General features: G+C 66.8%; 44 protein-coding genes and 1 pseudogene. 15 read left to right on the top strand and 30 right to left on the bottom strand.

Translation table 11 applies throughout. The annotated features are described in order from the left end of the window. Window positions 1–256: 256 nt before the first annotated feature. From ACYCUK_RS09935 to ACYCUK_RS09925, 3 genes and pseudogenes are all read left to right on the top strand, one after another. On the top strand, window positions 257–1,690 hold the full coding sequence (locus ACYCUK_RS09935) for an aldehyde dehydrogenase family protein (protein ID WP_461594610.1): 1,434 nt from the start codon (window positions 257–259) through the stop codon (window positions 1,688–1,690). Between the two features lie 80 nt (window positions 1,691–1,770). Further along, window positions 1,771–2,532: an SDR family oxidoreductase gene (locus ACYCUK_RS09930; RefSeq protein ID WP_461594609.1), complete on the top strand. Its 762-nt coding sequence runs from the start codon at window positions 1,771–1,773 to the stop codon at window positions 2,530–2,532. Window positions 2,533–2,828: 296 nt separating this feature from the next. Continuing rightward, a pseudogene (locus ACYCUK_RS09925) lies at window positions 2,829–3,808 on the top strand (IS110 family transposase). 498 nt (window positions 3,809–4,306) lie between these two features. On the opposite strand, the gene phhA reads toward ACYCUK_RS09925, so the two are convergent. Genes phhA through hppD form a run of 3 tightly spaced genes read right to left on the bottom strand, consistent with a single transcriptional unit; the run spans window position 4,307 to window position 7,183 of the window. Continuing rightward, window positions 4,307–5,206: a phenylalanine 4-monooxygenase gene (gene phhA, locus ACYCUK_RS09920; protein ID WP_461594608.1), complete on the bottom strand. Its 900-nt coding sequence runs from the start codon at window positions 5,204–5,206 to the stop codon at window positions 4,307–4,309. A gap of 14 nt (window positions 5,207–5,220) precedes the next feature. Beyond that, window positions 5,221–6,027 (bottom strand): transporter substrate-binding domain-containing protein, encoded by an 807-nt coding sequence (locus ACYCUK_RS09915; RefSeq protein WP_461594613.1) that lies wholly within the window; start codon window positions 6,025–6,027, stop codon window positions 5,221–5,223. Window positions 6,028–6,079: 52 nt separating this feature from the next. Beyond that, window positions 6,080–7,183: a 4-hydroxyphenylpyruvate dioxygenase gene (hppD, locus tag ACYCUK_RS09910; protein WP_461594607.1), complete on the bottom strand. Its 1,104-nt coding sequence runs from the start codon at window positions 7,181–7,183 to the stop codon at window positions 6,080–6,082. A 136-nt stretch (window positions 7,184–7,319) separates the two neighbouring features. On the opposite strand from hppD, the gene ACYCUK_RS09905 reads away from it, so the two are divergent. Further along, entirely contained in the window at window positions 7,320–7,808 is a 489-nt protein-coding gene (locus ACYCUK_RS09905; protein WP_461594606.1) for an Lrp/AsnC family transcriptional regulator, read from the top strand. A gap of 25 nt (window positions 7,809–7,833) precedes the next feature. On the opposite strand, the gene ACYCUK_RS09900 is transcribed toward ACYCUK_RS09905, so the two are convergent. After that, a complete protein-coding gene (locus ACYCUK_RS09900; RefSeq protein WP_461594605.1) occupies window positions 7,834–8,493 on the bottom strand; it encodes a GNAT family N-acetyltransferase in 660 nt (219 codons plus the stop codon). Between the two features lie 231 nt (window positions 8,494–8,724). Here ACYCUK_RS09900 and panD point away from each other — a divergent pair, with 231 nt between their 5' ends. The 5 genes from panD to erpA all read left to right on the top strand — a co-directional run bounded on the left by panD (window position 8,725) and on the right by erpA (window position 11,967). Next, complete coding sequence (gene panD / locus ACYCUK_RS09895) at window positions 8,725–9,072, top strand: aspartate 1-decarboxylase (RefSeq protein ID WP_461594612.1); 348 nt, start codon at window positions 8,725–8,727, stop codon at window positions 9,070–9,072. A 290-nt stretch (window positions 9,073–9,362) separates the two neighbouring features. Continuing rightward, the gene (gene rplM / locus ACYCUK_RS09890) at window positions 9,363–9,791 is read left to right on the top strand and encodes a 50S ribosomal protein L13 (protein ID WP_112487905.1); all 429 of its coding nucleotides are present in this window, start codon (window positions 9,363–9,365) and stop codon (window positions 9,789–9,791) included. A gap of 9 nt (window positions 9,792–9,800) precedes the next feature. Next, a complete protein-coding gene (gene rpsI, locus ACYCUK_RS09885; RefSeq protein WP_112487904.1) occupies window positions 9,801–10,193 on the top strand; it encodes a 30S ribosomal protein S9 in 393 nt (130 codons plus the stop codon). 240 nt (window positions 10,194–10,433) lie between these two features. Then, entirely contained in the window at window positions 10,434–11,492 is a 1,059-nt protein-coding gene (gene argC / locus ACYCUK_RS09880) for an N-acetyl-gamma-glutamyl-phosphate reductase (RefSeq protein WP_461594604.1), read from the top strand. Between the two features lie 91 nt (window positions 11,493–11,583). Beyond that, window positions 11,584–11,967, top strand: coding sequence for an iron-sulfur cluster insertion protein ErpA (gene erpA / locus ACYCUK_RS09875; protein ID WP_461594603.1), 384 nt, complete (start codon window positions 11,584–11,586; stop codon window positions 11,965–11,967). Between the two features lie 99 nt (window positions 11,968–12,066). Here the strand turns inward: erpA and ACYCUK_RS09870 are convergent, their stop codons facing one another. From ACYCUK_RS09870 to ACYCUK_RS09860, 3 genes are read right to left on the bottom strand one after another with little or no spacing between them, the layout of a single operon-like run. After that, window positions 12,067–13,272 carry an anhydro-N-acetylmuramic acid kinase gene (locus ACYCUK_RS09870; protein ID WP_461594602.1) on the bottom strand — a complete coding sequence of 402 codons (1,206 nt, stop codon included), beginning with the start codon at window positions 13,270–13,272 and terminating at the stop codon, window positions 12,067–12,069. 47 nt (window positions 13,273–13,319) lie between these two features. Then, entirely contained in the window at window positions 13,320–14,822 is a 1,503-nt protein-coding gene (locus ACYCUK_RS09865) for a peptidoglycan DD-metalloendopeptidase family protein (RefSeq protein ID WP_461594601.1), read from the bottom strand. A gap of 5 nt (window positions 14,823–14,827) precedes the next feature. Further along, window positions 14,828–16,306, bottom strand: a complete 1,479-nt coding sequence (locus ACYCUK_RS09860) for a peptidoglycan DD-metalloendopeptidase family protein (RefSeq protein WP_461594600.1) — start codon at window positions 16,304–16,306, stop codon at window positions 14,828–14,830. Between the two features lie 270 nt (window positions 16,307–16,576). Between ACYCUK_RS09860 and tyrS the strand changes: the two genes are divergently transcribed. Beyond that, window positions 16,577–17,884: a tyrosine--tRNA ligase gene (tyrS, locus tag ACYCUK_RS09855; RefSeq protein ID WP_461594599.1), complete on the top strand. Its 1,308-nt coding sequence runs from the start codon at window positions 16,577–16,579 to the stop codon at window positions 17,882–17,884. A 96-nt stretch (window positions 17,885–17,980) separates the two neighbouring features. Here tyrS and ACYCUK_RS09850 read toward each other — a convergent pair whose 3' ends face one another. The 4 genes from ACYCUK_RS09850 to ACYCUK_RS09835 all read right to left on the bottom strand — a co-directional run bounded on the left by ACYCUK_RS09850 (window position 17,981) and on the right by ACYCUK_RS09835 (window position 21,246). Then, window positions 17,981–18,226, bottom strand: coding sequence for a GlsB/YeaQ/YmgE family stress response membrane protein (locus ACYCUK_RS09850; protein ID WP_112487897.1), 246 nt, complete (start codon window positions 18,224–18,226; stop codon window positions 17,981–17,983). Window positions 18,227–18,322: 96 nt separating this feature from the next. Then, window positions 18,323–19,573 carry a M20 aminoacylase family protein gene (locus ACYCUK_RS09845; protein WP_461594598.1) on the bottom strand — a complete coding sequence of 417 codons (1,251 nt, stop codon included), beginning with the start codon at window positions 19,571–19,573 and terminating at the stop codon, window positions 18,323–18,325. 132 nt (window positions 19,574–19,705) lie between these two features. Beyond that, a complete protein-coding gene (locus tag ACYCUK_RS09840; protein ID WP_233224681.1) occupies window positions 19,706–19,999 on the bottom strand; it encodes a c-type cytochrome in 294 nt (97 codons plus the stop codon). Window positions 20,000–20,010: 11 nt separating this feature from the next. Then, window positions 20,011–21,246 (bottom strand): molybdopterin-dependent oxidoreductase, encoded by a 1,236-nt coding sequence (locus tag ACYCUK_RS09835; RefSeq protein ID WP_461594597.1) that lies wholly within the window; start codon window positions 21,244–21,246, stop codon window positions 20,011–20,013. Window positions 21,247–21,581: 335 nt separating this feature from the next. On the opposite strand from ACYCUK_RS09835, the gene bioA reads away from it, so the two are divergent. The 3 genes from bioA (at window position 21,582) to bioF (ending at window position 25,316) form a co-directional block, all read left to right on the top strand. After that, a complete protein-coding gene (gene bioA, locus ACYCUK_RS09830) occupies window positions 21,582–22,979 on the top strand; it encodes an adenosylmethionine--8-amino-7-oxononanoate transaminase (protein WP_461594596.1) in 1,398 nt (465 codons plus the stop codon). An 88-nt stretch (window positions 22,980–23,067) separates the two neighbouring features. Beyond that, a complete protein-coding gene (gene bioD / locus ACYCUK_RS09825) occupies window positions 23,068–23,742 on the top strand; it encodes a dethiobiotin synthase (RefSeq protein ID WP_461594595.1) in 675 nt (224 codons plus the stop codon). A 410-nt stretch (window positions 23,743–24,152) separates the two neighbouring features. Further along, a complete protein-coding gene (gene bioF / locus ACYCUK_RS09820; RefSeq protein ID WP_461594594.1) occupies window positions 24,153–25,316 on the top strand; it encodes an 8-amino-7-oxononanoate synthase in 1,164 nt (387 codons plus the stop codon). A gap of 384 nt (window positions 25,317–25,700) precedes the next feature. Here bioF and ACYCUK_RS09815 read toward each other — a convergent pair whose 3' ends face one another. The 5 genes from ACYCUK_RS09815 to ACYCUK_RS09795 all read right to left on the bottom strand — a co-directional run bounded on the left by ACYCUK_RS09815 (window position 25,701) and on the right by ACYCUK_RS09795 (window position 29,818). Further along, window positions 25,701–26,765 carry an ABC transporter ATP-binding protein gene (locus ACYCUK_RS09815; protein ID WP_461594593.1) on the bottom strand — a complete coding sequence of 355 codons (1,065 nt, stop codon included), beginning with the start codon at window positions 26,763–26,765 and terminating at the stop codon, window positions 25,701–25,703. Window positions 26,766–26,769: 4 nt separating this feature from the next. Continuing rightward, the gene (locus ACYCUK_RS09810; RefSeq protein ID WP_461594592.1) at window positions 26,770–27,615 is read right to left on the bottom strand and encodes an ABC transporter permease subunit; all 846 of its coding nucleotides are present in this window, start codon (window positions 27,613–27,615) and stop codon (window positions 26,770–26,772) included. A gap of 106 nt (window positions 27,616–27,721) precedes the next feature. Beyond that, complete coding sequence (locus ACYCUK_RS09805) at window positions 27,722–28,657, bottom strand: extracellular solute-binding protein (RefSeq protein WP_461594591.1); 936 nt, start codon at window positions 28,655–28,657, stop codon at window positions 27,722–27,724. Between the two features lie 163 nt (window positions 28,658–28,820). After that, window positions 28,821–29,078 carry a hypothetical protein gene (locus tag ACYCUK_RS09800; RefSeq protein WP_461594590.1) on the bottom strand — a complete coding sequence of 86 codons (258 nt, stop codon included), beginning with the start codon at window positions 29,076–29,078 and terminating at the stop codon, window positions 28,821–28,823. Between the two features lie 179 nt (window positions 29,079–29,257). Further along, a complete protein-coding gene (locus ACYCUK_RS09795; protein WP_461594589.1) occupies window positions 29,258–29,818 on the bottom strand; it encodes a winged helix-turn-helix domain-containing protein in 561 nt (186 codons plus the stop codon). Between the two features lie 234 nt (window positions 29,819–30,052). Here ACYCUK_RS09795 and ACYCUK_RS09790 point away from each other — a divergent pair, with 234 nt between their 5' ends. Continuing rightward, a complete protein-coding gene (locus tag ACYCUK_RS09790; RefSeq protein WP_461594588.1) occupies window positions 30,053–30,403 on the top strand; it encodes a hypothetical protein in 351 nt (116 codons plus the stop codon). Then, window positions 30,403–31,041, top strand: coding sequence for an AAA family ATPase (locus tag ACYCUK_RS09785; RefSeq protein WP_461594587.1), 639 nt, complete (start codon window positions 30,403–30,405; stop codon window positions 31,039–31,041). The genes ACYCUK_RS09790 and ACYCUK_RS09785 overlap by 1 nt, the downstream gene beginning before the upstream one ends. A 12-nt stretch (window positions 31,042–31,053) precedes the next feature. Here ACYCUK_RS09785 and ACYCUK_RS09780 read toward each other — a convergent pair whose 3' ends face one another. The 14 genes from ACYCUK_RS09780 to ACYCUK_RS09715 all read right to left on the bottom strand — a co-directional run. Then, window positions 31,054–33,885 carry a molybdopterin-dependent oxidoreductase gene (locus tag ACYCUK_RS09780; RefSeq protein WP_461594586.1) on the bottom strand — a complete coding sequence of 944 codons (2,832 nt, stop codon included), beginning with the start codon at window positions 33,883–33,885 and terminating at the stop codon, window positions 31,054–31,056. Window positions 33,886–33,894: 9 nt separating this feature from the next. Beyond that, window positions 33,895–35,799 carry an NADH-ubiquinone oxidoreductase-F iron-sulfur binding region domain-containing protein gene (locus ACYCUK_RS09775; protein ID WP_461594585.1) on the bottom strand — a complete coding sequence of 635 codons (1,905 nt, stop codon included), beginning with the start codon at window positions 35,797–35,799 and terminating at the stop codon, window positions 33,895–33,897. 129 nt (window positions 35,800–35,928) lie between these two features. Beyond that, complete coding sequence (locus ACYCUK_RS09770; RefSeq protein WP_461594584.1) at window positions 35,929–37,566, bottom strand: OFA family MFS transporter; 1,638 nt, start codon at window positions 37,564–37,566, stop codon at window positions 35,929–35,931. A gap of 232 nt (window positions 37,567–37,798) precedes the next feature. After that, complete coding sequence (locus tag ACYCUK_RS09765; protein WP_461594583.1) at window positions 37,799–38,686, bottom strand: LysR family transcriptional regulator; 888 nt, start codon at window positions 38,684–38,686, stop codon at window positions 37,799–37,801. A 220-nt stretch (window positions 38,687–38,906) separates the two neighbouring features. Beyond that, entirely contained in the window at window positions 38,907–39,620 is a 714-nt protein-coding gene (locus ACYCUK_RS09760) for a TorD/DmsD family molecular chaperone (RefSeq protein ID WP_461594582.1), read from the bottom strand. Continuing rightward, window positions 39,621–41,879, bottom strand: a complete 2,259-nt coding sequence (locus ACYCUK_RS09755; protein ID WP_461594581.1) for a 4Fe-4S dicluster domain-containing protein — start codon at window positions 41,877–41,879, stop codon at window positions 39,621–39,623. Continuing rightward, window positions 41,876–42,574 (bottom strand): DUF3306 domain-containing protein, encoded by a 699-nt coding sequence (locus ACYCUK_RS09750; protein WP_461594580.1) that lies wholly within the window; start codon window positions 42,572–42,574, stop codon window positions 41,876–41,878. Before ACYCUK_RS09750 ends, ACYCUK_RS09755 begins: the two co-directional genes overlap by 4 nt. Window positions 42,575–42,584: 10 nt before the next feature. Continuing rightward, window positions 42,585–43,292: a DUF3305 domain-containing protein gene (locus ACYCUK_RS09745; protein ID WP_461594579.1), complete on the bottom strand. Its 708-nt coding sequence runs from the start codon at window positions 43,290–43,292 to the stop codon at window positions 42,585–42,587. Further along, window positions 43,289–44,140, bottom strand: a complete 852-nt coding sequence (locus ACYCUK_RS09740; RefSeq protein ID WP_461594611.1) for a formate dehydrogenase accessory sulfurtransferase FdhD — start codon at window positions 44,138–44,140, stop codon at window positions 43,289–43,291. The genes ACYCUK_RS09745 and ACYCUK_RS09740 overlap by 4 nt, the downstream gene beginning before the upstream one ends. Before the next feature lie 216 nt (window positions 44,141–44,356). After that, on the bottom strand, window positions 44,357–44,674 hold the full coding sequence (locus ACYCUK_RS09735) for a hypothetical protein (protein ID WP_461594578.1): 318 nt from the start codon (window positions 44,672–44,674) through the stop codon (window positions 44,357–44,359). A 9-nt stretch (window positions 44,675–44,683) separates the two neighbouring features. Next, window positions 44,684–45,943, bottom strand: coding sequence for a formate dehydrogenase subunit gamma (locus ACYCUK_RS09730; protein ID WP_461594577.1), 1,260 nt, complete (start codon window positions 45,941–45,943; stop codon window positions 44,684–44,686). Window positions 45,944–45,959: 16 nt separating this feature from the next. Next, window positions 45,960–46,199: a hypothetical protein gene (locus ACYCUK_RS09725; RefSeq protein WP_461594576.1), complete on the bottom strand. Its 240-nt coding sequence runs from the start codon at window positions 46,197–46,199 to the stop codon at window positions 45,960–45,962. Continuing rightward, a complete protein-coding gene (gene fdh3B, locus ACYCUK_RS09720; RefSeq protein WP_461594575.1) occupies window positions 46,196–46,831 on the bottom strand; it encodes a formate dehydrogenase FDH3 subunit beta in 636 nt (211 codons plus the stop codon). The genes ACYCUK_RS09725 and fdh3B overlap by 4 nt, the downstream gene beginning before the upstream one ends. Before the next feature lie 43 nt (window positions 46,832–46,874). Next, window positions 46,875–49,322: formate dehydrogenase subunit alpha (locus ACYCUK_RS09715; RefSeq protein ID WP_461594574.1), on the bottom strand; the 2,448-nt coding region annotated here is incomplete at its 5' end.

Below are 49,322 nucleotides of genomic sequence, written 5' to 3'. Positions count from 1 at the left end.
TGTGTGCGCTGCTGGTGCTGAGCCTGCCGGCGCGCGACATCGACCGCTGAAACACTCGGCTTTCGCGCAAGCTGCGTGCAATCGGCGGCAGCGTCGCGTAAATTGCGACTGAATGTGTGGGGCGCGGCCACAAAGCCATGGAGCAAGCCGTGACAACAACCCCAGTGACGTACACCACCATCGCTGGCGGGTCCGTTTGCGGCAATAGCCGTGTAGTGGAGCTAAAGACGCTTGGCGCCGATCACGGAAGACAGGCATGAAGCAGCATTTCATCGGCAACCAGTGGGTTGCACCCTCGTCCGGGGATGCCATTCCGGTCATCGACCCCTCGGACGGCCAGCCTTTCGAGTCCCTGGCACGCGGCAATGCGAGCGATATCGACCAGGCGGTGGGGGCAGCGCGCGCCGCCTATGAGGGTGCGTGGGGCCGCCTGAGCGCGGCCGAGCGTGGACGTCTGCTGCAAAAACTCGCGCAGAAAATGCTCGACCATGCCGAAGAGCTGGCGCAACTCGAAGCGCGCGACTGCGGCAAGCCGCTCAGGCAGGCGCGCGCGGACGCAGCGGCGGTGGCCCGCTACTTCGAGTTCTATGCCGGTGCGGCTGACAAGCTGCACGGCGAGACCATTCCCTATCAGAACGGTTACACCGTGCTCACGATCCGCGAGCCGCATGGCGTGACCGGCCACATCATTCCCTGGAACTACCCGCTGCAGATTTTCGGGCGCAGCGTGGGCGCGGCGCTGGCGGCGGGCAATGCCTGCGTGGTCAAGCCGGCTGAAGATGCCTGCCTGTCGTTGCTGCGGGTGGCCGAACTGGCGGCGCAAGTGGGTTTTCCTGAAGGCGCGCTGAATATCGTCACGGGCTATGGTCAGGAAGCGGGCGATGCGCTGGTCAGGCATCCCGGCATCGACCATGTGTCATTCACCGGCTCGCCCGCGATCGGCAAGCTGGTGGCATGCGCCGCGGCGGAAAACCACACCCCGGTCACGCTGGAGCTGGGCGGCAAGTCGCCCCAGATCGTGTTTGCCGATGCCGACTTTGAGGCCATGCTGCCGGTGGTGGTCAATGCCATCGTGCAAAATGCCGGACAAACCTGCTCGGCCGGCAGCCGCCTGCTGGTGGAACGCAGCGCCTATGAAGAGGTCGTGGCCCGGCTGTCTGTGGCCTTCGGCAAGCTGCGCGTGGGCCCCGCGAGCATGGATCTCGATTGCGGGCCGCTGATCCGCCAGACCCAACTGCAGCGGGTCGTCGGCTTCTTGGAGGAGGTGCGCCGTGATGGTTTGCCAATCACGAGCCAGGGTCAGGTCGTGGCCGAAGCACCGAAAACCGGGTTCTACCAGGCCCCAACGCTGGTGCGCGACGTGCCTCCCGGGCACCGGCTGGCCCAGGAGGAAGTGTTCGGTCCGGTGATCGCCGCCATGCCGTTCGACGACGAGGCGCATGCCCTGCGGCTCGCCAACGGCACCGCCTACGGCCTGGTCGCAAGCGTCTGGAGCCGTGATGGGTCACGCCAAATGCGGCTGGCGCGCAAGCTTCGCTGCGGACAAGTATTCATCAATAACTACGGTGCCGGCGGCGGCATCGAGCTGCCCTTCGGCGGCGTCAAGGCCAGTGGCCATGGTCGCGAAAAGGGCTTCGAGGCACTCTACGGCTTCACGGTGCTGAAAACCATTTCCATCAAGCACGACTGAGGCAGTGCGATGTCCAGCACCCGCTCAACCGGCGGCCGCGGGTAGCGCACAATTCTTGCATTTCACCAGAAGACATTTTCATGCGACTCAAAGACAAATCCATCATCGTCACCGGATCGGGCGGTGGTATTGGCGAAGGCATAGCCCGGCGGCTGGCGGCCGAGGGTGCCCAGGTCATCGTCAACGACATCAATACGTCGATGGGAGAGAAGGTCGTGGCCGGGATCAACGCTGCGGGCGGCACGGCCTCGTTCTTTGCGGCCGACGTCACCAAGTCAGTGGATGTCAAGGCGCTGGTCGATGCCGCTCGGCAGCGCCACGGCAAGCTTGACGTGATGGTCAACAACGCGGGCTGGACGCACCGCAACCGTCCGGCGCTCGAAGTCAGCGAAGACGAGTTCGACAAGTGCTATGCGGTCAACGTCAAAAGCATTTACCTCGCAACCATTCATGCCACGCCGTTGTTTCGGGCCCAGGGTGGTGGTTGTTTCATCAATATTGCGTCGACGGCTGGTGTTCGTCCGCGGCCGGGACTGACCTGGTACAACGGCTCAAAAGGCGCCGTCATCACCACCTCGAAGTCACTGGCAGCCGAACTCGGGCCCGACAACATCCGCGTCAATTGCGTCAACCCGGTGTTCAACCCCGACACCGGCTTGTCCACCGAGTTCGCCGGCGGTCCGCTGGATGAAGAACGCAAGGCCAGATTTCGCGCCAGCATCCCACTGGGGCGTTTTTCGACAGCTATGGACGTGGCCAACGCCGTGCTCTACCTGGCCAGCGACGAAGCTGCCTTCATCAGCGGTGTCTGCATCGAGGTCGATGGCGCACGCTGTGTCTGATGCGCGGTGATAACGTAAAGTCAGCAGAATAAAGTGCTGGGAAAAGACAGACTTTATTTTGCTTCGACGGACTTTATTTCTTCCGATCACTGTTCCTACAGTCAAAACACGTTCTGTTGCCGTAGGGAACGAAAAGTTTAAAACCTGTCTCGACGCCGAATCGTGGGCTTTCCTAGTCATCATGGTCGCCAACAGGCAAGGCGGGGGTCGACCTCCTGCCGATTCGCAGGTTGCACGCAAGCGTGCCGAGCTACATGCTGTGAGCGAGTCATCAGCACCTGTTGAGGAGGCCGACCATGGGCGAGATTAGCAAGGTTTACGTGGGACTGGACGTTCACCAGGAATCGATCGCGATTGCCCAGGCGGCAAGCGGTCGTGAGCCGGCGCGGTTGATCGGAGAGATCACCCACGACGTGAACCGTCTGGTCAAGAAGCTGCGGCCCCTGGGCGATCCCGCCCAGGTTCACGTGGTCTACGAGGCGGGGCCGACGGGCTATGGGCTGCAGCGCAAGCTGCAAGCCCTGGGCTACCCGTGCGAGATCATCGCGCCATCGCTGATTCCGCGCCGTGCGGGCGATCGAGTCAAGACCGATCGGCGCGACTGCCTGCGCCACGACGTTCGTTACCCGGGCAAGACGCATGGACCAAGACGTTCGGGCGCTGGCTGGCAACCCTGGGCTTCGATGCGGTGGGCAGCCAGATCGCCTTCACCGAGTACTGCCTGGCCGTGCAGGCGTGCGATGCCAGGGTGGAGCGGCTCAGCATGTCCTTGCTGCAAGCCATCCAGGGCTGGCGGTTCGAGCGCGTGGTCAAGGCGCCGTGCGCGCTGCGCGGCATCGACGTGGTCAGCGCCATAGAGCTGGTGGCCGAGATCGGCGACATCGCCCGCTTTGATCATCCGCGCAAGCTCATGGGCTATCTCGGCCTGGTGCCATCGGAGCGTTCCAGCGGCGAGCGTGTGAACCGCGGGCCGATCACCAAGAGTGGCAACGCGCATGCGCGACGCTTGCTGACCGAGGCGGCCTGGTGCTACCGCTTCAAACCGCGCGTGGGCTACCAGGCGCAGCGCCGGCAGGAGGCGCTGCCCGAGTCGACACGTGCCATTGCCTGGAAGGCGCAACTGCGTCTGAGCGAGCGCTACGCCAAGCTGCGGGCGCGTGGCGTCACGCTCAACAAGGGGTGCGTGGCGGTGGCGCGGGAGTTGGCCGGTTTCGTCTGGGCCGTGGCCTGCAACGCGGCGGCTCACCCCATGCAAGCCCCGAGCGCAGCAGGTTAAGCCATGAAGACGAGCAGCAGATCGATCCGGCGATGCGCCGTGGCCCCCGACAGGAGGAATCCTCGAGCCTGTTATGCCGGCATTCAACATGATGAGTGATCCGCGCACCCAGAGCGAGGCAGCCTCCGCGACGAATCGATGAATGGTGGTACCCAGCCCACGGATACGAGCTTGATTCATCGCCGCGCCTTGCCACGGCGCATCACCCGATCGATCTGAGTTTTGACGATGCATAGCTCTGCAGCACTTGACATTGGCGACCATACGAACTGGCTGTTGAAATACCTCGCGTCACGGCTGTGCGCCATAGAAAAAGCCCATGACCAACCGATAAAGGCGGCCTTTTCTGCCTCTTGACGGGCCTTCAAGCGCTCCCGAGTGCCATGGCGATAGCTTGAAGCCCTCAACGTGGTTTGTTTCTCTCAAGGAAACGCAGGGCCGCCCCAAGCTTCCTTGACCCCCACGGGGGGCGGGCCGGCGAGCCGACCCTGGGGGCGCTCAGGAGGCGCCAGCATCCGGCGCGATGTCGTGCTCGCCCGGCAGCACCGTGCCGGGGGCAATGTCGGGCTGGGACGCGGCCCGCAAGTACAGCGGCGTGAAATCCGGCGCGGTGGCGTCGAACAACTGCGCGAAGCTGTCGATGACGAAATACGTGGCCTGGTAGTCGTCGATGCGATAGCGGCTGCGCAACAGCCGCGGCACATCGAACGGCAGGCGCCGTGGCTTCGGGCTGTGCAGGCTGTACTCCACCTCGCCGCCCGACGACAAAATGCCCGCGCCGTAAATGCGCAGACCCTGCGCCGAGCGGATCAGGCCGAACTCCACCGTGTACCAATACAGCCGCGCGAGGTATTGCAAGGCGTCCAAGCCCTCGGCCTTGAGGCCGCCGGCGCCAAAGGCCTGCATGTAGTCGGCGAAGGCCGGCTCGAACAGCAGCGGCACATGGCCGAACAGGTCGTGAAACAAGTCGGGCTCGACGATGTAGTCGAACTCCTCGGGCTTGCGCAGCCACACCGTCACCGGGAAACGCCGGCTGCTGAGCAGACGGAAAAACGCATGCTCGGGAATCAGCCCGGGAACCGCCACGATCTCCCAGCCCGTGGCTGCGCGCAGCCGCAGGGTGATGTCGGCAAACCGCGGAATGCCGTCGGCCGCGGCCAGATGCCCGAGGGCGTGCAAAAACTCCTCGCAAGCCCGTCCAGGCACCAGCGCCATCTGCCGCGCGTAAAGTCGCGCGAACAGCGCATGCTCGGCCGGCGTGTAGCGCTCCCAGTGCTGATCGCAGGTGTAGTCCGCATGGGCCTGGGCATAGTCGCCCCGCGGCGTGATGCTGGCCTCGCCATAGATCACGGGCGTGGTTGCAGCTGCGACTTGGTCACGCGCTGACGAGGTTTTCATGCTGATTCACACCTTCAGCCGAGCCATTTGTTGACCACGGTTTTGAATTCGCCGGAGCGAATTTCGAGGTTCAACCATTGGTCGACGAAGTCCTGAAAGGGAAGATCGTTGCCTGGGATCAGGTAGGCCTTCTCGCCATAGGTGAGCGGGTGGTTGGGGTTGACAGGGCACAACTGCGGATGCAGTTTGTGTTGCAACAGGGTCTCGGTTCCATCCGTCACCATCACATCGGTCTTGCCATCGACGAGTTGCTGAAAGATGGTGGTGTTGTCCGGATAGACGATGACCTCGGCGTGCTGCAAATGGTCCTTGGCAAACTGAAAGTTGGTTCCACCCGGATTCACGATCACACGCACATCGGGTTGGTCGATCTGCTGCAGGGTCTGGTACTTGTCCGCGTCGGCGCAGCGCGCAATCGGCGTCTTGCCGTCCACCATGTAGTGCGTGCTGAAGGCCGCCACTTTCTGCCGCGCCAGGGTGACCGAGATGCCACCCATCGCGATGTCGCATTTGCCCGCAATGAAATCCTGCATCAGTGTTGGCCAGGTGGTCTTGACGAAATCAACCTTGACCCCCAAAGCCTTGGCCAGCAGATGCGCCTGATCGATGTCGATGCCGACGTAGCTTCCATCCGGCTGCAGGTCGGTAAAAGGGCGATAGTCGCCGGTGGTGCACACGCGCAGCACCCCGCTTTTCTCGACGCGGCTCAGGGTGGAACTGGTGGAGCTGGGTTCGGCAGCGGCGGCTGTCAACGCGGTGAACGCGAGCCCAGCAGCCAAGGCGGCTGCCACCCTGGCGGCCAGGCGCCGCCAGGTTTCGATCTTCGCCATGCATGTCTCCTTGTTGTTTGCCGTTGATGTTTTGGCGAATTGATTATGCGGCACTTGGCAGCACGCCGCGCCGCATCTGGTCGAGTTCGATGCTCTCGAACAGGGCCTTGAAGTTGCCTTCGCCGAAGCCCTGATCGCCCTTGCGCTGGATGATCTCGAAAAAGATCGGGCCGATCACGGTCTGGGTGAAGATTTGCAGCAGCAGGCGCTTGTCGGGCTGCGTGGTGCCGTCGAGCAGGATGCGGTCGGCGCGCAGGCGGTCGACGCGCTCGTCGTGGCCGGGCAGGCGCTTGTCGAGCAGTTCGTAATAGGTGTCGGGGGTGTCGAGGAACTGCACGCCGGCGGCACGCAGGCCTTCCACCGTGGCGTAGATGTCATCGCTGGCCAGGGCGATGTGCTGGATGCCCTCGCCGTGGTAGAGGTCCAGATACTCCTGGATCTGGCCGGCCTTCTCCTGGCCTTCCTCGTTGATGGGGATGCGGATCTTGCCGCAGGGGCTGGTCATGGCCTTGCTTTTCACGCCGGTGACCCGGCCCTCGATGTCGAAGTAGCGAATCTCGCGGAAGTTGAACAGGCGCGTGTAGAAGTCGGCCCACTCGCCCATGCGGCCGCGGTGCACGTTGTGCGTCAGGTGATCGATCTCGATCAGTCCCGCGCCGGCGTGTTCGGCCGAGGCGCCATCCAGCGGCACGAAGTCCACGTCGTAGATGGAAATATCGCCAATGCCGCCCTGGCGCCCATCCTTGCCGCGCCAGCGGTCGACGAAGTAAATGACGCTGTCGCCGATGCCTTTGATGGCCGGGATGTTCAGCTCCATCGGCCCGCTGTGGGCGTCGAAGCCCCAGGCGCCCAGGTCTAGTGCGCGCTTGTAGGCGGCGGCTGCGTCGTCCACGCGAAAGGCAATGGCGCAGATGCTCGGCCCGTGCAAGCGGGCGAAGCGCTGGGCGAAGGAATCGGGCTCGGCGTTGACGATGAAGTTGATGCCGCCCTGGCGCCACAGCGTGACGTTCTTGTGCCGGTGGCGGGCGATGGCCCTGAAGCCGAGTTGGGCGAACAGTGCGCCGAGCTTTTCGGGCTCGGGCGCGGTGTACTCGACGAACTCGAAGCCATCGGTGCCCATCGGGTTGCTTGCAGTCGCAGCGGTCATGCGAATCTCCGTGAATACATCCGTTTTGTGCTATGCACTGTAAGCTGGACCAGGCGCACTTTTCTGGCGTTCTTTGGCTTATTCTGGCGGATATGCGCGAATAATCTGCGCGTTAACCGTCAAGCACGCATGCATCATGCAAACCATCAACCTGGATACTCTAGACCGTATCGATCGCACCCTGCTCAACCTGCTGCAGCGGGACGCGCGTTTGACTCAAGAACAGTTGGCCGAGCAAGTCGGGCTGTCTGCGTCGGCCGTACAGCGCCGCGTCAGGCGCATGGAGCAAGCGGGGATCATCCAGGGCTACCACGCCGCGGTGGACGCGCGCAGGCTGGGCCTGGATCTGAGCGCCATGCTCAGCGTGCGCCTGGAAAAGCACCGCGCCGAAAGCCAGCGCGCGCCGCTGGAAAGCTTTCGCGCCGCGGTGGAAACCTGGCCCGAGGTGGTGGAATGCCTGGCGCTGACCGGGGAGATGGACTACCTGCTGCGGGTGCATGTGCAGGACATGGAGCATTACGCCCATTTCGTGCTGCAGACCCTGCTCAAGCACGAGAGCGTGGAAGACGTGAAGTCCAGCTTCGTGCTGGCCCAGATCAAGCCCTATGCAGGCATTGCCCTTTAGAACAACGCTGAAAGAGGCTCTGGCTTCAAGCAGGCTGCGGGCGATGCAGGCCGAGCTTGATGGCGAAGTCGATCTGGCCCGTGGCGTTTTCCACCCATTCGTCCAGATGGCTGAACACGCTGTGGTGCGGCACCTTGAGGCAGGCCTCGGTTTCGCTGCCGGCCACATGCACCTCCATGCCGGCGCGGCGGGCGATGCGCATCATCGCCGCGTTCTGCGTCAGGCATTGCATGGTGAGGGTTTCGATGCCGCGGTTGCGCGCGAACATCGCCGCGCGTTGAAACAAGCGCGTGCCGATGCCCTTGCCACGTCCGCTTTGCAGCACCGACACGCCGATCTCGGCCTGGGAGGGCCGCGCCGGGTCGCAGGATATGGCGATGTGCGCCGCCGCGATCAGCTCCAGCTTGCGGCTGAAGACGCCGAAGATTTCATCGCGAACGAAATCGATGCGGTTGATGTAGACGCAAATTTGCGTGTCGCTCGCGGCGTAGCCGAAGCGCAGATAGCGATCGTCCTCTCCCAGCGCCAGGAAATGCGCCCGCAGTTCAGCCACGTGCTCCATGCCAATCGCACGAATGGGAACCGTCGCTTGGCCTTGCTGGTTGAAATACGGCAGAACCTGCACATCGGCATCAGGCGGCAAGTCGGGTTGCGCCAAAGGGGCCTGCTCATGGATGGGCATCATGCGTTCGCTTCGGTGATGCGAAGCCTCGATATATTGCAATGCACCAAATATAGGCTTGTTACGGCGGAATGCAAGTCCGAGGGCTATGCACGAGCGGACGTCCTAGGATGGTCGCCGTTCCGCCAATCGACGCTTCTTAGGGGCCTGCCGCTGCCCCGCCCCATCTCCTTCGGCCATTTTCCCTCTGCCATGCTCCTTTCCACCGCACCGACCGCAGCTCCTGCCCGGGTGATGTTGCGCGCCAAAATTCACCGCGCCACACTCACCGGGGCCGATCTGCACTACGAGGGCTCTTGCGGCATCGACCAGGCGCTGCTGGACGCCTGCGACATCATCCCCGGCGAGCAGATCGAGATTTACAACGTGACCAACGGCGCGCGCCTGAGCACCTACGCCATCGCCGAGCCCGCCGGCAGCGGGCGCATCACCTTGAACGGCTCGGCGGCGCGCCACGCCGCCATTGGCGACCTGCTCATCATTTGCACCTACGGCCCGATGGACGACGCCACGGCGCGTATCTTCCGCCCGCGCATCGCCCTGCTGGATGCGCGCAACGGCATCGCCTCCATGAAGACCTGAGCACTGCTGCGGCAGCGACCAGCCGCCGGCGCGGGCAACGCCAGCGTCATTTCTGCCCTGGGCAGCGGTTTCCAGCTTAGAATGCGTAGTTCCGGTTTTTTCGGCCGCCGGAACCATGGCCCCAGGGCCATGCCGCACGACCCGCAGTATTCACGCAGAATCCGCCCTCTCCGGAATCCGCCAGTGCAGCATGGATCCATTCCCAAGAAACCCGAAGACCCTGTGAGAGAGCCTGCCGCAGCATCCGAGCAGGACAAAAGCGCCACAACCCAGTGAATGAACCCACATCCATGAAAACCTTCAGCGCCAAACCGGCCGAAGTGACGCATGAGTGGTTTGTGATTGACGCGACGGACAAAGTCCTCGGCCGTGTCGCCAGCGAAGTGGCACGTCGTCTTCGCGGCAAGCACAAACCCATTTATACGCCTCACGTCGACACCGGCGACTTCATCATCGTCGTCAACACCGCCAAGTTGCGCGTCACCGGCAACAAAGCGGAAGACAAGATTTATTACCGCCACACCGGTTACCCCGGCGGCATCTACGCCACCCGCTTCAAGGACATGCAGGCCAAGCACCCCGGCCGCGCCCTGCAGTTGGCGGTCAAGGGCATGCTGCCCAAGGGCCCGCTGGGCTATGCCATGATCAAGAAACTCAAGGTCTATGCCGAGGCGGAACATCCGCACACCGCGCAGCAGCCCAAGAGCCTGGACCTTTAAGGAGCGGCCATGATTGGAGATTGGAATTACGGCACCGGCCGCCGCAAGAGTTCTGTGGCCCGCGTGTTCATGAAAAAAGGCAACGGCAACATCACCGTGAACGGCCTGGCGCTGCAAGAGTATTTCGGTCGCCAGACCTCCATCATGGTGGTCAAGCAGCCGCTGGTGCTGACGCAAAACGAAGCGCTGTTCGACATCAAGGTGAATGTGCGCGGTGGCGGCGAGTCCGGTCAGGCCGGCGCGGTGCGCCACGGCATCACCCGCGCGCTGATCGACTACGACGCGGCGCTCAAGTCGGCGCTGTCGAACGCTGGTTTCGTCACCCGCGACGCCCGCGAAGTGGAGCGCAAGAAAGTTGGCTTGCACGGCGCGCGTCGTCGCAAGCAGTTCTCCAAGCGCTAAGCAGCAAGCCCGGAACGATCGAGGCGCCAGGTTTCTTCGCCTCGATCCAGAAAAGCCCGTCCACGAGACGGGCTTTTTCATGCTTGCCCTGTTTTCGTTCCGGCCGCGCGTGAACCCAAGAACTTGAATCGTCCGGCGCCGAGTAAATTCCACAAACCTGGCAGCACACAGATTTGAGCCCGGTGCGGCGCCCGCCGCCGCCCGTTACCATGACAGCCCTCGACATATGGAGGTGATGGGATGAGCGCGGTGCGGATCGGAATCGTTGGCGGCACGGGCTACACGGGTGTGGAATTGCTGCGCCTGCTGCTGCGCCACCCGCAAGCCGAGCTGCTCGCCATCACCTCGCGCAAGGAAGCCGGGCAGCCCGTGGCCGACATGTTCCCCAGCCTGCGCGGCCATACCGATCTGCGCTTTTCAACTCCCGACGAGGCACCGCTGGCGCAGTGCGACCTGGTGTTCTTCGCCACCCCGCACGGCGTGGCCATGAACCAGGCGCACAGCCTGCTGGCCGCCGGGGTGCGCATCATCGATCTGGCCGCCGACTTCCGCCTGCGCGACACCGCCGCGTTCGAGCATTGGTACGGCATGCCGCATGCTTGCCCGGATTTGCTGGCCGAAGCCGCCTACGGCCTGCCCGAACTCAACCGCGAGGCCATCCGCAAGGCGCGCATCGTCGCCAACCCGGGTTGCTACCCCACCACGGTGCAGATCGGCTTCGCCCCGCTGTTGCGCACGGCGGGGCTGGTGGACGGCGCGCACCTCATCGCCAATTGCGCGTCAGGCGTCTCGGGCGCTGGGCGCAAGGCGGAACTGGGCAACCTGTTCGCCGAGGCCGCCGACAATTTCAGGGCCTATGGGGTGAAGGGCCATCGCCACGGGCCGGAAATCAATCAGGAGCTGCGCCGCATCGCCGGCCTGGCCGACGCCGACGCCAGCCTGAACTGCCTGTTCGTGCCGCACCTGGCGCCGATGATTCGCGGCATGCACAGCACCCTGTATGCGCGCCTCACGCCCGAAGGGCAAAAGCTCGATTTGCAGGATTTGTACACGCGCTTTTACGCGAACGAGCCCTTCGTCGACGTACTCCCCGCAGGAAGCGCGCCGGATACCCGCAGCGTGCGTGGCGCCAATGTGTTGCGCCTGGCGGTGCACAAACCCACGCCCGACACCGCCATGCTGCTGGTGACGCAAGACAATCTCACCAAGGGCGCCTCGGGCCAGGCGGTGCAAAACATGAACCTGATGTTCGGCCTGGCCGAGACCACGGGGCTGGATGGACTCGCGCTTCTGCCCTGAAGCGCCCCCGAGGCCTGCGGCGGGTTTTCACACCGCCCACGCTGGCTCGGGCAGTTGCGGCCTAAAATAAGAGCGTATCCAGGAGAAAACCATGAGCGCAGTCATGCAAGACAGCATTGCCCCTTCAGCCGCCACGGCCGAGATGCCCAGCCCGCTGCTGTTCACCGACAGCGCCGCGGCCAAGGTCAAGGAACTGATCGACGAGGAAGGCAACGCCGACCTCAAGCTGCGCGTGTTCGTGCAGGGCGGCGGCTGCTCCGGCTTCCAGTATGGCTTCACCTTCGACGAAGCGGTGAACGACGACGATCTGCAATTGGCCAAAAACGGCGTCACCCTGCTGATCGATGCGGTGAGCCTGCAATACCTCACCGGCGCCGAGATCGACTACAAGGAAGGTTTGGAAGGCGCGCAGTTCGTCATCAAGAACCCCAACGCGACCACCACCTGCGGTTGCGGCTCGTCGTTCTCGACCTGAGTCCAGAGTTTTTTCCTTGTGCGCTTTGTGCGCTGAAAAGCCGCCTTCGGGCGGCTTTTTCGTCGGCGCCGTGTTTGCGCTGCTGCGAAAGCTTGGCGCTCAGGCCGGGTAGATGGCGCCGAGAACCCGCAGCCCGCGCGCGCCGGTGACCTCGGGCACATTACCCGGCAGCCCGGCCAAGGTTTGCGCAGCGAGCCAGGCGAAGGCCGCCGCTTCGACCTGCTGCGGCGGCAGGCCGCGTGTGGATGACGCCAGCACGTCGACCCCGGGAAGCTGGGCGCGCAGCCGGCGCATGAGGTCGGCGTTGAAGGCGCCGCCGCCACACACCAGCAGGGTCTTGGCCGCAGGCAGATGGCGGTGCAGGGCTTGCGCTGCGCTTTGCGCCGTGAGTTCGGCCAGCGTGGCCTGCACGTCCTGTGGCGCGGCGGCGTGCTCGGCCATGGGCGCGGCGTGCATAGCCAGCTCCAACCATTGCAACTGGAAATGGTCGCGCCCGGTGCTTTTCGGCGGTGCGGCCTGGAAATGCGCGTCGGCCAGCAAGGCCTGCAGCAGGCCCGGCAATACCGCTCCGCTGGCTGCCCAGGTGCCGTTGGCGTCGTAGTCCTGGCCCAGGTGGCGCAGCGCCCAGGCGTCGAGCAGGGCGTTGGCGGGGCCGCTGTCGAAGCCGGTCGTGTGACCCTCGGTGTCGATCAAGGTGAGGTTGGCGATGCCGCCGAGATTGAGCACGGCCAGGGCTTCCTCCGGCTGCCAGAATACGGCGCGGTGGAAGGCCGGCACCAAGGGCGCGCCCTGGCCACCTGCGGCCATGTCGCGGCTGCGAAAGTCGGCCACCACGGCGATGCCGCAGCGCTCGGCCAGCAGCGCCGGGGCGTTGATCTGCACGGTGTAGCCGCAGTCGGGCCGGTGGCGCACGGTCTGGCCGTGGGCGCCGATGGCGGCAATCTGCGCCGCCTGCAGGCCGGTGGCCCGCAGCAAGTCGGCCACCACCTCGGCATACAGCGTGCTGAGCTGGACAGCGGCAAGATGGGTGCGGTGGATTTCGTCCGCGCCCGCTTGATTCAGCGCGGCAAGCTCGGTGCGCAAGGCCGCTGGGAAAGGGCGGTGAGCATGGCCGAGCACGCGCAGCGGTGGCGCGGCGACCTGCGCGGCGTGTTGCGGAACGGGCCCTGTGTGGACGGCCTGGGCAGCCTGAGCCTTGGGCAGTTGCAGCACCACGCCATCGACCCCGTCGAGCGAGGTACCCGACATCAGGCCAATGGTGAACTGCATGAGTTGCGTGAGCTGCGAGCCGCGCGGCTGGGCCATGCAAGCGGCGTCCCTGGGGTGGTTGCGGGCGCTGCGGCCGAATGCGCTCAGTCGGCCTGCGTCGAGGGCACGAGTTTCGTGGCACTGGCCAGACGCGAGCCCGAACCCGCCGCCTGTGCGAGCTGGGTGCTGAGCAAGGCGGTGGCGGCCATGAAGCTGGCGCGCTCGCCACTCGGCAAAGCCTGGCTGGGCGGCACGTATTGCGCCATTTTCAGGGGGTCGACCACCTGGCCCTTGACTTGGAACTCGAAGTGCAGATGCGCTCCAGTGGACCAGCCGGTGTTGCCCGATTTGGCGATGATCTGGCCGGCCGTGACCTGCTGGCCGGCATGCACATCGAGCTTGCTGAGGTGGGCGTACACCGTCTCGAAACCACCTGGATGGTCGATTTTCACGATATTGCCGTAGCCCGTTTCCTGCCCCGCCTTGACCACGCGGCCGTCGGCCACCGTGCGCACCGGGGTGCCGATGGCGGCTTGAAAATCGACCCCTTCATGCAGCTGCGTGCGCTTGACCACGGGGTCGAAACGCATGCCGAAGCGGGAGGTGATTTTCGCCCCTGGCATGGGCGAGGCGAGGAACACGCGGTTCAGGCTATGGCCCTGCGGGGTGTAATAGGACGCCAGCCCGGGCGCGCCGCGCGGTGCGAACCACAGCGCCTGCACGCTCTTGCCGCGGCTGGTGATTTCGGCGGCGAGCACTCGACCGGTCCGCACCGGACGGCCGTCCACCGTGAGCATCTCGTAGACCACGGCGAAGCGGTCGCCGCGACGCAGATCGCGCTTGAGGTTGAGGCGGTCGGCAAAGATGCGTCCGAGCTGCGCCGTCACGGTGGAAGGCAGGTCGGCACTTTGCGCAGCGCTGGCCAGCGTGCCGCGTATTTCGCCCGCGGCCATGCGGTTCTGGGTCCGCAGGGCCAGCGGCGTGAGGGTCTTGGACCAGCCGTCGGCTGAAGGCAACAGGGTCAGCCGCTGCCAAACGGCGTCGGCCGGGGCGGCCAAATCAGCCTGCACCCCTTTGGGGGATGCCTTGGTAGACGGCGTGTCTGCCGCCGTTCGTTGCGGCGCCAAGGCCAGGTTGCCCTGCAGCTGGCGAAGCTGCCCGGCGCTGTCGACCTGGGCTGAAATTTCGGTGCCGGCATTGCTCAGCACCAGGCTGCGCATCTGGCTGTCGGCGCTGAGTTGGCGCAAGGTGGCCGGATCGGTCACGCCCAGACGTTTGAGCAGGGTCTGCACCGTATCGCTGCGGTTGACTTGGGTCGTGCGGTAGAGCACGACCGGCTGATCGTCCAGCGCCTGCGCCTGAGACGCGGCATCGGTCTGCAGGGCGATGGTCAGGGTGGTTTGCGGGCTGAGCGCCGGGTCGGGTGCGCCGGGAGCGATGGCGTAGGCGGCGATGCCGCTGCCCATCAGCGCCAGGCCCACGGCCAGCGCCACGCGCCGGGGATGGGCCTGCAGGACATCGCGCGCAGCGCGGCTGGACTGGGCGAGTTCCCCACGCATGGCTTGCAGGCATGCACGGAACGTCTGCGGGGACGGCAGGCGAGTCATCGGCTTCACCCCTGTTGCTGGCTGGTGCCGCGCGCGCCTGGCGTGCCCGAGGCGTTCACGCTGGCCACCTCGGGCCCGGGAACCAGGGCCAGCATCTGCCGTGGTGTGGCGGTCTGGGCGAAGAATTCGGTGCGCAAGGCGGCTGGAACCGACATGCCCTTGGGCGAGTAATGCGCAATGGTCAGCGGATTGACCGGGGTGCCGTTGACGAAAAACTGGAAATAGAGGTGCGGCCCGGTGGACCAGCCGGTGTTGCCCGACAGCGCCACCACTTCGCCCTGCTTCACCTGCTCGCCCACATGCACCTCGAACTTGCTCAGATGCGAATAGATGGTGGCGAAGCCGTCGGGATGCACCACCTTCACATACTTGCCGTAGCCCGTGCCCCAGCCGGCGTAGACCACGCGGCCGTCGGCAATGGTCTTGACCGGCGTGCCCACGGGAATGGCGAGGTCGATGCCTTTGTGGAACTCGTGGAAGTGCAGAACGGGATTGGTGCGCCAGCCCCAGCCCGAGGTGATGCGGTCATACGGCAGCGGCGACAGCAGGAAGGCGCGCGCCAGACTGCCGCCCTTGGGGTTGTAGTAACCGGCGGCCTGCGGGTGACCCGGCGGGCTGAACCAGACGGCTGAATGCACATGCCCCTGGTTGATGATTTCGGCCGAGACGATGCGCCCCACGCGCAGCACCTGCCCCTGGGCTTCATACACGCGGTAGGCCACGGTGAAGCGGTCGCCCGGGCGCAGGTCGCGGCGGAAGTTCACCTCTCCGGCGAACAGGTTCACCATTTGGGTGGCGACGGAATCGGGCATGCCGGCGGCGTCGGCCGCGGCGAAGAGGGTGCTCCGGACCACGCCGGTGGCCATGCGCAACTGCGCCTGCGCGGTCTGTTGCGTGACCTCGCTCTGGAAAGCGCCGTCCGGCTGCGACACCAGCGTCAGCAGGCGCCAGGGCTGCTCCGCGGGCTGAGCCGGCGCCAGGTTTGCGCTGTGCACAGCCGCGGATTGGTCCTTCGCTGTCAGCGCCTTGGTCACCTGCGGCAGGCGCGCCTGCAAGCGCACCAGTTCACCCAGGCTGTTGACCTGGGCCGTGACCACGTGGCCCGGCTCTGCGAGCAGGGCGTGCAGATCGGCATTGGCGGCAAGCTGGCGCAGCTGGGCCGGGTCCGTGACCTGCAGGCGGCGCAGCAGCGACTCCACGGTGTCGCCAGCCTGGACATAGGCCGTGGCGTAAACCGATGGGGGCTGGTCTTCGAGCGCCTGCGCCTGCGGCGTGAGGTCGAGCGACAGCGGCACGGTCAGCGTGGTGGCGGGCGGCAACTGGGGCTGGGGGCCGTATTCGGCCAGGCCGAACGCGGTGGCGCTGGTCAGGAGCAGGACTGAACCCACGGCGGCGGTGACGCGCCCAGGATGACCTTCGACCGCTTCACGCAGCTGAAGCATGCCAGCGCGTAGCTGGGCCGAAGTTTTCGCGATAAAACTCATGCGCACTCCTTGAATGTCGAGTGGCGGAACAACCGGTCGGCATCAGCCAACCAGGGCGAAGGGGGTGGAGCGCACCGCGCCATGAAACGGCGGACGATGCCGGACGACAGCCGGTTCAAGCCGTTCTCCGCCGCAGCGGGTGGAGAAGGCCGCCGGATGCGGCTCCAATACACTGCTAGACCTGCGCGATGTTGCGTGTGCTCACGAGAGCCAGGCTGCAGGGCGGCGCCGAGTTTAACAGCCGTTTCACGCGAAAATCCACATAAGTCCATGGCTGATTCCTTTGCTCACAAACCTGACGCCCCACACGGCGCCTCCGCGTCCCGCCCTTCCCTGGGGGCAACCCAGACGCCGCCTCTGAACCCGGAACAGATCCAGGCGGTACGGCAAGCCCTGGCCGTGACCAAGCGCGGCTGCGCCGAACTGCTGGTGGAAGCCGACTGGGTTGCCAAGCTCAGCCGCAGCGCCGCCACCGGCCTGCCGCTGCGCATCAAGCTCGGCCTCGACCCCACGGCGCCGGACATCCACATCGGCCATACCGTCGTTCTCAACAAGCTTCGGCAGCTGCAAGATCTGGGCCATACGGTCATTTTTCTGATCGGCGACTTCACCTCGCGCATCGGCGACCCGTCCGGGCGCAACGCCACGCGCCCGCCGCTGACCATCGAGCAGATCAAGACCAACGCCGAAACCTATTACGCCCAGGCCAGCCTGGTGCTCGACCCGCAGAAGACCGAGGTTCGCTACAACTCCGAGTGGAGCGAGCCGCTGGGGGCCGACGGCATGATTCGCCTCGCCGCCAAGTACACCCTGGCGCGGCTGCTGGAACGCGACGACTTCACCCAGCGCCACAAGGCGGGCATCCCCATCGCCATGCACGAGCTGCTCTACCCATTGATGCAGGGTTACGACTCGGTCGCGCTCAAAAGTGATCTGGAACTGGGCGGAACCGACCAGAAGTTCAACCTGCTGGTCGGGCGCGAGCTGCAAAAAGAATACGGCCAGGAGCCGCAATGCATCCTGACCATGCCCCTGCTGGAAGGGCTGGACGGCGTGGAGAAGATGTCCAAGTCCAAAGGCAATTACATCGGCATTCAGGAGCCGCCCGCGACCATGTTCGCCAAGCTGCTGTCGATCAGCGACGTGCTGATGTGGCGCTATTTCGAGCTGTTGTCGTTCCGACCGCTGGAGGAGATCGCCGCGCTCGAGGCCGAGGTGGACGCCGGTCGCAACCCGAAAGACGCCAAGGTGATGCTGGCACGCGAGATCGTCGCCCGCTTCCACAGCGCCGCTGCTGCCGACGCCGCGCAGGCCGACTTCGAGCTGCGCGCCCGCGGCGGCGTGCCGGACGACATTCCCGAATTACGCCTCAGCCTGCCGGCAGACGGCCTGAGCCTGCCAGCCGCGCTGAAGCAGGCCGGACTGGTGCCCTCCACCGCCGAGGCCCTGCGCATGATCGAGCAGCGCGGCGTGCGCGTGGACGGCGCCGTGGCCGAAGACCGCGCGCTGAAACTGGGTGCCGGCACCGTGGTGCTGCAGGTGGGTAAACGCAAATTTGCGCGGGTGACGCTGGGCTGAACAACACCGGGCAGCGAGCTGAGCAGCCTGCCAGCCTGCGGCAAGGTGAGACGTTTTTGGTCTGCGGGTGACGCGAACCGTCACCCGCAAGGGTGTTCAGGCGCGCTTGACCAGCCGGATCAGGAACAGCAGCACGATGGCACCCAAGGTGGCGACGATGAGGCTGGGGAGGATGCCGCCGCCGGGGAACAAGCCCAGCAGGCGGAAGAGAAAGCCGCCGAGGAAGGCGCCAACGACGCCGACCACCAAGTCGCCCAGGAGGCCAAAGCCGCTGCCTTTGGTGATTTTTCCTGCCAACCAGCCGGCGATGATGCCGATGATGAGAAAACCGATCAAGCTCATGGTGTTTCCTTTGGGTCAGGTGCAGCTTGCCGCAGGGAAATTCCCCGGACTGATTCGGCGCAGCCTAAAGGCTGTGGCAGTGAACCGCAAGCATGATCACAGCATCGTCCCCGCCACTTGGCTCAAGGCCCGTTCCGCCAGGCGGGCATAGAGCGCGGCGCCGAGCGGCAGCACCGCGTCGTTGAAGTCGTAGCGCGGGGTGTGCAGGAAGCCGCCGGCCTCGCAGCCCTGGCCCAGCCGCAGGTAGGCGCCAGGCCGGGCCTGCAGCATGAAGGCGAAGTCTTCGGCGCCCATGCTGGGTGGCAGGTCGCGCACCACGGCGGCGTCGCCCACCAACTCGGCGGCCACTTCGGCGGCGTAATGCGCGACTTGCGGCGTGTTGATGGTGGCGGGGTAGATGCGTTCGTAGTGCAACTCGGCACTGGCGCCGAAGGCCTGCGCGACTGATTGCACGATGCGGCCGAGGCGCTTTTCCACCAGCGCCTGCACCTCGGCGCGAAAGGTGCGCACCGTGCCCACCAGAGTGACCTGGCGCGGAATCACGCTCATGGCAGACAGGTCGCCGCCCTGCATGGCGCAAATGCTGACCACGGCTTCGTCGAGCGGGTTGACGTTGCGGGCGACGATGCTCTGCACCGCGGTGATGATGTGGGCCGACACCAGCACCGGGTCGATGGTCATATAGGGGTGCGCGCCGTGCCCGCCTTCGGCGGTGACCTTGATGGTGATGCGGTCGGCCGCCGCCATCATCGGCCCGGGTGTGAGGCCGATGCGCCCGGGTGGCAAGGCCGGCCAGTTGTGCATGCTGAACACCCAGTCGGTCGGGAAGCGCTCGAACAGGCCGTCGTCCATCATCGCCTTGGCCCCGCCCAGGCCCTCCTCGCCGGGCTGGAAGATGCAGTGCACGGTGCCGGCGAAGTTGCGCGTGGCGGCCAGGTAGCGCGCCGCGCCCAGCAGCATGGCGGTGTGGCCGTCGTGGCCGCAGGCGTGCATCACCCCGCCCTTGCTGGAGCGCCAGGGAAAGTCGTTGTCTTCCTTGATGGGCAGGGCGTCCATGTCGGCCCGCAGGCCGACGGCGCGCACGCAGGACTCGGCGGCTGCGCCCTCGGGCACATCCGGGCAGGGTTTCGCGTCCAGGCGCCCCCGGATCACGCCGACCACTCCAGTGCGGCCGACGCCGGTGTGGACCTCGTCCACGCCATAGCGGCTCAGTTCAGTCGCGACGAATTGCGCCGTGCGATGCTCCGCGAAACCGAGTTCGGGATGGGCATGCAGGTCACGTCGGACGCGCGTGAGCTCAGCGTGGTAGTTGCTGATGTGCTGGATGGGGCCGGTGAGATTCCACATGACGCGTCAAAAAAAGGGCCGGCACTCGACCGGCTCCTTTCATTGGAGCACTGTGCCCGCCTCACCGCAAACCCCACTCGCCCATAGCTGCATTGGCGCAACAGGTTTGCTGCGTCAGCGGCGCGAAGCGGATCACTTCTTCCCGTACTGCGCCACCAGATAGGCGATGATGGCTTTCTGGTCCTCCTCCTTGATCGGGGCGCCCATGACTTTGACCATCTTGTTCATTGTGGCGGTCCAGCCCTTTTCATCGAGGAAGGGCGAATTCATCCGGATGTAGTCCAGGCTGTGGCACATCACGCAATTGGCGGCCACCAGGTCCTTGCCGGCGCCGGGGGCGAGTTGCACGCGCGATTCGTCGGCCGCGGCCGCGCCGAGGCAGGCCAGCAGCAGGCCGGGAACGGCAATCATGTGTCGGAGTTTCATCGCTTCATTCCTCAGGCAATGTGCAGGTCGACCTTCTGCACCACGTTGTGGTTGTAGCCGGCAGGGTTCCAGATCAGGCTGAAGGTCTGGGTGCCGCCGGCCGCGTTGGTGGCGCGCGCCATCACGCTGGCCGCCCCTTTTTTGCGCGGGGTGTAGGGATAGCTGAACTGGCGCCAGGAGTATTTGCCCAGGTCCTGCCCGAGCCGGGCGTCGCGCCAGCTGCGGCCGCCGTCTTCCGACACCTCCACCAGCACGATGCCGCGGCCGTCGTCCCACGCGATGCCCTTGAGCTCGTGCGTGCGTCCGGCGGCCAGCTTCGCCCCGGGCTGGATGTTGGTGAACAGGGAATTGACCACGATGCTGGTGATCGGGGTGTTGGTGCCGCCCGGGCTTTCCTGCGAGACGAAACGATCGATGGCCGGGAACTTGCCCAGCGGCACGCGGTAGGCCGGGTTCATCCAGAACCCGCTCCACGGTTTGGAAACGACCTGGATTTCATCGATCATCTTGACCCAGTAAGTTGCCGTCCAGCCCGGCACCACCAGGCGCAGCGGATAGCCGTTGTGCACCGGCAGGGGCTGGCCGTTCATCTCCCAGGCCAGGATGGTGTTGTCATCCAGCGCCTTCCATACCGGCAGGCTCTTGATGAAGTCCGGCGTCTTGTCCAGCGCCCCCTTGTCGGCGCCGTTCAAGGACACTTCGATGGCCTCATGCTTCACTCCAGCCTTGGCCAGCACGTCCTTCAGGCGCACCCCCTTCCAGCGCGCATTGCCCATGGCGCCGTAACTCCATTCCACACCTGGCACATGGGGCTCGAAAAAGCCGCGCCGGTTGCCCGAACACAGGCACAGCGCGACCAGTTCGACCTGTTCGAACTGGGTTTTCAAATCCTGCATGGAAAACTCCACCGGGGTATTCGCGGCATCCCCGCCAATCTTGAGTTTCCAGCTGTTTTCGTCCGGCGCCTGGGGGATGTCGGCCAGATGCCAGCGCACGAAAAAGGCATCATTCGGCGTCAGGGCCTCGTTGAAATACTCCACCGGCGTTTCATAATTGGCGGGCCGATAGGTGCGTTTGATCAGCGGCCTCTTGCCGGGCAGGGCGTGCAGAACGGATTCCGCCACGTCACCGCTCGGGAGCTGGGGGGTTGGAATATCGAACAGACCGGCCGCCTGGGCCCAGGCTGGTAGCGTCAGGCCGGCACCCGCCGCACCGGCCGCCTTGAGAAAATCTCGGCGTTGTTTCATTGCTTTCCTCGGGGTTTATTGATCACAGTGACTTAGGCCATCAGCAGAAAATACAAACCAGAGTATGCGGAAGCCCTTCCGGTGTATTTGGTTACTGATTGTCGAATATTGAAACATTTAATCGGATCTTTCATCCGGTATATCCCTGATAGCGAACCCCCCGGTCAGTGGCGTCGCCCGGGTTCGACAGCGCCTCCCACTCGACCAGCAGGATGCGGGGCGGGCACCAAGGCGCCCCAATCCAGGAACTGTCTGGCAAGGCGGTCGCCGCTGCATCCTCCTGGTCATGCTTTCTACTTTCTATGATGATGCCTTTGCCCAGACGCAAACCCTCGATGCAACCTCTCTCCAAGACCATCTCTGCGATCGACCTGGCCTCACGCAGCGTGCAAGCCGTCTGGCATCCCTGCACGCAGATGAAGCGGCACGAGGGTGCGCCGCCGCTGGAAATCGTGCGGGGGGAAGGGGTGTGGCTGATCGACGCGCAGGGCAGGCGCATTCTGGATGCGGTGAGTTCCTGGTGGGTGAATGTGTTCGGCCACAACCAGCCGCAGATCAAGACGGCGATTGCGGCGCAGATGGACCGCATCGAGCATGTGATGCTCGCCGGCCTGACGCACGCGCCGGTGGTGGAGTTGTCGGAGCGCCTGCTTGCGCGCACCGGCCTGGGCCACGCGCATTACGGCAGCGACGGCGCCAGCGCCACCGAGATCGCGCTGAAGATGAGCGCGCATTACTGGCGCAATGGCGGCCGGCCGCAGAAGAACCAGTTCATCGGCCTGGCTGGCGGCTACCACGGCGAAACCGTGGGCGCGCTGGCCGTGACCGACGTGCCGCTGTTCCGCCAGAGCTACGCGCCGCTGGTGCGCGTGGCCGCCACCGTGCCGGTACCCGACATGCGCCGCAAGCCTGCGCAACTAAGCGAAGCCGAGTGGGTGGCGCATTGTGCCGCCGCGCTGGAGCAGCACCTGCAGGAGCATGCCGAGCGCACCGCCGCGCTCATCGTTGAACCGCTGGTGCAATGCGCTGCCGGTTTCGTGTTCTACCCGCCCGCCTACCTCGCCCGTGCGCGCGAGCTGTGCACGCAATACGAGGTGCATCTGGTGGCCGATGAAATTGCCGTGGGCATGGGGCGCAGCGGCCGTTTTCTTGCCAGCGAGCAAGCGAACGTGCGGCCCGACTTCCTCTGCCTGAGCAAGGGCCTGACCGGGGGCTACCTGCCGCTGTCGGTGGTGCTCACCACCGACACGGTGTACGCCGCGTTCTATGACGACGATGTCGCGCGCGGCTTTCTGCATTCGCATTCCTACACCGGCAACCCGCTGGCCTGCAGCGCGGCGCTGGCGACGCTGGAGCTTCTCGACGACGCCCGCCTCGCCGCCAACCGCGACCTGGCCGCGCGGCTCGACGCCATCTTCGCCCCGCTGCACGCCCATCCGCGCCTGGCGCATGCGCGGCACATCGGCCTGATCTGGGCCTGGGACGTGACGGACGCCCCGGCCGACTTCGCCCGCCGCTACGCCGCCGCGGCGCTGGCACGGGGTGCGCTGTTGCGCCCCATCGGCAACACGCTGTATTTCATGCCGCCTTACGTCATCGACGAGGCCGCCGCCATGCACTTGCGCGACGCCGCACTGGGGGCGCTGGATGCGGTGCCGATGGAATCGCGCGCGCCAACACCGAGCCCCCTGCACGACGGCACCGCAGTCACGCCACAAGCTGCGCTGCCATGAAGCGGCGAGCTTGCCATCCGGCACCGCGGGGGGATGCGCTCCCCGGCATCCATCGCCCCACCCCATGGCACAACGGACAAGAACCGCGATGAACGACCGCCCTGCCCCCGCCTGGTTCATCGCCGGCACCGACACCGAAATCGGCAAGACCCTGGTGGCCTGCGCGCTGCTGCACAAGCTGCGCGCGAAATTTCCGCGCGTGGTCGGCGCCAAGCCGGTGGCGGCGGGCCTGGAGCCTTCCGGCGTGAATGCCGATGTGCGCGCGCTGCGCGCCGCCAGCAATGTGCCCGTGCCTGCCGAACTCGACAACCCCTATGCCCTGGCCGAGCCGGTGTCGCCCCATCTGGCGGCCCGGGCCGAGGGCAAGGTCATCGACCTGCATCGCATCGCCAGCAGCGTGGCGCGGTTGCGGACGATGGCCGACGCCGTGGTTGTCGAGGGCGTGGGCGGCCTGCTGGTGCCGCTGTCCGACACCGCCGACGGCGGCGATCTCGCCCGCCTGCTGCGCCTGCCGGTGGTGCTGGTGGTGGGGCTCAAGCTCGGCTGCCTGAACCACGCGCTGCTGACGCAGGAAGCCATCGCCACGCGCGGCCTGCATTTCGCCGGCTGGGTCGGCAACCAGATCGACCCCGACATGCTGCGCGCCGACGACAACCTCACCACCCTGCGCAGCCGCCTGCGCGCGCCCTGCCTGGGCGTGATCCCCCACATGGCGGAGCCCGATGCCGCGCAAGCTGCGAGTTTCCTGGAGTTGCCGACCTGAGGGGAAACGCTGGGCAGTTTTTGCGGAACAGTTTCAAATCCAAAACTCAGCACCCGCCATGCATCCGCTATTCAACGACCAAGGGAAACCGGCAAGCGGCCAGTACCGAAATTTCTGGCAACCCGATGCTGCGCTGGCACACTGGGATCAATGACTGGATTAATGGGTCTGGAGCGGCGCCGTCCCGTTGATTACCGCCCCCACGCGGACGCAGACTACGCTGGACATACATCGCATTAGTTCTTTGAATACACGTAGAAAATTATGGTAAATCCTGATTTTTACGCGGATCGATCCCTATTCTGTTCGCGGTAGCCTGCGGGAAGTCGTGCCGAATTCGACACTCCATTCCCCCGTTTTTGAGCCCACGCCATGCGTGAATTCCTGCTCTCTTACATTGTCAAGCCACCATGGCACCTGATTTCTCCGCCGACCTCGACGCCCTCGACGCCGCGCACCTGCGCCGCAAACGCCGTGTGGTGACGCAATACGACGGCGCGCATCTGACGGTGGGCGGCCGTGCCATGCTGGCGTTCTGCGGCAACGATTACCTCGGCCTGGCGCAGCACCCGGCGCTGATCGAGGCGGCGCAAAACGCCGCGGCGCGCTGGGGCGTGGGGGCCACGGCGTCGCCGCTGGTCTGCGGCCACAGCGGCGCGCACGAGGCGCTGGAGCAGGAGCTTGCGGCCTTCGTCGGCTTGCCGCGTGCGCTGTATTTCTACGCGGGTTTCCCGGCCAATGTGGGCATCGTTCCGGCGCTGGTGGAGCGCGGCGACGCGGTGTTTTCCGATGCGCTGAACCACGCCTGCCTGATCGACGGCGCAAGGTTGAGCCGCGCCGAAGTGCAGGTGTACGCCCATGCCGATGTCGATGCCTTGGACAAGTTGCTGGCGGCAAGCCGCGCCCGCCGCAAGCTGGTGCTGACCGACGCCGTGTTCAGCATGGACGGCGACCTCGCCCCGCTGCGCGCCATGCTGGCGCTGTGCGAGCGCCATGACGCCCTGCTGCTGATCGACGACGCCCATGGCTTCGGCGTGCTCGGCCCCGAGGGGCGCGGCACGGCGGCGCACCTGGGCCTGCGCAGCCCGCACCTCGTCTACATGGCCACGCTGGGCAAGGCCGCGGGCGTGGCGGGCGCCTTCGTCGCCGGCGACGATGCGGTGGTCGAGTGGATCATGCAGCGCGCGCGCAGCTACATCTTCGCCACCGCCGCGCCCGCCCTCATCGCCGAGACCCTGCGCGCCAGCCTGAAGCTGATTGCCGCCGAGAGCTGGCGGCGCGAACGCCTGCGGACCCTGGCGGCACGGCTGCAATCGAGCGCAGCGCACTTGCCGGCCGGCTGGACCCTGGGCGCGTCCAGCACCGCCATTCAGCCCATCCTGATTGGCGACAACGCCGCCACGTTGGAGGCCATGGCGGCGCTGTGGCGCGACGGCCTGTGGGTGCCCGCCATCCGCCCGCCCACCGTGCCGCCCGGCACCGCGCGCCTGCGCATCAGCCTGTCGGCCGCGCATACGGTGGAGGACGTGGAGCGGCTGATTGCAGCGCTGGTGCGGCTGCAGGCCACTGCCTAGCGCCAGCTCAGTCCGCCGCGCCTGCCAGCGCCTTTTCGATGCGCCGGTCGGGCACCAGCCACATCGGCGCCGCGGCCACATACACCGCCTGCGCAGCGCGGGCGACCATGGCGAGAGGGCGATGCCGAGCACGTCCAGCGGCGGCGGGAGCTTGCCCTTCCAGTCGCGCCCGATGGCGTTGCCCAGTGTGGTGGAGCCGGCGGCGATGATGGTTCGCTGCAGCAGCCAGTAGGCCAGCGCGGCCAACAGCAGCACCACGCCGTGCGGCACCTTCAGATCCAGCACCATGATGGCGATGACGCCGTCGCTGAAGGCTTCGAGTCGGTTCTTGCCCATGCCGCGCTCCCTGTTCTGGACCGGGGAATTTTCGCGGACGGGGCCGCCTCAGTCGCGGGGCCACGCTTGCAAATGGGCGGCGCGGATGTCCACCGTGAGTTCCTGGCCGAGGCTCAGGGCGTGATGGTCGGCGAGGCGGTAAGGCGCGCGCAGCCACAGCAGAGCGTCGCCGCAACGCAAGGCGGCGGTGGTGTCGGCGCCGCGCACCATGAGGTGTTCGACGCGGCCGAGCACCGGGTTCTCGCTGGGGCGCAGCTCCTGCTGCTTGATGGGCGGCAGCCGCACATCGTCGGCCGACACCACCCAGTCCACCTTGCTGCCGGGCGCGAGTTGCGTGCGTTGCGGCACCCGCAGGGTGAGCGCTGCTTCGTCCCAGCGCAGCAGGGTGCAGGCGCATTGCGGCTCGTGCTTGAGCACGGTGGCGCTGAAGCGGTTGCGGTAGCCGAGCAGCGCCGCTGCCTGGATGCTTTGCGGCCGGGCGAAGACCTCGCGCGGCGTGCCTTGCTGCACCACGCGGCGCCCGGCGAGCAGCACCATCCAGTCCGCCATGGCGGCGAGATGGGCGTCGTGCGTGGCGGCCAGCGCGGGGATGGACAAGCGGTGCATGCGCGACACCAGCTCGGCCATGACGTCGTCGCGGGTGCTGGCGTCGAGCGCCGAGGTGGGCTCGTCCAGCAGCAGGATTTGCGGCTTGCGCGCCAAGGCCCGCGCCAGCGCCACGCGCTGCTGCTGTCCGCCGGAGAGCTGCGCCGGGCGCAGATCGGCCTGCGCCGCCAGGCCCACGGCGGCCAGCAGCTCGCACGCCGCATGGTGTTGCGCGGGCAGGCTGCCGCCCAGGGCGTAGGCCACGTTTTCCCAGGCGCGCAAATGCGGGAACAAGGCATGGCCTTGGGGCAGATAGCCCACCGGGCGGCGCTGCGGCGGCAAGCCGTCGAACGGCGTGGTGCGCGCCGGCACCAGCCCGGCGATGGCCTTGAGCACGGTGCTCTTGCCTTCGCCGCTGGCGCCCAGCAGGACGGTGAAGCCGCGCACCGTGAAGTCGGCATCGAGCACGATGGGCTGGCGAATCGAAGCGCGTATCTGCATCGCCCCCTGGCCGGCACGCATGGGCATGGGCTCACCCTCGCGCATACGGCCGGCGCGACAGTGCGCCCATCAGCAGCGGCAGCGGCAGGCCGATGAGAAAGAACAGCCACAACAGCGGATAGACGGCCGACAGTCCGGTGTCTTGCAGGTTCACCCAGAGCTTCACCGGAATGCCTTGCGGGTAGTAGGCGACGATGAGCACGATGCCGAATTCACCCAAGGCGCGTACCCAGGCCAGCGCCACGCCCGCCCCCAGGCCCAGGCCCGCCAGCGGCACGGTGATGCGCCAGAACGTGCGCCAGGGCGATTGCCCGAGGGTGAGCGAGATTTGCTCCAGCTCGCGCGGCACGCCCTCGAACGCCGAACGCGCGGCGACGATGAAATACGGCGCGCTGCCATACACCTGCGCCAGCAGGAAGGCCTGTGGCGTGTTGGTCAGGCTCAAGCCCAGATGGCCCAGCGGCTGGCCAATCCAGCTGTACGGCCCATAGCTCATCGACAGCAGCAGGCCCATCGCCAGCGGCGGAGTGAGCAGGGGCAGCAACACCAGCAGTTCCATCACCCACTTGCCGCGAAACTCGTGCCGCGCCAGCCACCAGGCCACCGGCGTGCCGAACGCGACGACGATGGCCAGCGCGACCAGGGTGTAGACCACCGACACCCCCAGCGAACCGAGATCGCCCTGTTGCAAATGCAAGGCGCTCCACGGCGTGCTGATGAACAGGCCGACGAACGGCAGGCTGAGGAAGGCCAGCCCGGCCAGGCCGAACACCGCCACCACCCAGGCACGCCGCGCCTGCACCTGTGACGGCTGATGCAGCGGCAGGTGTGGCGGCAAGTGGGCAGTGGCGGCGGAATCCAGCGGGGTGATCGGCATGGTTCAAACGAAGCGGCGGGCGGGCGACAGCAGCGGCGCAAGGCCGTCATTGTCGCCCGCCGCCTATCGGCGCTCGCCGCGGGCGCTCGCAACGGGCTAGGCAGCTTTATTGCAAGTCGCCACCCTTGGGCGCGCTGTAGCCGTAGTCCTTGAACATCTTCTGGCCTGCGGCGCTGGTCATGAGCTTGACGAAGGCTTCGCCCGCTTTCGGGTTGGGCGCGTTGTTCAGCACCGCGGCGTAGAACACCAGCGGCTGGGTGGACAAGTTGTCGGTCTTGCCATTGGGCAGCTTGATGCTGAAGCGCACCTTGCTGTACCAGTCAGCGATCTGCGTCGGGTCGCTGAGGTTGATCTGTTCCGGCAGCTTGATGTAGGGAAGTTTGTGCGAGATCACGGCGCTGAGATAACCCGAGGTGGCGTCGAGCTGGCCCGCTTCCAGGCGCGACAGCAGCGAGGGCTCGGTGAAGATTTGCTGATGGTTCTGCACCCCGCCCAGGATTTTGTCGGCCAGCCCCGGCTGCTTGTAATACTTCTCGGCCAGCAGCATGGTGAAGACGATGTTGCGGCCTTGCGGGTCGGTGGCGGGGTCGGTGCGACCGAACTTCACGCCGGGTTTTTCCAGTACCTCGTACCAGGGCATTTTGCCCGCGGCAGCTGCCTCGAAGTCTTTGGCGAAGCGGCTCTTGTCGCTGTAGGCAATGACCATCTGGGTGCTGGCCACCGGCACCGCCGTGCCGATCAGTCCGGCTTTTTGCAGGATTTCGATGGGGCCGGGCGTGATGGAGACGAATACATCGGGGTTGATCTGTTTGGCCGCGATGAGGTGCGCCAGGCCGAAGGCGCCCGCGCCTTGGCCCTGGTACTGCACCTGCGCCTGTTTGGCGATGGCCGGGCCCAGGCCCTTGTCCATCAACGCGCCCATGGAACCGGCGTAAGCCACGGCCAGTACCGGCTCGGCCGCTCGTGCGGCGGGCATGGTCATCGGCATTGCAGCAGCCAGGGCGGCAGCAAGGCAAAGGGACATCAGGGTGTGTCGGCGCATCGTCGGCTCCATCGGTTTCAGTGAGGGGAAGGCAAGGAAAGGCAATCTCTTGCCCGAAGCAGCTGAAGCGGCTGGAGGCCAGAGCTTACGATTCAACGTATGCGACGGAATATATCGAAAGCGGAATCGGCAAGCAAGTTACGCAAAATGTAACAGGGCCGATTCAACGTGCCGCCGGTTCGGCAATGACGGTGACGATGCCGCGCGCCACCAGCGCCTCGCCGACGAATTTGTACATCGCGCGGTTGCCGCTGTTCCACGAGCCACCGTAGAAGAAAGAACACCTCCACCGGGTAGCTGGCGGCGGGTTGCGGGCGCCGGCGATGGGCTGGTAGACGTCCAGCGGCTCGCGTGGTGCCGGGCCATAGGCAATGTCGCCACGGCAGACGTAGGTGTCGGTCGATGTGAGGCGGTTGATCATCGCCACCGGCGAGCAGGCGGCCAGGGGGTCAGGCAGAGCAGGAAGAGATGTTTGAGCGAACGGCGCGGGGCGGCGGCGATCATGGGGAATCGGTGGTTGGAAGGGGCATGGATGGGTTGGCCAGTTCCGCTGATCGGGCGGCACTCCATCAGCACTACGCCCAGACGGCGCCGCCGGATTCACCTTGCCGTGCCACCCGCCTTGCGCGGCCGGCCGCGGGGACGTGCCGTGGTTGTGACGGGCGCGTCGACCGTGGCGTCCACCATGGTGCCGGCCGGGGCTTCAACAGGGTTGCCGGCTGGCGACGAGGCCGCGCCCTGATGCCCGGTGTCGAGTGCACCGGCCAAGTCGTCGGCAAACACATCGGTCGGCGCCTCGCCGCCTTCGCGCAACAGGGTGTTGAACACCCGCATATCGGCCTCGATGGCGCGCATGGCCTTTTGCTCCAGGCGCCGGTAACGCCGCAGCACCTCGTACCCCAGGGGCGTGAGCAGCGCCCCGCCGCCGCCGCTGCCGCCCTTGCTCGCCTCCACCAGCGGCTCCTTGAACGCGCGGTTCAAGCTGCTGGCCAGCAGCCAGGCGCGGCGGTAGCTCATGTCCATGTCGCGCGCCGCCGCCGAGATGGAACCGGTGCGCGCCAGCGCCTCCAGCAACTTCGCCTTGCCCGGCCCGATGGCCGTGCCCTGCTTGATTTCCAGGCGAACCTTGGGGATGGGGGTGGATGGATCGGATGAAGGCATGGTGGCAGCTCGGGTGGATGGCGCAAGCGCATGGGGCCATGATGGCCGCTCGATATTCCCAAAAAATCATAACGATACGCCTTGCTGCGCGCAAGCCTCATGCGTCCCCGAGATGCGACCCTGGTCTTGGGGCTACCCGGCGGCGGAGATGATGACGTAACGCTGATGATGGAAAAAGGCTAATTTGGGTCAAAAGGGTAAAATTGCCTGTATCCAAAGCCTGGGAGATTCTCCATGCACGCCTTGAGCGAGTTGATGCAGTTGCCACACGCGCCAGCGTCTGACGTGAAAAAACTCGGCTGGCGCGGCATGATGCGCACCCTGCAGCGCGAGGGGGCCGTGGTGGTGACCAACCACAACACACCCGAGGCCGTCATCCTGTCCACCGAGGCTTACACCGCCCTGCAGCGCAGCGCGCAGCAGGGCGCGGCCAAAACCGAAGCCGAACTGGACGCGCTGCGGCAGCGCTTCGATGCGCGCCTGTCGGCCTTGCAGGCAGACGATGCGGCTGAGCGCCTGCGTGCCGTGCTGGGTGGCCCGGCGACCTTGGGCGGCAAGCTCAAGGTCGCCCCGCGCGGTGGTTGATGACGCGCCCGGTCCTGTACGTTCTTGCCGGCGTGAACGGCGCGGGCAAGAGTTCAGTGGGCGGCCACTTGCTGCAGCGCGCGGGGTTGAACTGGTTCAACCCCGACGCCTTTGCACGCGATTGGGTGGAACAAACCGGCTGCGACCAGTTGACGGCCAACGGCATGGCCTGGCAGGAAGGCATGCGCCGCATCGAGGCAGCCCTTGCCGAGGCGCGCAACCATGCGCTTGAAACCACCCTGGGCGGCAACACCATGACCGCGACGATTCAACGCGCCGCGCGCACCCACGATGTGCTGATGTGGTACTGCGGACTGACCTCGCCCGAACTGCACATCGCCCGCGTGCAGGCGCGCGTTGCGGCAGGCGGGCATGCCATACCCGAAGCCATGATCCGCGCCCGCTTCCTGCGTTCGCGGGAAAACCTGCTGCAGCTCATGCCGCATTTGGCGCAATTGCGCGTGTACGACAACAGCGCCGAGGCGGCCCCTGACGGCACCGTGCCCGACCCGCTTTTGCTGCTCGACATGCAGGCAGGCCGCCTGCGCTGGCCCACGGCGCAGGACGTCGAAGCCCTGCGGCGAACGCCGGACTGGGCCAAGCCGCTGCTGGAAGCGGCGCTGCAAACGCAAGCTTGATGCAACCCAGATTCAAGCCTGGGCCATCGCGGCCTGCGGTTTCCCCAGTTTCACCGCGCAATATTTCACCTCGGCGATCTTTCCCCAGGGGTCGAGGGCGGCGTTGGTCAGCAGGTTGGCTGCGGCCTCGGCGTAGGCGAAGGGGATGAACACGGCGTCTTCCGGCATGGCCTCGTCGGCGCGCGTGGCCAGGGTGATGACCCCGCGGCGCGACTCCACCTGCAGCGCCTCCCCCGCACGCAGGCCCAGCTTGGCCAGCAGCGTGGGGTGGATGCTCACCGTGGGCAGGGGCTCCAGGGCGTCGAGCACGCTGGCGTGGCGGGTCATGGCGCCGGTGTGCCAGTGCTCCAGCTCGCGCCCGGTGATGAGCACATAGGGGTAGGCGTTGTCGGGCTGCTCGTCGGCAAAGCCCAGCGGCGCGGGGCGCAGCTTGGCGCGGCCGTCGGCGGTGGGAAAGCGGTCGATGAACACCACGCGCTGTCCCGGTTCGTCTTCCGCCGGGCAGGGATAGGTGACGGAGCCTTCGCGCTGCAGCCTGGCCCAGCTGATGCCGGCGATCGACGCCATCATGCCGCGCATTTCCTCGAACACCGCGCCCACGCCGGCTGCGCCGCCGTGCATGTCCACCTCGGCAATGGGCACCACGCCCAGGCGGCGGCTCATCTCCTGGATGATCCACAAATCCGCCCGCGCTTCGCCGGGGCTGGCCAGCGCCTTGCGGCCGAGCTGCACCAGACGGTCGGTGTTGGTGACGGTGCCGGCCTTCTCCGGCCAGGCCGAAGCGGGCAGCACCACGTCGGCCAGGGCTGCGGTTTCGGTGAGGAAAATGTCTTGCACCACCAGATGCTCCAGCCCCGCGAGCGCTTGTCGCGCGTGGTGCACGTCGGGGTCGCTCATCGCCGGGTTTTCGCCTTCGATGTACATGCCGCGGATGGTGCCGGCGAGCGCGGCGTGGACGATCTCCACCACCGTGAGGCCGGGCGTGCGGCTCAAGTGCCCTTGCGGCAGCGCCCAGTAGCGCTCCACCTGCTCCAGCACCCCGGCGTCCTGCGTGCGCACGTAGTCGGGGAACATCATCGGAATGAGGCCGGCGTCGCTGGCGCCCTGCACATTGTTCTGACCGCGCAAGGGGTGCAGCCCGGTGCCGGGGCGGCCGATCTGGCCGGTGAGCTGGCACAGGGCGATGAGGGCACGCACATTGTCGGTGCCGTGCACATGCTGGGAGATGCCCATGCCCCAGAAGATCATCGAACCCTTGCTGGTGGCGAAAGCGCGGGTGGAGGCGCGGATGTCGGCAGCGGGCACGCCGCAGATCGGCTCCATCGCCTCCGGGCTGAGCGCGGCGACATGCTGGCGGATGGCTTCGACCTCGTCCGGGTGGCAGCGGGCGGCCACACTGGCTCGGTCGAGCAAGTTCTCGGCAAACACCACATGCAGCATGGCGTTGAGCAGGGCGAGGTCGGCGCCGGGTTTGAACTGCAGGGTCATCCAGGCCTTGCGCGCCAGCTCGGTGCGGCGCGGGTCGGCGAGGATGAGGCGGGTGCCGCGCTTGAGGGCGTTCTTCATCCAGGTGGCCCCCACCGGATGGTTCACCGTGGGATTGGCGCCGATGATCAGCACCACGTCGGCCTGCAGCACATCCATCACCGGGTTGCTCACCGCGCCCGAGCCCAGGCCTTCGAGCAAGGCGGCCACGCTGGAGGCATGGCACAGCCGGGTGCAGTGGTCCACGTTATGCGTGCCGAAGCCCACGCGCACCAGCTTCTGGAACAGGTAGGCCTCCTCGTTGGTGCCCTTGGCGCTGCCGAAACCGGCCAGGGCTTTGCCGCCATGCTGCCCGCGGATGCGCAAGAGGCCGCTGGCGGCGCGCTCCAGCGCTTCGTCCCAGGTGGCTTCGCGGAACACCGTGCGCCAGTCGGCAAGCCGGACCTGCCCGGGGTTCTTCGGCGCATCGTCGCGGCGAATCAGCGGCTTGGTGAGGCGCGCCGGGTTGGCGACATAGTCGAAACCGAAACGGCCCTTGACGCACAGCCGGCTTTGGTTGGCGATGCCGTCACGGCCTTCGACGCGGGCGATGTGTTCATGGCCTTGCGCATCCGGCTGGACGTGATAGGTGAGCGCACAGCCCACGCCGCAATAGGGGCAGACCGAATCGACCTCGCGGCTGGAGAGCTTGGCCCAGGAGCCGTTGCCCGGGGCCAGCGCGCCGGTGGGGCAGGCTTGCACGCATTCGCCGCAGGCCACGCAGGTGCTCTCGCCCATGGGTGCGCCTTGGTCGAACACGATGCGCGCCCCAGCCCCGCGCCCGGCCAGGCCGATGACGTCGTTGCCCTGCTCCTCGCGGCAGGCGCGCAGGCAGCGGGTGCACTGGATGCAGGCGTCGGCATTGAAGGTGATGGCGGGATGGGAGTTGTCCACCGCTGGAGCTTGCGGCCAATGGGCGGCTTCGGCCTGTACGTCTCGGAATGCGGCCGCGTAGCGGCTGCGGTCGGCACCCAGGCGCTGCGCCCAGTGGTCGAGTTCGTCGTTGACGCGATCGACCCGCTGCGGCTTGCGCGCAGCCAGCAACTCGAGCACGCCGCGTTGCGCCGCCAGGGCGCGGGGGCTCTGTGCCCGCACCTGCATGTCGGGCGCCACCGTGCGGCAGCACGACGCCGCGAGCACGCGCTCGCCGGCCACTTCGACCATGCAGGCGCGGCAGTTGCCCACGGGGCGCAGAGGGTCTTGATGGCACAGATGCGGAATCTCCACGCCGTGGCGCTGCGCCGCGGCCCAGATGGTTTCTCCCGCGTGCGCGGTGAGGGGTTTGCCGTCCAGACTGAAGGCGACGGTGGGTGGGGTCATGTCCATGATTCAGATCTCCGCTGTCGCACGGCCGCTTCCGACTTCCTGCGGGAAGTGGCGCAGCACGCTGTCGGTGGGGTTGGGGGCGGCCTGGCCGAGGCCGCAGATGGACGCGTCGCGCATGATCTGGCTTAAAGCGCCGATGTGCGCGCCGTCCCATTGCGAAGGGGCCATCGCGGCGAGCATCTGGTGCGTGCCTTCGCGGCAAGGAGTGCATTGGCCGCAGCTCTCGTGGGCGAAGAACTGCATGAGGTTGCGCGCGGCGTTTGTGGCGGTGTCGGTGTGATGCGGATTCCTGCCGAGAACGATGACGGCCATCGAGCCGATGAAGCAGCCTTGCGCGTCCAGGGTGCCGAAGTCCAGCGGCAGGTCGGCTTGGCTCTCATTGAGTATGCCGCCGGACGCGCCGCCGGGCAGCACGCCGTACAGGGTCCAGCCGGCGGCCATGCCGCCGCAGTATTCGTCGATGAGTTCGCGCGAGGTGATGCCCGCCGGTGCCAGAACCACGCCGGGCTTGGCGACGCGGCCCGAGACGGTGAAGCGGCGCAGGCCTTTGCAGCCACGCCGGCCTTGGTTGGCCCAGGCGAGCGGGCCATTCAGAATATCGCGCACCCACCAGAGGGTTTCGACGTTGTGCTCCAGCGTGGGCCTGCCGAACAGGCCGCTGATGGCGACGATGGGCGGCTTGAGCCGGGGCATGCCGCGTTTGCCTTCGAGCGATTCGATCAGCGCCGATTCCTCGCCGCAGATATAGGCCCCGGCACCACGGCGCAGCGCCACTTGGGGCAGGCGCTTGCGCACCTCGGCGTCGCTGCCCGGTTCATCATCCGCCGCGCCGCCAATATCCACCCCGCCATAGCGCAGCAGCCCGGCGGCGTGCAGGGCTTGCAGTTCGCGGTGCAACAGCGCGCCCTCGGCGGCGTATTCGTCGCGCAGGTAAATCCACACCCGGCCTGCGGCCACGGCCCAGGCGGCGATCAGAATGCCCTCCAACATGCGGTGCGGCGTGGTGCGCAGCAGGTGGCCGTCCTTGCAGGTGCCCACCTCGCCTTCGTCGGCGTTGATCACCACCAGGCGTGGGCCCGGCTGCTGCGCCACGGTGCGCCATTTGCGCACGCTGGGAAACCCGGCACCGCCCAGGCCGCGCAACTCGGCGTCCTCGATGCGCTGCATCGCCACTTCAGGGGTGATGCGCCCGGCACGGCAATCGGCCAGCAGGGCGTAGCCGCCCCCTGCGCGATAGGCGGCGAGGTCTTCGGCATCCTGCGGCGCTGGCGGCGCGACGTTCCCCACCCCAACCCTCCCCGCAGGGGGGGAGGGCGTGTTCTCGCCTCCCCCGCCGGCGGGGAAGGTCGGGAGGGGGATGGCTTGCGGCAGGGCGGCGAGCACCGCTTGCGCCGTGGCATGGCCCAGTGCCTGGCGCCCGACCAGCACGCCGGGGGCCCGGGTGCACAAGCCCATGCAGGACGCGCCCTCCACCGCGACGCCATCGCCGCAGCGTTGCTGCAGGTCGGTGAGCAGCGCATCGGCCCCGGCCAGGGCACAGCTCAGATTGGTGCACACGCGCACGGTGGCCGTGGGCGCGGGTTCGTCTTCGCGCAGCAGGCGAAAGTGGTGGTAGAAGCTGGCGACTTCAAACACCTCGCTGGTGCTCAGGCGCAGCCATTCGGCCAGCGCGGCGAGGCGCGAGGGGCGCAGGCCGCCTTCGGCGTCGTTGATGCGGTGCAGGTGCTCCATCAGCAGGTCGGGCCGGGCGGCCAGATCGGCGCAAGCGGCTTGCACGGCTTGCCGCGCCTGCGGGCTGACCAGGCCGCCGCGCGGAGTGTTGCGCATGAAGCGCAGCGGCTGGGGGCGAGCGGCGCTTTGCTGCGGCTCGACGGCGCGGGGAACCTTTGTAGGCGCTGTGGTGGACATGACGGCGGGACTCGATTGTTGTGATGTGTCTTGGGTGCTCGTGAAGCGACGAGGCCGGCTGCATGCCGGCCTCGGATGTTCTACCGACTGGGCAGCGACTGAATCCAGCCGCTGTTCGTAAACCTTAGCTCAGAACAGAACTGCTGCTTTTTGCAGGGCGATGGTCACGCCGATGAGGAAGGGAATGCCCACGGCGGCCCAGGCCAGCACGCCGACCAGCCCCAAGCTGCCGCGCGCGGCGTGTTCCGCGTCGCCGCCGATGCGGTCTTCATGCTTGAGGGCACGCTCGCGAGCCAGCTCGTCGGGGGTCATGTAGTACTTGGGGTTGACCGGGCGCACCAGCATGTTCAGGATGAAGCCCAGCAGCAGCAGGCCAGTGAGGATGTACAGGGTGCGGTCGTACACCAGGTTGTGCGCCACGCCGGCGTTGATCTGGGTCTGGCGAATGGCGGCGATGAGGAAGGGGCCCGCCACGCCGGCCACCGACCAGGCGGTGAGCAGGCGGCCGTGGATGGCGCCCACCATCTGCGTGCCGAACAGGTCGGCCAGATACGCCGGCACGGTGGCGAAGCCGCCGCCGTACATGGTCATGATGATGCAGACCACGAGGATGAACAGGCCGGCCGCGCCGCTGTGGCCCAGGCTGGGCAGGCTGGCGTACAGCACGATGCCGAGGGCGAAAAAGACGGCGTAGGTGGTCTTGCGGCCGATGTAGTCCGACAGCGCGGCCCAGAACAGGCGCCCGCCGCTGTTGAACAGGCTGATGAGCCCGAGCAGGCCGGCAGCGGCCGCCACCACACTGGCTTTCTGCGCGGCGTCGAGCGCCGTGGCGCTGCCGAGCCCGATGAGGCGGCCACCAAACACGTCTTGCAGCATGGGGCTGGCCATGGACAACACGCCGATACCGGCCGTGACGTTCAGGCACAGCACACCCCACACCAGCCAGAACTGCGGCGTCTTCCAGGCCTTGTTGAGATGCACCTCATGGTCGGTGATCATGGCGTTGCCGCCTTGAGCCTTGGGCGTCCAGCCCAGCGGCTTCCAGCCCGTGGGCGGCACGCGAAAGCCGAAGGCCCCGGCCGACATCACCAGGAAGTAGAGAACGCCCATGAGGATGAGCGTGGGGGCCACGCCTTGGGGGCTGGTGGCACTGAAATGTTTCATCAGCGCCACCGCCAGCGGCGCGCCGATCATGGCGCCACCACCAAAGCCCATGATGGCGAAACCGGTGGCCAGGCCGCGACGGTCCGGGAACCACTTGATGAGTGTCGAGACAGGCGTGATGTAGCCCAGGCCCAGGCCGATGCCACCCAGCACCCCGCTGCCCAGGATCACCAGCCAGAGTTGGTGGGTGGAGACGCCAATGCCGCCCAACACGAGGCCGCCGCCCCAGCACAGTGCGGCGATGAATCCGGCCTTGCGCGGGCCAGCGTGTTCCAGCCAGGCGCCCCAGACGGCCGCTGAAATGCCGAGAAAGGCGATGAAGACTTCGAAGATGTGCGTGACCGATGGCACGGTCCAGTTGCAGCTGGTGGTGGTGAGCTGGCCCCAGAAACCCATGCTGCTGCACAGGGCGGCGTCGGTGCCGGTGAGCAGCTTGCTCATGGGCAGCCAGAACACGGAAAAGCCGTAGGCCATACCGATGCAAAGGTGGATGGCGAGTGCTGCTGGCGGCACCAGCCAGCGGTTGAACTGCGTGCCCGCAACGGTTCGCTCGCGGTCAAGCAGACCTGCCGCTGGCAGGGTTGTCGTCATCGATTCGGACATGGTGTCTCCTCTTGTGGGTTGTTGGCATGAACAACGTTACCGCTACTGCTTGGGTAGCGGAATAGGTTTATAGCGCAAGCCTGTGACCGCAAGTTACTTGCCGAGGCGGAAATTGCCCATCGATATTTCCTGAAGAGGCGTTCGGTTTTCCAGCATGCGCCCATGGTCTCAATCGGCATGAATACCCGGTGGAGATCCAAGTCCGGTGCTGTGGCGGCGCCTTGCCAAGGCCTCAGCCCGCGCCCAACTGCAGCGCTGCGGCGATCAGCGCCTCCACCGCCACCGGCCTGGGCTTGCGCGCCAGCGTCACCAGTCCGGTCTGCCACGACACCAGGGGTTGTTCCAGAAGCACCACATCCACCCCCTGCGGTATGCCGATGTTGTCGAGCACGCTGCGCGGCAGGATGCTGCACCAGCTACCGCTGGCCACATGCGCCAGCATGCTGACGATGGAGTTGGTTTCCACCCCCGGCTGCGGGCACAGGCCCAGGCCATCGAACACGCGGTTGATGGTCTTGCGGTTCTGCATGTCCGGCGTCAGCAGGCATAGCGGCAGTTGCCCCGCCTCGGCCCAGGTGATGGTCTTGAGACCCCATGCGGGGGTGCCGGCGCCGGCGATGAGCACATGCTGCTCATGCCAGACGGGCACGAACTCCAGCTCCGCTGCGTGGCTGGACTCGGTGTAGACGATGCCGCCGTCGACTTCGAACGATTGCACCCGGCGCAGGATGGCGTCGGTGTTGAGCGAGAGAATTTCAAGGGTGAGTTGCGGATGCTGCCGCGCCAGCTCGGCCGACAGCGCCGCCACCACGGTGAGCGCGGTGGGAATCACCCCGAGCCGCAGCCGGCCGCTCAAGCCCGCGCCCAGCTGGGTCAGGTGCAAGCGGAAATCCGCCTCCACGGCCGCCATGCGTCGGGCATAGTCGAGCACCGCCAGGCCTTCGCTGGTGAAGCCCGAAAAGGCCTGGCCGCGCTCGACCACGGCCACGCCCAGCTCGGCTTCGAGGTCGCGAATGGCGGCCGACAGGGTGGATGGCGAAACATGGCAGCTGGCGGCGGCACGGCCGAAGTGGCGCTCCTGCGCCAGGGCGATGAGGTAGCGGTATTTGCGTGAAAGCATCTGCGGCGGTCTGAGGTGATCTGGGGCTGGCTCGGAAATCGACATGCAGGGCAAGGCTAGCGCAGCGGGCACGGCCGCGTTCAGCAGTCCTGAGGATCAGCCGACGCCGCAGGCTGGCGACGCCCTGCCCTCACGGTGGTCATCGTGGCATCCTCACCGTGGCTTGCGCGCTTGACGCTCCCGGCCTGCGCAAGCGCGACGGCAGCAACGCGGCAAAACCTCAGTCCAGCAAGTCGAAACCGAGTTGTTCGACGGCAAGAAATTCGCGGGTGAAATCAGCCACGGCGCCGTAGAAACCAGCCGCCGGATGCGCGGCGATGGCCTCGCACATGCGTGTGCCCCAGGGATGAATATGCGCCTGGAACAGCGCGCGCTGGCGCGTCAGCAGGCACAGCGCGGGGTCGTCGCCGGCGATGAGAAAACGCATGATTTCAGCCAGGATGGCGAAGTGGTCCTCGCTCTCGCCCACCTCCTGGCGCCGTGCCAGGCCGAGTTCCTGCAAGTCGCCGCGCAGGCGCGCGAGCGGCTTTTCGTGCAGCGCGCCGGCCAGGTAGTAAGAGCCGTAGACATACACCGCCGGCTGGCCGATGCCGCCGAACAGGGTTTCAAAGGCCTCGCGCGCGGCGACGGCGCTGGTGTGGCGCGCCGCCTCGGCCAGCCTCACCCAGGCGGCCTGCAGCGGGCTGGGCCGCGCGTCGGCCGCTGCAGCTGCAGCGGCGGGCTGTTCGGCCAGATGCCGCAGCAGCTCGGCATCGGCCGGGGCGATGTAGAGCAGCGCGAGCAAGCCCCAGACATCGGCACGGTCGGCGTCTTCGGCGCTCGGGGCGGCGGCCAGGGGTTGCGGGCTGGCGGTGGAAGGGGATGACATGGCGGCGGGCAGCGAAGCAATCAGCAGAAAGGTTGGCAGTGCGGTGAGCAGGGAGGCCTGCGCCATTCAGCGCGGGTTGTGGGATGTGGGGACCGAGGACGGCGCGGTGCCGGCGCCGCTGTGCATGTCGATGACGCGGCAATCGCCACACATTTTCAAGCGCTCGGCGGCAGCGCCGGCAAAGACCGGATGACCGGCGAGCTTGACCAGCATCTGCTCGATGGCCCGCACCGTGCCGAATGGTTTGCCGCAGCGCACGCAGCGCCAGGGCTGGGCCTGGTGCAGGGTGCGCGGCTCGCTGCGCTGCGGCCCCCATTGCAGCCGCGGTTCGAGGCGGATGGCGTCTTCCGGGCAGGTCTTGACGCACAGGCCGCACTGCACGCAGTTTTTCTCGACGAAGCGCAGTTGCGGGGTTTGCGGGTTGTCGAGCAGCGCGCCGGCGGGGCAGGCGCCAACGCAGCTCAGGCACAGGGTGCAGCGCGCGGGATCGACGTGAATGGCGCCAAGCGGAGCGCCCGCGCCATGCGGCAGGGCGATGGCCGCCTCGCCCTGCGCCACGGTTTGCAGCGGCGCATGGCGCAGCAGGTGGTCGAGCGCAAGGTCGAGCGTGGCGCGCTTTTGCGCCAGCGCGGCAAAGCCGGCCGCAGCCGTGGGCACGGCGCCGGCCGGGCGCGGTGTGGCCAGCAGGGCGTCGAGTTCGGTCGCATCGGCCGTTTGCACCAGCGCCAGCCGGGTGCCGGTGTAGCCCATGCCATGCAACAGGGTTTGGCCGAGGGCAAGTTGGGCGCGCAGGGCATCGAGGTAGGCCGGCGCCTCGTCGCCGGTGGACAGCACTAGGATTTCAGCCGCGCCCCAGGCTGCCGCCGCCAGCCACAGCTCAAGCCCGACCGAGGCGATATGCCACAACGCCACCGGCATGACATGTGCGGGCAAGCCTTGCAGCTCGCACCGGCTTGCCGCCAGGCGGCCGAGTTCGCCCAGCAGCTGCGCGCCCTGCGCCTGGCTGTGCAGCAGCAGCGCCGGGCGCTTCAGCCCGGCGCGCTGCGCCGTGCCCAGCAGGGCGCGCAGGCGGGCGCCCAGATCGGTGGCGCGCGGCCAGGCATAGGTGAGCGCGCCGGATGGGCAAACCGTGGTGCAGGCGCCGCAGCCGACGCACAGATGCGGCTCGACCTCGATCTGGTTCAGGAAGGGTTTGGCGCCAGGGCTGCGCTGGCCGTTGGCGCTTGACGGCTCCAAGCCTTGCACCGGCTCAACGGATGGGGCCGGCGGTTGTGGCTGGTCGGCACGCAGGCGCGCGCGGCTGCTGATGGCCTGGGCCGAGCACACCTCGACACAGGCGTTGCAGCCGAGCAAGCTGTTGCGGCTGTGGGCGCAGAGCTTGGCGTCGTACTGGAAGAAGCGCGGCTTCTCGAACTTGCCCTGGCGCTCGCGCAGCTCGGCCACGGCGCGCACCAGCGCCAGCGGGTCGGCGCCCGGAGCGTAATAGCCCTGTGGCGGCTGGTGCAGGCGAATGGCGGGAACGGGTTGCAGGTCGAGGACGAGGTCGAAGGTTTCGACATGGCGCTGCGGCGCGCGGTCGAAGTCGATCGCGCCGATGCCGCCGCAGGCGCGCACGCAGCCGCGCTGCGAGGTGCAGCGCGACAAGTCGATCTGGTAGTCCAGCCCGATGGCGTCTTCCGGGCAGGCCCGCAGGCAGGCATTGCAGCGGGTGCAGAGGTCGAGGTCGATGGGGTTGGCGCTCTCCCAGCTCACCTCGAAAGCCCCGAGCCAGCCGCGCACGGCGATGACGCGGCCGGCATGCACCAGCTGGTCGCGCTGCAAGGGCAAGGCTGCCGCTGAAGTCTTGCCCGCAGCGGCGCCGGTGTCGAGCAGGGTGAGGGTGAGGCTGTCGGCCAGCAGGCCGCGGGCGAGCTGCAGCGAGGCGACATCGCCCAGCACCAGGCAGCGGCCCTGGCTGGTGTACGTGGCGGTGGGCACCGGCTCAGGCTCGGGCAATGCGGCGGCGGCCAGCAGCGCGGCCATTTTGGGACCGGCAGCGGCGGCTTGCCGGCTCCAGCCGGCGGTCTCGCGAATGTTGACGAAGCGGATCGGGCGCACATCGGACGGCGGCACGCCTTCGGTCTGGCCGGCGACTTCGGCGAACAGGCGCGACTCCTGGGTGCAGGCCACCAGCAGCGGCGCATCGTCCTGCGCGGCACGCTGGAACTGGGCCATCTCGCGTCGGCAAAGCTGGCTGTGCGGCGTCAGCTTCTCGCCGAGCGCGGCGGACAGCTCGGCAAAGTCCAGCGGCATGCTGTGGTTGCAATCGCAGACCAGGGTTTTCATGTCTCGGGGGGTGCGTCGGGTTGCGCTGGATGGATGGACGTCGGATCAGCCGGCGTCATCGCAGCTGCCGGAGGGCTGTGCTGCGGAGCTTGGGAGGCCAGGGCAACGTTGCCGGGCTGGGATGCGGCGGGCTCGGCCGCAACGCTGGCCGCCGACGCCGTGGGTCGCTCCGGCCTGCCGGCCTCCACGGCGTCGGCCATCGGCGCATCAGGCTGGGCGAACAGGCCGGAGGCGGCACTCTGGCGCAGGCGCTCGAGCATGGCCGCCGGCATCGGGCTGGCGACGTTGTAGTCGTCGATATAGGTGTCGAGCCCGTCCATCACATTGAACTGGGGGGCTTGGAACATTTTGCGCAAGGCGGCGCGGCGCACGCCTTCGTCCACCCCGGCGGCGACGAAGCGCCGCAGGTCGGCGCTGTGATCGAGCGCCTGCAACTCGTCCAGCGTGGGCGCGGCGGGTGGGATTTGTGCGGGTTCGCCAGGCTGGGTTTGGGACGGCGGTGCCGGCTCCACTGCCCTTGCTGCAGCAGGGTCGAGCGCGCCGGGCGCCGCAGTGGCAGCGGATGCCGAAGCCGAAGCGGCGGCGGCTTGCCCGCCTTGCTGCGGCACGGCGTCCTTCGATTGCAGCTTGCGACGCGACCAGCGCGTGAGAAAACCGCTGGCCGGCGCGTCGTCTTTCGGGGAAGGCGTGGTCATGGTCCTGCGCTCACGGACAAGACGCCGGGGGTTCGTCCTGCGCGGATTGGGCCGGCGCCTCGCCAGGGTCGGTCGCGGATGCGGCATGGACGCGTGTGGCGTCGCGCTCCTGCGGGGTGAGGAAACTTTGCGGGCGGCGGCGCTTGCGCGGCTCGGGCTTGTAGTGCGTGGTGTTGAAGTCGGCCAGCCAGTTGGCCACTTCGCCCGGCAAGGCTGCGATTTCAACCGTCTCGCCAGCGTCCATCCAGCGTGCGGCCTCGTTGTAGGAGAGCGTGACCGCCTGCACCGCCGGCAGGCCGGCGGACAACTGGCGTGGATCGTCGCAATCAGGCTCGGCCGGGGCGCTCCACCAGACGAACCACGACGGGCTGGGCGAGGTGAGGTTGAGGTGATAACCCTCGGCCTCGTCGCGGTGCAGTTGCACGCCGTGGCCGGGGTAGAGCCATTGCGATGCGGCCTCACTCCACGCCAGGCAGAGTGGGCTGGGCGATGGCGCCTGGGCCACGCGCGCATCACCCGGGCTGCGACTTGCCTCGGCCGGCAGCACATCCAGCAAGCTCCAGCGCCAGCGCTGCCAGCGGTTGTGCTGGCGCTGGCGCTGGAGCAACACGCCTAGCTGCAACTGCGGCACCTGGGGCGCGGCCGCTGGCATCGTCGTGGCGCTCGGAACGGCGCCTGCATTGGCGACGACGAGATGGGCCATGGGATACACGCTCATGCTCCCACCGCCGTGCTGACGACGGGTCGCAAGAGTGGCTCGGCGATGAAGCGCTCGAACCCGGTGTATTGCAGGAAATGGCGATTGGTGCAGCGCGCGAACAGGGCGATGCCGCGTTGCTGCGCAATGTCGTAGCCCATCTGCGTCACGCCCGAGCGCGACACCAGGATGGCCACGCCCATCAGCGCGCATTTGATGACCATCTCCGACGTCAGCCGTCCGGTGGTGTAGAACACCTTGCCGGCGCCTTCCACGCCGTGCAGCCACATCCAGCCGGAAATGGCGTCCACCGCGTTGTGGCGGCCCACGTCCTCGGTGAACATCAGCAGCTCGCCGCCGGCGAACAAGGCGCAGCCATGCACCGAACCGGCGGTCTTGTAGATGCTGTCGTGCAGGCGCATGGCGTCGAGCAGGGCGTAGAGCTCGCTCTGGCGGATGCGGGTGTGCGGGTCGAGCTCGGTGGTGCCGACCTCGTTCATCAGATCGGCGTACACCGTGCCCTGGCCACAGCCGGTGGTGACGACGCGTTTGGCCGAGCTGCGCAGTGCCAGGTCGGCAATGCCGCCGCGGCTGGTGATGGAACAGGCTTCGACCTCCCAGTCCACCTGCACCGCGGCGATGTCGTCGATGGCGCGCACCAGGCGCTGGTTGCGCAAATAGCCCAGCGCCAGCAGCTCCGGCGCCGCGCCCACGGTCATGAGGGTGACCAGTTCGTGCTTGTCGAGGTAGAGCGTGAGCGGGCGCTCGGCAGGAATGTGCACCTGCTGCGGCTCGCCATATTCGTTGCGCACGTCGACCGCGCGCGTCAACTCGACGCTGGCGTCGCTGAGCAGGGGCGCGCGCGGCACCCGAGCCCGCGTCGGCAAAGCCGGGGCGGAAGTAGGTTGGGCGGAGTGTGTGTGCATGGGTGTTGCGGATGGGCCGGACAGGGATCGGGCCAGGAAGGACTTCTGCATACAGGACTGGCCGCGTTGGCATCGGCCCTCAGCCTACCCCCGTACGACCCTGCTCGCACGGGGCCGGCCCAATGTTGACGCCGGCAAGCGCGCTGGCGAACGCGCTGGCTACTTCTTGTCGGCAGATGGCGCAGGCGCCGCTTCGGGCGGGGCATAGGCGAAAGGGCCGGGGTCGACGCAGGCTGGCGTCGCCACCGGCGGTTGGGTCGACTCGCCCTGCTGCTTGGCATGCGCGTAGTAGTCGGCGGCGACCTTGTTCTGAGCCCGGCAAAGCTGATAGGCGGCGACCTTGTCGCCCCATTTCGCCTTGGCCGCAGCCTCTTCCGCCTTGGCCTTGGCCTCGGGGCTGGGTGGGGGCAGCTTGGCCCAGGCAGCGGCCCCCAGGCTCAGGGCACAACAAACGAGGACGAGATGTGCGGGTTTCATGCGGGCTCCTCAAACTTTGGGCTTGGCCACGGCGATCGGCGCCTGTGCCTTGGCACCGCTGCGCTGGACGGGAATCTTGCCGGCCTTGATGTCGTCCAGCCACAGCGCATGGTGTTGCTTGGCCCAGGCTTCGTCGACATAGCCGGTGCGCATGCCATCGAGCGCGCCTTCGGTGCCGACGGTGCCGATGTAGATATGGCCAAAGGCCATGGCCATCAGCAGAATGGTGGCGCTGGCGTGGATGATTTCGGCCACCTGCATCGCGCCACGGGTGTAGGGAAAGTTGGGCACGAGTCTGTCCAACACCAGCCCCGAGCCGACCGCGATCAAGCCGAGGGCCAGGACACCGAGCCAGAACCAGATCTTTTCGCCCGCGTTGAAGCGCGCCGCCGGCACCTCGGCGCCACCGAACATGCCGCCGCCCTTGGCCAGCCAGGCGAGATCCTGCCGGCTCGGCAGGTTGTCGCGAATGAAGGTGAGCAGCACGATGACCAGGGCGATCCCGAACAGCGGACCGACAAAGTTGTGCAGGGTCTTGAGCGCATAGCTGAGCCAGCCGAACAGGCTGAGGCCGAGCACGGGCAGAAGGAAGAACTTGCCGAACATCATGACGATGCCCGACACCGCCAGGGCGATGAAGCTGTAGGCAAGGGCCCAGTGCATGAAGCGCTCGAACGGGGTGAAGCGTTCGATCTTGCGCCCCGTGGGCCTCTGGTGCAGGCGAATCTGGCCCTTGACGGCGTAGAACACGGCAATGCCGACCAATGCGAGGATGAGCAGCCAGCCGCCCACCGGGATGAGCAGCAGGTTGCGCGCCTGGCGCCAGGCCTCGCCGGCCGAAGTGAAGTCGGAGCCGGGATAGCGGGTTTGCGGCTGGATCAGCACGCCCGCTTCGGGTGCGGGCAGGCTGCTGAAACCGGATTGCTGCTTGATGGCGCGCCACATCGGCGCGTTGTTGCCCGGCTGCACCTGTTCGCGCTGGCCGTTGTTTTGCTCGGCATAACCGGCCAGGGTGTCGGCCCCGGGTGGCGCCGCGGGATGCCCGGCAAGCTGGCTGGCCGTGGCTTGGGTTCCTTGCTGAACACCGGCCTGGACCGCGCCCGGCGCTGGCGGCGTTTGCGCCGGAGTGACCGCAGCTTGTGCCCAGGCGCGGGCTGGGGACAGGAGCAACGCGACCAACAACGCGACAAAGAACACACCAGCGAACAAGGCGTGCCAAGGCCCCGCGCTGCGCAGCATCGAGGCCGGAACAAGGAATGGTCTGGACATCATGCCCTCCACCGGGTCAGCGCATGCGCACGTATTCGTTCTGGGCCTGGGCGCGGCGGTCGATTTCGCGCTGCCAGCTTGCCTGATCGCCCACTTTCCAGCCAGACTCGGTGAAGGCCGGCTTGCCCCCCATCCACGGCGCCTCGGATGCCGGGGCGCCGGTCTGCGTCAGGGTCTGCGGTTTCTGGCTGCATGCGCCGAGTGCGACCAAGGCCAGCAGCGTCGCCAGCGCACGGACGTGTCGCGTCATGTTCATGATCGGGCTCCCTGGCTGGCCGCCGCCGGCTGCGTGGCGGGTGCTTCGCCCTTGCCGTAGGCGGTGCCCCAGCCCCACAGTTCGGCACCGCCGCCGCGATGCAGCACGCGGTCGCGCAGGATGTCGGCGACGACCTCGCCGTCGCCCGCCAGCAAGGCTTTGGTCGAGCACATCTCGGCGCAGATCGGCAGCTTGCCTTCAGCCAGGCGATCGCGGCCGTATTGCTTGAACTGCTCTTCCGAGCCGTTGGGCGCGGGGCCGCCGGCGCAGAACGTGCATTTGTCCATCTTGCCGCGCAGGCCGAATTCGCCGTTGGCGGGGAACTGCGGCGCGCCGAAGGGACAGGCGTAGGAGCAGTAGCCGCAGCCGATGCACACATCCTTGTCGTGCAGCACCACGCCTTCGGGGGTGCGGTAGAAGCAGCTCACCGGACACACCGCCATGCACGGTGCGTCCGAGCAGTGCATGCAGGCCACCGAGATGGATTTCTCGCCCGGCACGCCCTCGTTCATGGTGACCACGCGGCGTCGGTTGACGCCCCAGGGAACCTCGTTCTCGTTCTTGCAGGCGGTGACGCAGCCGTTGCAATTGATGCAGCGCTCGGTGTCACAAATGAATTTCATGCGGGCCATGATGGTTGTCTCCGTTGGGCTTGCATTGGCTAGCGTGGAGTACTCAAGCGCGTTCGAGTTGGCACACGGTGGTCTTGCTTTCCTGCATCATCGTCACGGCGTCGTAGCCGTAGGTGGTCGCTGTGTTGACCGCCTCGCCGAGCACGATGGGCGCTGCGCCTTCCGGGTAGAACTGGCGCAGATCCTTGCCCTGCCAGTGGCCGGCGAAGTGGAAGGGGATGAACACCGTGGAGCGATCCACCGCCTCGGTGACGCGCGCCCGCACCTTGATGCGCGCGCCGGTTGGGGTGCTGACCCAGACGTCGTCGCCCTCGCGGATATTGCGGTCGTTGGCCACTGCCGGATGCACTTGCACGAAGGCGAACTGCTGCAACTCCGCCAGCCAGGGGTTGGAGCGGGTTTCGTCGCCGCCGCCTTCGTACTCGACCAGGCGGCCGGAGGTGAGGATGAGCGGAAACTTCTTGACGATGTCGATGTTTTGCTGCTGCACCGTCTTGTACAGCGTGGGCAGGCGCCAGAACACTTTCTTGTCGTCGTAGGTGGGGTACTTCACCACCATGTCGGGTCGGGTGGAATACAGCGGCTCGCGGTGCTGCGGAATGGGGTCCGGGAAGTTCCACACCACGGCGCGGGCGCGCGCATTGCCGAAAGGGTGGCAACCGTGGTTTTTCATCGCCACGCGGATGATGCCGCCGGAGGAGTCGGTCTTCCAGTTCTTGCCGGAGGCGGCTTTTTTCTCGGCGTCGGTGAGCTCGTCCCACCAGCCGAGCTTCTTCAGCAAGGTGGAGTCGAACTCGGGGTAGCCGGTCTGGATGTCCGCGCCCTTCGAGGCGGAACCATCCGCCGCCAGCAGCGACTGGCCGTCACGTTCCACGCCGAAATTGGCGCGGAAGTTGCCGCCGCCCTGCATCACGTTGAGCGAGGTGTCGTACAGGATGTGGGTGCCTGGATGCCGCAGCTCGGGCGTGCCGTAGCAGGGCCAGGGCAGGCCGAAGTATTCGCCGTCGAGCTTGTAGCCGGTTCCGGCGTCGATGCCGCCGCGCGCACGCAGGGTTTTCACGTCGAACACATGCATATTGCGCATGTGGATTTTCAGGCGCTCGGGGCTTTGCCCGGTATAGCCGATGGTCCAGACGCCGCGATTGATTTCGCGCAAGATGGACTCGGTCTCGGGCTCCGGCATGCCGCCCTTGCCCGGCACCATCTTGTAGTTCTTCACGAACTCCTTGCCGAAACCGAGCTTGTCGGCGAGCTGGGTCATGATCATGTGATCGGTGCGCGACTCGAACATCGGCTCGACCACCTGCTCGCGCCACTGCAGCGAACGGTTGGATGCCGTGACCGAGCCCGAGGTCTCGAACTGGGTGGTGGCCGGCAGCAGGTAGACCGCGCGCTTGGGATTGAGATCCTTGGCGTCTCCGGGCATGGCCGCCATGGCTGCGGTGGCCGAGGGGTAGGGATCGACCACCACCAGCAGATCGAGCTTGTCCATGGCTTTTTTCATGTCCAGGCCGCGGGTCTGCGAGTTCGGCGCGTGGCCCCAGAAGACCTGCGCGCGCAGGTTGGGGCCTTGGTCCACCATGTCGTTGGGGGTGAGCACACCATCGATCCAGCGCGACACCGTCATGCCCGGCTTGGTCATCATGCCCGGCGCAAAGCGGCCCTTGATCCACTCGTAATCGACGCCCCAGACCCCGGCATAGTGCCTCCAGGCGCCTTCGATCACGCCGTAATAACCGGGCAGGGAGTCCGGGTTGGGGCCGACGTCGGTGGCGCCCTGCACGTTGTCGTGGCCGCGGAAAATATTGGTGCCACCGCCCGACTTGCCAACATTGCCCAGCGCCAGTTGCAGGATGCAGGATGCACGCACGATGGCGTGGCCGATGGTGTGCTGCGTCTGGCCCATGCACCAGACGACGGTGCCGGGCTTGTTCTCGTGCAGCCAGCGCGCCACCATCAACGTGGTGCCGCCGTCCACCCCGCAAACTTCCTCCACCTTGTCAGGCGCCCATTTCGCCATCACGTCCTGCTTCACCTGATCCATGCCCCAGACCCTGGCATCGAGATAGGCCTGGTCTTCCCAGCCGCGCTGGAAGATGTGATAGAGCACGCCGAAGAGGAAGGGAATGTCGGTGCCGGAGCGGATGCGGATGTGCTTGTCGGCCTTGGCCGCGGTGCGGGTGAAACGCGGGTCGACGACGATGACCTTGCAGCCGTTTTCCTTGGCATGCAGCAGGTGCAGCATGGACACCGGGTGCGCCTCGGCGGCGTTGGAGCCGATGTACAGCGCGACCTTGGCGTTGGCCATGTCGTTGTACGAGTTGGTCATGGCGCCATAGCCCCAGGTGTTGGCCACGCCGGCCACCGTGGTGGAGTGGCAGATGCGCGCCTGGTGGTCGCAGTTGTTGCTGCCCCAGAACGACACCCACTTGCGCAACAGATAGGCCTGCTCGTTGTTGTGCTTGCTCGAACCGACGACGAACATCGCGTC

The organism is Thiomonas sp. (assembly GCF_054608695.1).
The sequence above is the reverse complement of the archived record's forward strand: the minus strand, read 5'-3'. Positions and strand labels throughout refer to the sequence as shown.

Excerpts from the sequence above, each read along its gene's own strand:
- ACYCUK_RS09935 (WP_461594610.1), top strand. The coding sequence starts at position 257 with ATGAAGCAGCATTTCATCGGCAACCAGTGGGTTGCACCCTCGTCCGGG.
- ACYCUK_RS09930 (WP_461594609.1), top strand. The coding sequence starts at position 1,771 with ATGCGACTCAAAGACAAATCCATCATCGTCACCGGATCGGGCGGTGGT.
- phhA (WP_461594608.1), bottom strand. The coding sequence starts at position 5,206 with ATGAAAACCTCGTCAGCGCGTGACCAAGTCGCAGCTGCAACCACGCCC.
- hppD (WP_461594607.1), bottom strand. The coding sequence starts at position 7,183 with ATGACCGCTGCGACTGCAAGCAACCCGATGGGCACCGATGGCTTCGAG.
- ACYCUK_RS09905 (WP_461594606.1), top strand. The coding sequence starts at position 7,320 with ATGCAAACCATCAACCTGGATACTCTAGACCGTATCGATCGCACCCTG.
- ACYCUK_RS09900 (WP_461594605.1), bottom strand. The coding sequence starts at position 8,493 with ATGATGCCCATCCATGAGCAGGCCCCTTTGGCGCAACCCGACTTGCCG.
- panD (WP_461594612.1), top strand. The coding sequence starts at position 8,725 with ATGTTGCGCGCCAAAATTCACCGCGCCACACTCACCGGGGCCGATCTG.
- rplM (WP_112487905.1), top strand. The coding sequence starts at position 9,363 with ATGAAAACCTTCAGCGCCAAACCGGCCGAAGTGACGCATGAGTGGTTT.
- rpsI (WP_112487904.1), top strand. The coding sequence starts at position 9,801 with ATGATTGGAGATTGGAATTACGGCACCGGCCGCCGCAAGAGTTCTGTG.
- argC (WP_461594604.1), top strand. The coding sequence starts at position 10,434 with ATGAGCGCGGTGCGGATCGGAATCGTTGGCGGCACGGGCTACACGGGT.
- erpA (WP_461594603.1), top strand. The coding sequence starts at position 11,584 with ATGAGCGCAGTCATGCAAGACAGCATTGCCCCTTCAGCCGCCACGGCC.
- ACYCUK_RS09870 (WP_461594602.1), bottom strand. The coding sequence starts at position 13,272 with ATGGCCCAGCCGCGCGGCTCGCAGCTCACGCAACTCATGCAGTTCACC.
- ACYCUK_RS09865 (WP_461594601.1), bottom strand. The coding sequence starts at position 14,822 with ATGACTCGCCTGCCGTCCCCGCAGACGTTCCGTGCATGCCTGCAAGCC.
- ACYCUK_RS09860 (WP_461594600.1), bottom strand. The coding sequence starts at position 16,306 with ATGAGTTTTATCGCGAAAACTTCGGCCCAGCTACGCGCTGGCATGCTT.
- tyrS (WP_461594599.1), top strand. The coding sequence starts at position 16,577 with ATGGCTGATTCCTTTGCTCACAAACCTGACGCCCCACACGGCGCCTCC.
- ACYCUK_RS09850 (WP_112487897.1), bottom strand. The coding sequence starts at position 18,226 with ATGAGCTTGATCGGTTTTCTCATCATCGGCATCATCGCCGGCTGGTTG.
- ACYCUK_RS09845 (WP_461594598.1), bottom strand. The coding sequence starts at position 19,573 with ATGTGGAATCTCACCGGCCCCATCCAGCACATCAGCAACTACCACGCT.
- ACYCUK_RS09840 (WP_233224681.1), bottom strand. The coding sequence starts at position 19,999 with ATGAAACTCCGACACATGATTGCCGTTCCCGGCCTGCTGCTGGCCTGC.
- ACYCUK_RS09835 (WP_461594597.1), bottom strand. The coding sequence starts at position 21,246 with ATGAAACAACGCCGAGATTTTCTCAAGGCGGCCGGTGCGGCGGGTGCC.
- bioA (WP_461594596.1), top strand. The coding sequence starts at position 21,582 with ATGCAACCTCTCTCCAAGACCATCTCTGCGATCGACCTGGCCTCACGC.
- bioD (WP_461594595.1), top strand. The coding sequence starts at position 23,068 with ATGAACGACCGCCCTGCCCCCGCCTGGTTCATCGCCGGCACCGACACC.
- bioF (WP_461594594.1), top strand. The coding sequence starts at position 24,153 with ATGGCACCTGATTTCTCCGCCGACCTCGACGCCCTCGACGCCGCGCAC.
- ACYCUK_RS09815 (WP_461594593.1), bottom strand. The coding sequence starts at position 26,765 with ATGCCCATGCGTGCCGGCCAGGGGGCGATGCAGATACGCGCTTCGATT.
- ACYCUK_RS09810 (WP_461594592.1), bottom strand. The coding sequence starts at position 27,615 with ATGCCGATCACCCCGCTGGATTCCGCCGCCACTGCCCACTTGCCGCCA.
- ACYCUK_RS09805 (WP_461594591.1), bottom strand. The coding sequence starts at position 28,657 with ATGCGCCGACACACCCTGATGTCCCTTTGCCTTGCTGCCGCCCTGGCT.
- ACYCUK_RS09800 (WP_461594590.1), bottom strand. The coding sequence starts at position 29,078 with ATGATCAACCGCCTCACATCGACCGACACCTACGTCTGCCGTGGCGAC.
- ACYCUK_RS09795 (WP_461594589.1), bottom strand. The coding sequence starts at position 29,818 with ATGCCTTCATCCGATCCATCCACCCCCATCCCCAAGGTTCGCCTGGAA.
- ACYCUK_RS09790 (WP_461594588.1), top strand. The coding sequence starts at position 30,053 with ATGCACGCCTTGAGCGAGTTGATGCAGTTGCCACACGCGCCAGCGTCT.
- ACYCUK_RS09785 (WP_461594587.1), top strand. The coding sequence starts at position 30,403 with ATGACGCGCCCGGTCCTGTACGTTCTTGCCGGCGTGAACGGCGCGGGC.
- ACYCUK_RS09780 (WP_461594586.1), bottom strand. The coding sequence starts at position 33,885 with ATGACCCCACCCACCGTCGCCTTCAGTCTGGACGGCAAACCCCTCACC.
- ACYCUK_RS09775 (WP_461594585.1), bottom strand. The coding sequence starts at position 35,799 with ATGTCCACCACAGCGCCTACAAAGGTTCCCCGCGCCGTCGAGCCGCAG.
- ACYCUK_RS09770 (WP_461594584.1), bottom strand. The coding sequence starts at position 37,566 with ATGTCCGAATCGATGACGACAACCCTGCCAGCGGCAGGTCTGCTTGAC.
- ACYCUK_RS09765 (WP_461594583.1), bottom strand. The coding sequence starts at position 38,686 with ATGCTTTCACGCAAATACCGCTACCTCATCGCCCTGGCGCAGGAGCGC.
- ACYCUK_RS09760 (WP_461594582.1), bottom strand. The coding sequence starts at position 39,620 with ATGGCGCAGGCCTCCCTGCTCACCGCACTGCCAACCTTTCTGCTGATT.
- ACYCUK_RS09755 (WP_461594581.1), bottom strand. The coding sequence starts at position 41,879 with ATGAAAACCCTGGTCTGCGATTGCAACCACAGCATGCCGCTGGACTTT.
- ACYCUK_RS09750 (WP_461594580.1), bottom strand. The coding sequence starts at position 42,574 with ATGACCACGCCTTCCCCGAAAGACGACGCGCCGGCCAGCGGTTTTCTC.
- ACYCUK_RS09745 (WP_461594579.1), bottom strand. The coding sequence starts at position 43,292 with ATGAGCGTGTATCCCATGGCCCATCTCGTCGTCGCCAATGCAGGCGCC.
- ACYCUK_RS09735 (WP_461594578.1), bottom strand. The coding sequence starts at position 44,674 with ATGAAACCCGCACATCTCGTCCTCGTTTGTTGTGCCCTGAGCCTGGGG.
- ACYCUK_RS09730 (WP_461594577.1), bottom strand. The coding sequence starts at position 45,943 with ATGTCCAGACCATTCCTTGTTCCGGCCTCGATGCTGCGCAGCGCGGGG.
- ACYCUK_RS09725 (WP_461594576.1), bottom strand. The coding sequence starts at position 46,199 with ATGAACATGACGCGACACGTCCGTGCGCTGGCGACGCTGCTGGCCTTG.
- fdh3B (WP_461594575.1), bottom strand. The coding sequence starts at position 46,831 with ATGGCCCGCATGAAATTCATTTGTGACACCGAGCGCTGCATCAATTGC.